Source organism: Caulobacter sp. FW305-C-30-S16 (assembly GCF_058783025.1).
In genome coordinates this window covers 164,351-218,889 of sequence record NZ_JBYSYH010000001.1, presented here as the reverse complement: position 1 = coordinate 218,889, position 54,539 = coordinate 164,351, and the positions used below count along the sequence as shown (strand labels likewise).

Sequence of the window (54,539 nt, the reverse complement as noted above, 5' to 3'; positions counted from 1 at the left end):
GGTGTGAAGGAACCGCTGAACCGCCGTTCGACGATCTCGATCAACTTCTGATCGGCATCTTCGGCGTAAAGCTGAACCCAAGCGGGGCCCCGGTGGAAACACCGGGGCCTTTGCCTTTTCCGGGCCGGCAAGCCGGATCGTGATTGCCCGACCCGGCGGCATCCGGCACCCTGATCACCACCGATGACCCGCCCTGATCGCCCCGCCCCGCTTTCCCGGCCGACCCCGCCCCTGCGCCGGACGTCCCGGCGATGAGTCAGGAGCCGACCGTCGGCATACGGGCCGTCCGCGCCGGCGCGGCCTGGCGCCTCGACCACCGCCCCGCGACCTCCCCGACGATCACCGACGAGGACCGCGCCCAGGCCGCAGCGGCGGTCAACGACCTTCTGACGGAGATGAACAGCCGCCTCGCCGGTCGCCCGGAGGTCTGGCTGCTGGAGCTGCTCAAGTCCGCCTTCACCAGCGGCCGAACGGCGCTTGGGCTGTCCAGAGCCTTCGCCGCCCGGGCGCTGGCCAGTCCGGACCAGCCCCATGACATCGCCGGGCCGGCCGCCGAGGTTTCCGCGTTCTCCCTCGCCGCCGCCCTGCGCAATGCGGGCGCCGGGGTCGCCGGGCAGGGCGTCGGGCGGCTGAGAACGGCATTGACCGCCCTGGCCGCGACGCCGGCGGGCCTTGCCGCGTTCGCCCTCGCCGTGGTCCGCGCCCGCGCCTGGCCCACGCGCCTTCCGGACGGAACCCGGGTCGTGGTCGCCGTCCATGCCGAGGTAGTCAACCGGACCGGCCATGTGCTGAAGATCCTGCCGACCCTGGATCCCGCCACAACCACCATCGTCATCATCGGCTGGCCGACGATCGGCTTCGCGGCCACCCGCGCCCTGTTCGCCGAGCGTGGCTGGACCGGACCGGTCGTCCGCAGTCTCGATCCGGCCGGCGCGATCGCGGGTCTGCCCCGCGCACTGGCGTTGGCGCTCGCCGGACCGGGCGCGATCCTCGCCGCCGACCGCCGTCCCGGCCGGCGCGACCAGGTGGCCGCCATGTTCCGGATCTTCCTCGGCGCGGCCGGCGCGGCCTGGTGGCGGGGTCAGACGGCGTCTCCCGATGTCGTGGTCTACGGCCACAACGGGCTGTCCGACACCGTGCTGACCGAACGCGCCCAGCAGGCGTCAGGCGCGAAGACGGTCCACTGGATGCACGGGACCAGCGCCGGCCACATCTACGACGGGGTGTCCGATCTGTGCGTCCACCAGTGCGGGCACGACGCGCGCTGGCACGACCGCCTCGGCGGCTACGGCCGCAACATCAGCTTTCCCGCACCGCGGCCGGCATTCCGCCAGGGCGGCGAGGGCTGGGGGGTGCTGACCAACTTCACCCATCCTGACTACGCCTTCTATCCGTCCGTCGGACCGGCTCATGAACTCGCCCTGATGGACCTCGTGGCGGCGGCGGCGGCGCGGGCCGGCGTGAAGCCGGACGCGGTGGTCTGGAAGCCGCATCCGATCTTCTTTCAGGTCGAACCGGAGACGCGCCGGCGCGTGACCGAAGCGATCCAGGCCCATGGCTTCCGGCTGTGGCCGGAGGCGGGCCGTGATTTCGCCGGGTGCGCCGACTTCGAGACCATCATCACCACCCCGTCGGGCGCCGCGCTGGATGTGCTGAAGCTCGGACGGCTGCCGGTAATGGCGGCCTTCCATCCGATCGACCCCGATCACATGCTGTCGTGTTTCCCGCTCCGGTCAGGGGATGTCGACGGTCTGATGCGGGATATCTCGGTCGCCCGCGACCCTGTCGGCGCAAGCGAGCTGTTCGAAACCACCTGGAACCGCATCGGACCGGGGCGGTCGCCGGACTTCACCGAGATTGTCCGGGCGGCGCGAGCTACGGACGGCGGCTAGGGGCCGCGGGCGCCGGGACCTGGCGTTTCGACCGGGTCACCGGACTCGGCCGGGACGGCGGCCCTGACGCCCGGAACCATGCGCCGGATCGCCGCGAACACGGCAACCGCGCGCTGGTGTCGGGACGACAGCACATACCAGCCCGCGGTCAGAACGATGAAGCTCACCACGAACAGCGGAATGGGCACATCCGCCAGCAGCGCCAGCGCCGCGCCGAGGCCGAGCGTGAACGACAGCGCGCTGAGGGTCAGCGCCACGCCGGTCGGCGTGAATCCGCCCTCGAGCATCAGATGGTGAACGTGGGTGCGGTCCGCCGCGAACGGCGACCGGCGCGCGGCGAGACGGCGGCCGATCAGGGTCAGACAGTCGATCACCGGCGGCGCGATCAGGAACGGCGCCAGCACCGGCGTGACCGGATAGCCCGGGTTCTGCGTCAGCCGGAAGCTGGCCCAGGCGATGACCAGGCCCAGATAGGCGCTCCCGGAGTTGCCCAGAAACACGCTCGCCCGCTTCCGCCAGGGCGTCCGCAGATTGAAAGCCAGGAATCCGGCGACGGCGCCGGCGATCAGGGTCAGGCCGAAGGTCAGGTCGCGATTGCCGGCATAGAGCGACGCGGCGATCAACATGAGCAGCGCACACAACGCCAGCGATCCAGCCAGGCCATCCAGGCCGTCGCACATGTTCAGCGCGTTGATCAGGCCGACGGTCGCCAGGACGGTGAAGGGGATCGACAGCCAGCCCAGCGCCAGCTCGCCGAGGCCGAACACCGGTCCGATCTGTTCGACCTTCACATCACCGATCAGCGCGATCGCCAGACCGGCCGCGGCCTGGGCGAGGATGCGGATCTGCCAGCGCAGGTCCTTGAGGTCGTCGATGACGCCGGTGACCAGCAGGATCGCCGCCGCCACGCCCAGACCCACGAGCTGGGGGGACATATGGGTCAGCAACAGGGCAGGAATAATTGTCCCGATTGCGATCGCCAGGCCGCCGGTGACCGGCGTCGGCGCCGCATGATCCTTGCGGCCGCCAGGATGATCCAGCAGACCGATCCGCCGGGCGAGCGGATCAAGAAGGTAGATTAGCGCGACAACGGCGCTGAAGGCGGCGAGCAGTTCAAGCCCCGTCGTCTTCCACACCGGCAATACTCCCCTGCGGCAAGCTGCCGCGATTGACGCCACTTCACTCTAGACCGGGACATAGCGTCCGGAATTCCGCATGGCAACCGCACGTGGTTCTCAAGAACGCATAGTATAACGCGATGGCGCCATTCTTCCGTCGCAAACCAATCAACAGGTCACCGTTTGCGGGAACTATACTCGTTCCGTGACGTTGCCGTGTTCATTTTGAAACAGGAGTCCACGCAAAGGTGAAGAACGCAGCGTTTCACCTTGACGCTACGGACGCCCTCCCGGATAAGGCGCGGGTCGGGTGGGCGGGCGCACCAGCGCGTTTCGCGCTGTCTGACCGCGCCTGTCCGCCGCCCGACCTGGGGTTCGGAGCCGGTCTGTGATCGATCTTCATTGTCATTTGCTGCCGGGGATCGACGACGGCGCGCCCGACATCGAGACGTCGCTTGAGATGGCGCGGATCGCCGTCGCCGACGGCATCACGACGATCGCCTGCACCCCGCACATCTATCCGGGCATGTATGACAACAACGGCCCCGACATCCTGCGTCGCGTTTCCGCGCTCCAGGCGGCGCTTGACGAGGCCGGCGTCGCGCTGAAGCTGGTCGCCGGCTGCGACGCCCACCTGACCCCGACCATGGTCGCCGAGCTGGACGGCGGGCACATCCCGACCCTAGCGGGCTCCCGCTATTTCCTGTTCGAGCCCCCTCATCATGTCGCGCCGCCGCGGCTCGAGGAATCGGTCATGGCGACGATCGCGGCGGGTTATCTGCCGATCGTCACCCACCCCGAACGCCTGTCCTGGATCGAGAGCCACTACGAAATCATGCGCAAGCTGGTCGCCGGCGGCGCCTGGATGCAGGTCACGGCGGGCGCGTTGACCGGGCGGTTCGGCAAGCGGGCGCAGTACTGGGGCGAGCGGATGCTGGACGAGGGGCTCGTGCACCTTGTCGCCACCGACGCCCACAATCTGCGCAATCGCAAACCGCAGATGTCCGAGGCGGTCCAGTTGGTCGCCGCGCGGCTCGGCGAGCGAGCGGCCATGGACATGGTGTTGACGAGACCCCGTCTCGTGCTTGAGAACGCCGATCCGACCCGTGCCCCCGCGCCCGTGGGGGTTGCGAAGCCGGCGGGAGGCCTCACGGCCTTGCGACGACTTTTCAGGGCCGCTTGATTCTGGATGGTTGTGCGTTGGAGAACCTGATGATCCGCAAACTTGCTCTCGTTGTTCTGCTTCTGGCGCCGACGCTTCTGACGGCGTGCGCGTCCCAGACGGTGGGAGCCAACGCACAGGTCGGCGGCTACTTCGCCCCGCCCGATCCCACCAAGCTCGCGCCGCCGAACCAGCAGGCCAGCTATCGGGTCGGCCCCATGGACGTGCTCGACGTCACGGTGTTCCAGGTGGCTGACCTGACCCGCACGGTGCAGGTCGACGCGGCCGGCCAGATCACCTTGCCGCTGGTCGGCACCATGAACGCCGCCGGCATGACGGTCGCTGAGCTGCAGGCCGACATCGCCGTGCGCCTGAAGGAAAAGTACCTCCAGTCGCCCGAGGTGACGATCTATGTGAAGGAATTCGCCAGCCAGAAGGTGACGATCGACGGTTCGATCACCCAGCCGGGCGTCTATCCGATCAGCGGTCGCACGACGCTACTGCAGGTTCTTGCGATGGCCAAAGGCCCCGACAGACTGGCCAACGAGTCGCGCGTCGTCGTGTTTCGCATGATCAACAGCCAGCGCATGGGCGCGGTGTTCGACCTGAAGGCGATCCGGGCGGGAACGGCGGATGATCCCGAAGTCTATGGAAATGATGTGGTGGTGGTCGAGCGCTCGGGTATGAAGAGCCTCTTCCGGGACGCGAGTGGCGCGCTGCCTATTCTCGGCATTTTCCGGCCTGTGCTCTAGGGCCGGAACAAGACGCCTCCGCCGTCGGCGGAGGCTGGATTTAAGAACTGAACGGCTGGCGTGAGGGCCTATGAATCGCGGTGATGACGATCGGAACTGGAATGGCGATCCTGGTGACAGGGGATTCCTGACCACGGCCTCGCCGCGACCTCTGGTCGTGCGCGGCGGGCGTCAGCTCGCCACGACAGGCGGACGTTTCGACGAGCCCGAGCAGGGCGGCGCCGAGATCAACCTGCTGGCCTACTGGCACGTTCTGATGAAGCACCGCCTGGTCATCGGCGGGATCATCGCGCTGATGCTGGTCCTGGGCGTGATCACCACGCTCGCCACGACGCCGATCTATCGCGCCAGCGCGACGATCCAGATCGACCGTGAGACGACCAAGGTCGTCGATATCGAAGGCGTCGATGCCAATGAATCCCGCGACGCCGAGTTCTTCGCCACCCAGTACGCCCTGCTGAAAAGCCGGTCGCTGGCCACCCGCGTGGTTCAGCGCGAGAACCTCGCGAACGACGCCGCCTTCATGAGCCAGAGCGCGCCGTCCCCGATCGCCCGCCTGTTCCAGATGGTGAAGCCGGCCAAGGCCGCGCCCGTGCTGTCGGGCGATCGCGATGTGCGTGAGCGCCGCGCCGTCGGCATCCTGCTCCGCGGCCTGGGCGTCGAACCCGTCCGCGGGTCCCGCCTGGCCCGGATTACCTATGAAGGCCCGGACCGCCAGGTGGCGATGCGCATCGTCAATGCGGTGTCCGAGAACTTCATCGGCGCAAACCTCGACCGGCGGTTTGAAGCCGCCGGCTATGCGCGCAAGTTCCTCGAAGAACGCCTGGCGACCGTCAAGGCGCAGCTGGAAACCTCGGAAAAGTCGCTCGTCTCCTACGCCCAGGCGCAGGGCATCGTGAACGTCGCCGTCAGCACCGGCGGCGTCACCGGCAGCGCGGCCGACACGGCCAGCCAGTCGCTCACGGCGTCCGACCTGGTCGCGATGAACACCTCGCTCGGCACCGCCAAGGGTGATCGCATCCGCGCCGAACAGCGCTGGCGCCAGGCCCAGATGTCCAGCATGGCGCTTCCCGAGGTCCAGGCCAGCTCCACGATTCAGGCGCTGCGCGGCCAGCAGACGACCCTCCAGCAGCAATATCAGCAGCAGCTGGCGACCTATAAGCCGGACTTCCCGGCGATGGTGTCGCTGAAGGCCCAGATCGACGCCGTGGAAGGCCAGATCCAGTCTGAAATCGCGACCATCAAGCAGTCGATCTATGCCCAGTACCAGACCGCCCTGCGCCAGGAGCAACAGCTCTCCGGACAGGTTTCCGGCCTGAAGTCGGGCGTGATGGACCTGCGCAACCGCTCGATCCAGTACAACATCCTGCAGCGCGAGGTGGATACCAACCGCAGCCTCTATGACGGTCTGCTGCAGCGCTACAAGGACATCGGCGTCGCCGGCGGCGTCGGCAACAACAACATCTCGATCGTCGATCGCGCAGAGATGCCGCGCTCGCCCTACAAGCCCAAGCTGATGATCAACCTGGCCATCGCCGGGGGCATCGGCCTGCTGCTCGGCCTCGCCGCCGCCTTCGGTCTGGAAACGCTCGACGAGACGGTCAAGGTGCCCGAGGACATCGAGGGCAAGCTCGGCCTGCCGTTGCTCGGCGCCATTCCCATGCTGGAGAAGGGCGGCTCGATCGAGGAGGCTATGGCCGACGCCCGAAGTTCGCTCTCAGAGGCCTACTACTCCGTGCGAACGGCGTTGCAGTTCTCGACGAACGACGGCGTGCCGCGCAGCCTTCTCGTCACCAGCGCCCGTCCTTCGGAAGGCAAGTCGACCACGGCCGTCGCCCTGGCGCGCAACTTCGCCAAGCTGGGCATGAGCGTCCTGCTGGTCGACGGCGACCTCCGGAACCCGTCGCTGCATCGCGCCCTGCGGGCCGACTCGAGCACGGGCATCACCAACTACCTGACCGGCGCGGCGACCCTCGCCGAGCTGGTGCAGGTGACCGACCAGCCGAACCTGGCCTTCATCCCCTGCGGACCGCTGCCGCCCAATCCGGCCGAACTGCTGGCGGGCTCCAAGATCCGTTCGATGATCGCCGACGCCGAACAGGGCTTCGACCTGCTGATCATCGACGGCCCCCCCGTCATGGGTCTCGCCGACGCCCCGCTGCTGGCCAGCGCCGTCGCCGGCGCTGTCCTGATCATCGAGGCCGGCGCCACCCGTCGTGGTCTGGCCAAGGCCGCCCTGCGCCGTCTGGCGCTCGGAAACGCCCGCATCCTCGGCGGCATCCTGACCAAGTTCAACACGCGCAGCGCCGGCTACGGCTACGGCTACGGATATGGCTACGCCTACGACTACGACTACAATTACGGTCGGAAGCAGCTGCCCAAAAAGTAAGCCGGTCCTCGTCCCTTGAACCCTCGGATACCCGTCTCCAGCCGTCTTCCGGGGGCGCCGCCCTCCGGGGCGGCGGCCCAAGGCGGCGGCGAGTCCGGGGGACTCAAGGCGCGTGTCCTGGCCATCCTCTGCGGGATTGTCCTCGCCGGGTTCGCTGCGGCCATCGTGTTCGAGGCGGCTGCGGACCGGTACGCCGCGACGCAGCCCGACGCGGCCCTCGCGTGGAAGTCCGACAGCGCCGACGCGCTCGCCCGGCAAGCGGAATTGTTGTCCGCCGCCGGCGACCTGGCCTCGGCGAGGGCGGCTGCGAAGCTGGCCCTGTCCCACGATCCGCTCCAGGCCCTGGCGATCCGGGTGCTCGGCGAGGCGGCCGCGCGCGATGGCGACCTGAAGACCGCGCGGGTTCTGATGACCGAAGCCGGCCGACGCAGCCGGCGCGACTTTCCCACCCAGAGCTGGCTTTTCTCGCGGCGACTAGCCGACGGCGACATCAAGGGCGCTCTGGAGAGCATGGACGGCGTCGCTCGCGCCCAGGACAGCCGGGCGGGGACGCTCATTACCGCGATGGCCAGCGAGGCCCGTCGCGTCGACGCCCTGCCGCTCGTGGTGGACCAGCTGGCCCTCAATCCACCCTGGCGATTCCGCTTCTTCCGCGCCTTCTCCAGCGTCACCCCGCCCGCGGGCGGGGTTGATCTCATTTCGGCGCTGCGGGAGACGGCCGCGCCGCCCACGGCGCAGGAGTTTGGCCTGGTTATCAACCGCGCCGTTCGCGCCGGCGACTATGAAACGGGATACCTCGCCTGGCTGATGGCCATTCCAAAGTCGCGTCTCGGACAGCTCGGCTATGTCCATAACGGCGGCTTCGACCCGTCGGCCGATCCCGAGCCCTTCAACTGGATACTGCCGAAAAACCGGCGGCTGGAAGTCAGCATCTCGCAGGCGCCGGATCGGGACGGGTCGGGGCTTCACGTGGCCTATGCCGGCGCATCAACACCGTCCGCCTCGGTCAAGCAGATGCTGCTTCTGCCGCCGGGGCGATACCGCCTGGTCGGCCAGGCGCGGATGGAGGCGGTCCGTGGCGACCAGGGCGCGTTGTGGGCCGTCCAGTGCGCGGGGCGGCGCACCCGCACGATGCTGGGCCAGTCCCCGACGCTGCAGGCGGTTTCGGAATGGAAGCCCTTCAGCCTGGAGTTCGAGGTTCCGGCCTCCGAATGCCCGGCTCAGTGGCTCGTTCTGATGCGATCAGGCCGCGGCGAGGCGCATTCGCCCATTCTGATCGATGTTTGGTACGATGACTTCTCAATCCGTCGCGTGGGCGCCGCGGCTGCTGATACAACGCCAACGCCCTAGACTTCGCCCCGCGTGACGTCGACCGCGACTCCAAGGACAACCATGCACAAGCTCGTCATCCAGATCCCCTGTCTCAACGAGGCCGAGACCCTGCCCGCGACCCTGGCCGATCTGCCGCGCGTGGTGGAAGGCTTCGATGTTGTTGAGTGGCTGGTCATCGATGATGGCAGCACCGACGATACGGTCGCCGTCGCCCGGGCGCACGGCGTGGATCACGTGGTCTCCCTGCGCCACAACCAGGGCCTCGCCCGGGCCTTCATGATCGGCCTCGACTATGCGCTGAAACAGGGCGCGGACGTGGTCCTCAATACCGACGCCGACAACCAGTACTCGGCGAAGAACATTCCGGATCTGGTCAAGCCGATCCTCGAGAAGCGCGCCCTGATCGTGATCGGCGAGCGGCCGATCATGGGGATCGAGCACTTCTCGCCGCTGAAGAAGGTCCTTCAGCGTCTGGGCAGCTTCGTGGTCCAGCAGCTCAGCGGCACGCGGGTGGCCGACGCCCCCAGCGGCTTCCGCGCGATGCACCGGGACGCGGCGATCCAGCTGAACGTCTTCAACAACTACACCTACACCCTGGAGACCATCATCCAGGCGGGCCGCCGGAACATTCCGGTCGTGTCCGTGCCGGTCCAGGTGAACGGCTACCTGAGGCCCTCACGGCTGATCTCGAGCATTCCGCGCTACATCAGCCGGTCGATCGTGACGATGATCCGCATCTTCATCGTCTACCGGCCGGTTCAGCTGTTCCTGTCGCTGGCCTTCATGACCTTCCTGCCGGCGGCGATCGTCACCGGCCGTTGGCTCTACTACTACGCCACAGGCCGGGGCGGCGGGCATGTGCAGTCGCTGATCCTCGCCGGCGCGCTGTTCACCATCACCGCGCTGCTGGCGGTGGCCGGCGTCCTCGCCGACCTGCTGGCGACAAACCGGATGCTGATGGAAGATGTCCGCGTCCGTCTGCGCCGGATGGAGCTGCCGGAGCCGGTCGTCTCGTCACCGTCGCCGGCGCCGGCGCCGGCGACGCCCGCCAGGCGTAAGGCTACCGCGAAATAGCCCGGCGGCGACCGCCTCCTTCGTGAAGACCAACCGTTGATCAGGAGAACACATGGCCGACCAGGGTAGTCAGGGACTTCTGTCGCCGTTTCTGCGCAATCGCAGGCTCGCGGCCGTGCGTCCCCATGTCGTCGGCCGGGTGCTCGACATCGGCTGCGGCATCGGCGCCCTCGCCGCCGCCTGTGACCCGAAGGGCTACGTCGGCTACGACCGCGATCCGGCCGTGGTCGAGCGCGCGCGCCAGGGGTTTCCGGCCTACCGGTTCGTCAATGAAATGCCGGGCGACGCCGGGGCCTTCGATACGGTCGCGGCCCTCGCGGTGATCGAGCACATCACCGACCCTGGCGGCGCGATCGCGGACTGGGCCACCCGGCTCGCTCCGGGCGGCGCCATGGTTTTGACGACCCCCCATCCGGCGTTCGAATGGATCCATGAGTCCGGCGCCGCCGTCGGCGTCTTCAGCCACGACGCGGCCGAGGAACATGAGGAGATGATCGACCGGGCGCGGATGCAGAGCCTCATCGCCGGCTCCAGCCTGACGCTCGAGCGCTACCAGCGCTTCCTGTTCGGCGCCAACCAGCTCTTCGTGCTGCGCAAGGCCTAGGACCCGGCCTCCGGCGCATCGCCCATCGCCGGACCCTGGACCATCAGGGTCAGGCCGAAGGCGGCGGCTTCGCCGAGGATCAGCGTCACACGCTGCAGGAGCGCCGCGCCCAGCACCAGCGAGGGCTCCGCCATGCCGGCGGTCAGCAGCACCAGGGCCGTCTCACGCACGCCCAGGCCGCCCGGCGATCCCGGCGTCACGAATCCAACCACATAGCTGCAGGCGTAGGCGGCCACGAGGCCGCCGATCCGCGCGCCGCCGGACAGGCCGCCGAGCACGGCCATCACCATCACGAAACTGACCGCTCCCAGCGCCATGGCGCCGCCATAGAGGCAGAAGCTCCGGACCAGCGCGGGCCAGCGCACGTCAAGCAGGGGGGCGATCTTCGGCAGACGGTCGCGGATCAGACGGGCGGCGAGCATCGGACCGACAGGCGCCAGGATGCAGGCGCCGGCGGCCAGCACCAGCAGAGGCGTCGGCGGCCAGCCGGGCGGCAGACGGCCGGCGCTGGCCACCGCCAGCAGGGTGATCAGCCCGTTGGCGCCGATCACGCACAGCACCTCCGCGATCGAAGACGCCAGGACCCGCGCCTGCGAGACGCCGAGCGCCGGAGCGAATATCTGCCGGCCGGCGTAGTGCAGCATATTGCTGGGCAGGTACTTGGCGATGCTGGTGCGCCCCGTGATCCAGAGGACCAGCCGGGCCGGCGGCGGGGCGCCGGTCGCGATCAGCTCGCGCCAGCCCATGCCGATCAGACCGAGGACTGCCATCGACAACAGGCTGCCCGCGACACCGATGAAGACCAGGCCCGCCGTGCCGACATCCAGCGCCAGAATCGCCGGCAGATAGCGCCACAGCATCCAGGCGAGGAACGCCACCGCCGCGAGCTGCAGGGCGGCGCCAAGAACCTTGATCACGCGGCGAAGCTGAACCGGCACGATCTCAGGCCACGACTCTGGACGGAACACGGCTGGCCGGTTGAACGGCCGGCGGGAATGCGTCTACTAGCCGGACAATGACGGGGTGCGGTTGCAAGGGCGTGAGTCCAGGCCGTTTCGATGTCTGGTCTATGCCTCATGAGGGCCGCGTGTAAATGCCGGGTCGGATCGGGCGGAGTTGATGCAATGACGTTGTTCACCCGGCGGCAGATCTCGATTCTGGCCATCCTTGTCGCCCTGCTGGCTCCCCTCTGGTTCGCGAGCCTCGGCCATCGCCCCGCCGGCCTCGACGCCAGCCAGTCGATCGACATGGCCTACAATCTGATGCGCCACGGCGTCATCGGCCAGAAACCGCAGGCTGGCGCCCTCTCCGTGCTCGAGACCGCCAGGCCCGTCAAAGGCGGCGTCGCCCCGTCGATGTATCGCGAGCCGCTGCCGGTGATCGTCATTGCGGGATCGATGGCCGTCTCTGAAACCCTGCGCGGCCCCGCCCCGGTCGAGGCCTATCTCACCGGCGAGCGGACCGCCGACATTCTGCTGCAGAACCTCTTCTGGATGGCGTTGCTGACCCTTTCGGTGGCCGCCGCGATCCGGTTCTTCACCGGATCCTTCGCGCTCGGCGTCGTCGGGGCGCTGGCGGTGAACGCCCTGATCCTCATGTTCCCCGCCAACACGATCGGCGAGACACCGGGCGAACTGCCCCCGGCGACGTTGCTGATGGTGGCGTCCGCGCTCGCCGCCGCGGCCGTGGAGCGCCGCAGTCTGAAGCTGACGATCGCCGCGACCGTCGCGCTGGCCGTCCTGACGCTGGCCAAGGCGACCTTCCTCTATGTCGGCGTCTGTCTGGTCGTCGCCGTCTGCCTGCTGGAGGCCTGGCGCGTGCGCGGCGCGCCGTCAGGGCGTTTCCTGGCCGCAGTCGCCGCGGCCTCGGCGGCCTTTCTGCTGGTTCTGGCGCCCTGGATGGCCCGCAACCAGATCCACTTCGGCACGCCCAGCCTGACGGCCCGGGGCGGCCATGTCCTTCTGATCCGCGCCTACAAGGACCTGATGACGCCCGTCGAGTATGCGGGCAGTTTCTATGCCTGGGCGCCGGGACCGTTGAAGCCGGTGGTCGGCGCCCTGACCGGCTTCGGGCCCGATGACCTGCAGCGCGGCGGGCGGCTGCAGCGGTTCAACCGCGAGCGGACGGCTGACTTCAAGGATGACGACGTGGCCGCCCAGCGCGCCGGCCGGCCCGATCTGGCGATCACCTATTTCCGCAAGGCCGGCGCGGAGATGGCGCGTCTGAAGCGGGAGCTCGTCGCGGCCGGCGACCCCAACGCCCAGTACAACGCCGACAAGGCCGCCCAGGACGAAGCGATGGAAATCATCCGCAGCCATCCCCTGCGCCATCTGGCGGTGACGATCCCGATCCTCTGGCGGGGCGGTTGCTTCTCGATCCTCGCGGCGGTCGGTCTGTTCGGCTGGGCGGCGTGGACCCGTCGCACTGCGCTGGCGATGTTTCTGCTGCCGTCGCTGGGGCTGGCGGCCTTCCTCGCCCTGCTGACGCACTTCATCCCGCGGTACCTCTGGGCGATGCTGCCGGTCTTCCTCGTCGCGGCCCTTCTGACGGCGCGGATGGTCTGGCTGTCAGACCGTCTGGCAGGTGTTCGGGGCCTGGCGCACGCGCAGGCCGTGCGGCTGCGTGCACGTCTCGCCGCGAGGTGACAACGCGTCAGCCGGCGAGCGCTTCCTGGTAGACCGCCAGGGTCCGCGCGATGACGATCTTCTCGTCGAACAGGTCCATGGCCTTGCGCCGGGCCGCCTCGCCGAGGCGCCGGGCGAGCGCCGGATCGTCCTGCAATCGCGCGATCGCGCGGGCCAGCGGCGCTGATTCGCGCACGGGGCACAGCAGGCCATCGACCCCGTCGGAGACGACCTCCCGGCAGCCGGGAACATCGGTGGTGATCAGAGGCAGGCCGCAGCCGGCCGCTTCGATGAGGGTCTTGGGCAGGCCCTCGCGATAGCTCGGCAGCACGACGATATCGACCGTCGCCAGAAGTCCGGCCATGTCGCTGACATGCCCCAGCCATTGTACGACGCCCTCGTCGACCCAGGCGGTGATCACCTCGGCCGACGCCGACGCGGGGTTGCCGGCGTCCGGCTCTCCCGCGAGCAGGAAGTCGATCCGCCGGCCTTCGCCGTGCAGTTGCCGCGCGGCGTCGATGAATTCCTGCAGACCCTTGTCCCAGAGCATTCGGGCGGCCAGCAGCACACGAAGCGGCTCGTCGGCGCCCCGGCGTCGGTCCGTCGCCGCGAAACGGGACAGGTCGACCCCGGACCCCGGAATGATGTGCACCCGGTCGGCGCGGACGACGCCGGCTCCGACGAATTCGGCATGGTCGTCCGGGTTCTGGACGATCAGCCGCGCCCGGCGGCTGTCGAAGGCGAACCGCGCCAGCATCTTGACCACCGGCCGCAGGACCCGGGCCTTGAGGGAGTTGCTGATGAACACATAGCCCATGCCGGCGACGGCGTTGACCCGGCCGCGGACGCGCGCCAGCCGGCCCGCCAGCGCGCCGTAGACCGCCGGCTTGATCGTGAAGCCATGGACGATGTCGATCCGCTCATCCCGGAGGATGCGGGCCAGGCGCCAGACCAGGCGCGCCTCGGCGAAAGGATTGAGGCTGCGACGATCCATCGGCAGTGGCCGCCAGTCGAAGCCCATCTCCCGCAGCTTCGGGCCGAACTCGCCGTCGGGCGACAGCAGAATCAGTTCGTGACCCAGCTCCCGAAGCCGTTTGGCCAGGGAAAGGCGGAAGTTGAACAGGTACCAGTCGGTGTTGGCGAACAGGGCGATCCGCAGGACGTCGGGGTTCGACATGCGTTCAGGCCTTCCCGTCGGCCAGCGCCCGGGCCGCCGCCATGAAGTCCTCGTCGTACATGGGCGCGGTGCGCCACTCGGCGATCGCCGCCGCGCTCAGGGCGCTGAGGCGCGCCGGGTCGCGCAGGACGGCGTCGACATCGCGCACGGCCTGATCCGCATCCCGATAGACGATCGCGTTCTCGCCATCCCGGCAATAGCGGGCCACCTCGCCCACCGGGGTGACGACCGGCACGAGACCCAACTGCATGGCCTCGACCGAGGCCATGGCCATGCCCTCGAAGTCGCTGAGCTGAACGAACAGGCTGTGCGAGGCGGCCATGGCCGCGATCTCGTTGAAGTCCCTGGGGCCTTCAAAGTGGATGCGGTCGGCGACGCCGAGGGTCTCGGCCAGCTGGCGGATCTCGGCCGCCTTTCCGCCGTCCGGCCCGATCAGCGTCAGGCTGACGGCGGGATGGGTCGGCGCCAGTCCCGCGACCAGCCGCACGGCGCGATCAATCCGCTTCTGATGCTTTATGCGACCCCAGTAGATCAGCCGGGGCGCGGGCGTGGACCGGACCTGGCCGTCCGGCCGGTGCAGGACAAAGGAGATCGCGCGGGCCTTGGGCGAGTCTGCGTCGCGCCCGATCCGCGACCGCAGGGTCTGCATGGAATCGGCCCAGACCGCGTCTGCCAGCCGGCGGTTCACCGCCGTCACCATGGCGTCCACCGCGTGGCGCGATTCCGCCAGGTGCAGGAACACCACCAGACGGGCGCGCGGACCGAAGAAGCGGATCAAGAGGAAGGCCAGCCAGGTCTTCCACAACGAAAACACGATGACGTCCGGCTTCATCCTGCGCGCCTCGCGCAGCGCGAACAGCGCCGTCGCCAGGCCGCCCGGACGACCGCGGGCGTAGACGGCGTGTTCGAGCCGCGCGACCGGATCGGTCGGCTCGCCGTCGAGGAAAAGCAGCCTGATCGCGCCGCCGGCCCGCTGTGCGGCAAAGCGCGCGGCCAGTTCCACACCGCCGATTCCGTCGTCCGGGATGATATGCAGAACTCGGGTCATGCGGCCGCCAGACGTCCAGACGGGCCGCGGCCCGGGGAATGCTTACGGGCGGTTTTGTAGGCCGCGCGGCCCTTGTGCGGAACCACGTTCCTGCGCCCGCCGGTCAGTTTTCCCGCGACGGAGAAAGTCCACCCCCCCTAAACAGGGGGTGGCCGCGACGGAAGCGCGAGCCAAAGACGTTCAATGCCTGTAAACGTTCATTGCCTAGGCATTACAGGAACCAAATCGGGTCCAGCGCGTCTAGGAATGTGGCAGGGAGGTTTCAGGCTCATGAAATCCTCTCGGACGACGCGGACTCAAGTTGCACCGCTGTGCAGCGTGCGGTATTGGACAGTTGCCTGCGGCGCAGTGTCGCAACGGGCGAGATTTTAGAGGGGTATCCCAGATGATGCGTCGTTTTGCTGTGGCCACTGCGATTGGTCTGCTGCTTGGCGGACAAGCGATGGCCGCTGAAGCCCGCCTCGGCGCGGTCTCCGGCTCGGTGATGGTCAGCCAGAACGGTCGGTTCGCGCCTGCGACTCGCGGCGCCGTCCTCCAGGCTGGTGATCGGGTTATGGCGACGAACGGTTCGGCCAGCCTGGTCTACAGCGACGGTTGCAATGTCGCCGTGGCGACCCGCTCGATGGCCACGGTAGGGGCGGCTTCGCCCTGCGCCGGCGGCTCGAGCAACATCGTCAAGATCGCCGACGGCGACCGCGATGGCTCCACGGGTTACCCGTCCTGGTGGGGTGAAAACGAAATCTGGCTCTGGCTCACGTTCGGCATCATTTCCGGCGTTGTGGTCGGGAATGCCGTTTCGGACGACGAGAGCCCCGCCAGCCCGTAGGGCCAGGGGGTAAGTCCTCCCGTAGTTTTCCGGGTATCAACGACAAAGCCGTGCAGAGACCTCGCGACAGCAGCCTCTCTGGACGGCTTTTTCATTGGGCGACGTTCGGGTTCCTGATCGTGGCCCTGGTCCTCGGCGGCGCGTCTCGCCATGAGGTCATCACCTCCGACATCGTGTCGCTGATCGCCCTCCCTGTGCTCGGGATGGCGATTTTTCGACTCAGGACGCGGTTCGACGCGCGCTGGCGCCTGCCGCTGGCCATTCTGGCGGGAACGGTCCTGCTGCCCCTTCTGCAACTGGTTCCCCTGCCGCCCGCCCTCTGGACCGCGCTCCCCGGCCGGGCGCCGATCGCCGAAGCCATGACCCTGGCCGGCGTCGCCCATGGCTGGGCCCCGTTGAGCCTCAGCCCCCAGACCACCTGGGTCTGTTTCCTCAGTCTGTTTCCGCCCGTCACGATGCTGCTGGCCGGCCTGACCGTTGACCCGGACTGGCGCTGGCGCATGGTGCTCGCGGTTGTCGGCGCCGGCATTGTCGGCGTTCTGCTGGGCGCGCTTCAGGTCGCCGGCGGGGACGACAGCCCCTTGCGGTTCTACGCTGTGACAAACGACACCGTGGCGGTCGGCTTCTTCTCGAACCGGAACCACTTCGCGTCCTTCCTCATCTGCGTGACCGTGATTGCGACGGGCGTGGCTGCGGCCGCGGCCGCGGCGCGCCCTGTATCCCGCCCGATGCTGCTGTTCGGGCTCGCCGCGGCGGCCCTTGCCCTGGCCGGCGTCGGCATGACCGCCTCACGCGCCGGACTCGTCCTGCTGGCGCCGGCCGGACTGGGCGCCCTGGCGTTGGCCTGGCGCGCCGGCCTGGCGCGCGGTCGCGCGCGCCGCGGGCTGGCCGTGCTTGCCATCGCGTTTGTCGCAACAGCCCTGCTGGTGCAGGCCACCTTCGGTCAGGCGATCGGCCGGATGCAGGCGGGCTTTACCGGCGAGGTGCGCGTCATCGCCGCCGCCTCGACCGTATCCGCGATCAAGGCGTTCGCGCCTGCCGGGTCCGGCTTCGGCACCTTCGTGCCGGTCTACAAGATGTATGAAGCGCCCGACGCGGTCATCAACACCTACATCAACCATGCGCACGACGACTGGCTCGAAGTCATTCTGGAGGGCGGCGTCCCGGCGATTCTGCTGCTGGCCGCGTTTCTCGTCTGGTTCGGCCGGCGAGCCCTCGAGCTTTGGCGCTCGAACGATCCGTCGCTCACCGCCGCGCGCGCCGCCAGCGTATGCGTCGTCCTGATGCTCGCGCACTCGTTCGGCGACTACCCGCTCCGCGCACCGATGATGGCGACCCTCTTTGCGCTCTGTTGCGCGATGATGCTTGCCTATGGCCCGCAGGCGCCGCAGCACCTGCAAGTACGGTCTGCCTGACAGGTGGATGCTTCTTCGAAACCCCGGACGGTCTGACGTATGTTCGTCTACTGGATGCTCTTTCTGATTCCGGCCCTGGCGAGCCTTTCGCCTGCGCGCCTTGATCGTCAGTCGCAGGTCATCATGCTGGCCATCGCCGGCATCGCCTTGTCGATCCTGATCGGCCTGCGCGACGACGTCGGCCGTGACTGGAACAACTACATCAAGGTGGCCAACCAGGTCATTTACGACCGCTTCCAGGACACGCTCTTCCAGGTCGAGCCGGCGTACGGGATCCTCGCCTGGATCAGCGAGCGTCTCGGCACGGGAATCTATGGCGCGAACTATGTCTGCGCAGTGATCCTCGTCGTCGGGCTGCTGGCCTATTGCCGGGCCCAGCCGGCGCCATGGCTGACCCTGACGCTCGCGGTTCCGGTGCTGATCATCGGCATCGGCATGAGCGGCATCCGTCAGGCCACCGCGATCGGGCTGCTGATGATGGCCATGAACGCCTTCGTCGACAACAAGCTGCGCAGCTACATCATCTGGGTGCTGCTGGCGGTGCCGTTTCACCAGACGGCCGCGGCCTTCCTGCCGCTGGCCTGGTTCATGCGCGGACGGATCACGGCCCTCCCGGTGGTCGTCGCCGGCGGCCTGTTCGCCCTGCTCAGCATCTTCGTGCTGAGGGACTCGGTGAGTTACTACACCGAATCCTATCTGCTGGATTCACCGGAGGCGAACGGGGCCCTGCCGCGCGTGGCGCTCAACGTGGCCGCGGCGCTCACCTTCTACTACTTCCGCAAGGAGTGGGCAGTCCGGTATCGGGACGCGACGCTCTATTCCGTGCTGGCCCTGACCGCGATCCCCATGGCCGCGGCCGTGTTCGCGGCCCCCGTCGCATCGGACCGGATGAGCATGTACCTCATTCCGTTCCAGATCGGCGTGTTCGCACGCCTGCCCGAGCTGGTCAGGACCCAGAGCGGCCGTCAGGCGGCGACATTCGCGGTGCTGGTGCTCTACGGCCTGACGCTGGGCATCTGGCTCGCCTTCTCGCCGGCGGCCAACCAGGCGTGGATCCCGTACAAGAACATTCTCTGGCAGTAGGGCTGTGGCGCTGATGACCCGAACGGTCGCGATTATTCCGGCCCGTGGCGGCTCAAAGGGCCTGCCGCGCAAGAACGTGCTTCCGCTCGGCGGCAAGCCCCTGATCGCGCACAGCATCGATGCGGCCCGCGCCGCGCGGACGGTCGACCGGGTCGTGGTGTCCACCGATGACCCCGAGATCGCCGCCGTCGCACGCGCCTATGGGGCGGACGTGGTCGATCGCCCGGCTGAACTGTCAGGCGACACCGCCAGTTCGGAAGCCGCCCTGCTGCACGCGCTGTCGGTCCTGTCCGGCCAGGGTTACGACCCGGAGGTGCTGCTGTTCCTGCAGTGCACATCGCCGCTGACGACGGCCGGGGATATCGACGCCGCCGCCGAGGCGGTTCTTGCCGGGGCCGACACGGCCCTGACCGTGGCCCCGTTCCACTACTTCCTGTGGACCGAAGACGGCGAGGGTGTGAACCACGACAAGTCCGTCCGGCTGATGCGACAGCAGCGCAAGCCGGAGTTCCTTGAAACCGGCGCCGTCTATGCGATGCGGGTGGCCGGCTTCCTCGAGGCGAAGCACCGGTTCTTCGGTCACACCGCGCTTGTCGAAACGCCCATCGAACGGCGTCTGGAAATCGACGAGCCTGCCGATTTCCGCCTCGCCGAGGAGCGGCTGGGTGGGCTTCGGCGGATGGCGGACGCCGCCAGGCTGCCCGATCCGCTGCATGCGCTGATCATGGATTTCGACGGAGTCTGGACCGACGACCGTGTGTGGGTGAACCAGGACGGGAGCGAGAGCATCGTCTGTTCACGGCGCGACGGCATGGGCCTGGAACGTCTGCGCAAGGCCGGTCTGCCGATGATGGTATTGTCCAAGGAAACCAATCCTGTGCTCAAGGCGCGCTGCGCCAAGCTCCAGATCCCTTGCGAGCACGGACTCGAGACCAAGATCGACCGGATGCAGGCCTGGCTGGACGCTCGCGGCCTCGATCTTGCGAAAACGATCTACGTGGGGAACGACATCAACGACATCGAGTGTCTGCGGGCCGCCGGGTGCGGCGTGGCGCCCCGGGACTCCCACCGCGAAGCGCTGGCCGCCGCGGACCTGGTGCTCGATGCGGACGGCGGCCGGGGCGCCCTGAGGCTCCTGTCGGACATGATCCTCGCCCGTGGCGCCCTCTGACCCATGGACCGGCGTATTGTCCTGCATACCGGCTACATGAAGACCGGCTCGTCCTTTCTCCAGGCGAATGTCTTTCCCGGCCTGGGCGAGGTGCAGACCTATTCCTACGATCATCCCTTCCTGCCGATGGCCATCGGGGTCCGAAATGCGGCGCCGGACGCCGACCTTTCAGAGCAGCGAAAGGTGATGCAGGCGTGGGCCAGCGCGTCCGACCGGCCGGTTCAGCTGTTCAGCTGGGAAGGCCTGGTCGGCGGCTATCTGGCGGACTACCGACAGTTCCCCGCCCTTACCGCCTTCCTGAAGTCGACCTTCCCGGACGCGCACATCCTGCTGTGCATCCGGCGTCAGGACGACCTTGTGGACTCCCTCTATCGCCAGTCGCTGCATACCTACCATTTCTCGGGGGTGGCCGAGTTCCTCAACCGGGGGGCGGAGGGGTTCGGGTCCTGGCGCGACGGCGCGCGCGCAAACATCGACGTGCGGAGTCTGGCCTTCGGACCTGTGGTCGAGGCCTACGAAGCCGCCTTCGGCGCCGATCGGGTCCATGTCCTTCCCTATGAGCTGATGCGGGCCGATCCTGCGGAGTTCTACCGCCGGCTATCGAACGCCCTCGGGACAGAGGTCAGAATTCCGGCCGCGGTCGACACCAGCAACCGCAGCTATTCAGCGCTGAGCGTTCGCGTCGCTCGGGTCCTGAACCGGTTCTACCGGACGCCCCACAACCCCCGCGGGCTGATCCGGCCCGAGACGCTCGACCTGCGGGCCTTGCTGCAAAGAGGGCTGGACCGGCTGTTCTACAGCAAGGGCGAGGTGATCCCCGCCGCGTGGGCGCGGGAGATCATGGACCTGCACGCGGCGGACAATCGGGCGCTCGACAAACGCCGCCAGATCGGGCTGGCCGCGCTCGGATATTGCCCGTGAGTTGTTTTGCGAGTGCCTTCCGACGGTCTGGCGTCTAGAAATACGTTTCACAATGGACGGGCATGGTCCCGCCGCAGCGTAACCGGAGTTCCAAATGGTCAAGGCCGCCAAGGTCGTCGCCGAGATCGGGTGCAACCACAAGGGCGAGATGTCGATCGCCAAGGAGCTGATCCTGACGGCCGCCGTCTACTGCAAGGCGGACTACGTCAAGTTCCAGAAGCGGAACAATCGCGAGCTGCTGCCGCCCGAACAGTACGACGCGCCCCATCCGAATCCGGCCAATTCCTACGGGCCGACCTACGGCGCGCACCGGGAATTTCTCGAGTTCAGCACCGAGCAGCACCGCGAGCTGATGACGTTCTGCGCCGAAAACAACATCGGCTACTCGACGTCGGTCTGGGATGTCTCGTCCGCCCGCGAAATGGCCAGCCTCAAGCCGGTGTTCCTCAAGGTGCCGTCGGCCTCCAACCTGCACTGGGACATGCTGTCGGTCCTGACGGACGAGTACGGCGGCGGCATCCAGCTGTCGCTCGGCATGACCACCCAGGCCGAGGAGGACCAGATCGTCGAGTTCTTCGAGCGCAAGGGTCGCGCCAAGGATCTGGTGCTCTATGCCTGCACCTCGGGCTATCCGGTCGCGTTCGGCGACATCGCCCTGAAGGAAATCACCCGGCTGAAGGGCAAGTTCGACGGCCGGGTTCAGTCGATCGGCTTCTCCGGTCACCATCTGGGCATCGCCGCCGACATCGCCGCCCTGGCGCTCGGCAGCGAGTGGATCGAGCGACACTTCACGCTCGACCGGACCTGGAAGGGCACCGACCACGCCGCTTCGCTGGAGCCGGACGGTCTGCGCCGCCTGTGCCGTGACGTCCGCAACGTCGCCGAGGCGCTCGAGTTCAAGCGGGACGAGATGCTCCCGGTGGAGATCGAGACCCGCCGGAAGCTGAAGTGGGAACAGGACCGCGACGCGGCGGCGTGAGCGGGTGGTGAAGCTTCTCTACCTTGCGGACAACAGCGATCTGGCGAACTGGGGCTGCCGCGCCACCAGCCTGTCGCTGCGCCAGCTGCTGGCGAGCGCCGGGCACCAGATCATCGGAACCGTCACGGGGACGATGATCGAGGCCGTCTATCCGGTCTCGAACCTGCTCAGTGACGGCCTGTGGGCCCGATTCTCGCGGGCCTTCAACCGCGACAAGGTGAGACGGCTGCCGCTGGCGGCGCCGATCCTCGACCGGCTCGGCCGCCGCAATGGTCTCAGCCACGACCTGTCGGACAACATCGAGACGCTGAAGCGCGCGCGGGCCTGGGATCCTGCGACCCGCCGGCTGTTCGAGGCGATGGACGCCTGCGAGGCTGTGGTGGTGAACGGCGAGGGCGACCTGATCTTCGCCAATCCGGCGCGCTCGCGGCTGCTCTATACCCTGACGGTCTGCGAGATGGCCCTGCGCCTGGGCAAGCCGCTCTACTATCTGAACGCCATGGCGTCGGAGTGCCCGACGAGCGGCCTGAATCGCGAGACGATCGCGTTGGCCGCAGACGTGCTGGGCCGGGCGGCGGCGTTCAGCGTCCGCGATCCGGTCTCGCTGGCGTTCATCCGCGAGAACATGCCGGGCGTCGCGGTCAGCGCCTGTCCGGACGCCGTGTTCGGCTGGAGCCGTCTGCTGGCCCCGGCCGGGGCGCCGGTCCCGTATGACAGGTCGGTGGTCGCGCCCTATTTCGAGCGACAGAACCGCGATCTGCCGTCAGCGGTCGATGGTCCTTATGTCCTCGTGGGCGGCGGTTCGCGCGCGGCCCGTCACTGGCCGTCGGCCATCGAGGCCTATGTCCGGCTGGTCGAGGGCATGAAGAGCCTGGGCCTGCCGATCCTGCTGGCGCCAGGCTGCACCGGCGATCTGTTCCTCGCCGACGTGTCAGCCCGCACCGGCGTGCCGATGATCCCGATCGAGACCCCCGCCCTGGCGGCCGGCGCGCTGCTGGCCAACGCGCGGGTGTTCGTCAGCGGCCGCTGGCACCCCTCCATCATGGCCTCGGCCGGCGGGACCCCTTGCGTCTTCATGGGCTCCAACTCGCACAAGACCCTGACCATCCAGACGATGCTCGAGAGCGCCGACCCGGTGGAGTTCAATCCCTGTCCTTCCGCCGAAGAGGTGACCAGGATCGTCGCGCGGGCGGCCGCCCTGATGGCGGCCGGCGACACCGAACGCGCGCGGATCCTGTCCGTCACGCGCCGGCTCGGCGACCAGACCGCGGCCATCGTCGCGCCGGTCGGCCGGGCCGCGAACGGCCGGATCGCTGCGGAATGATCCGGATCACAGCGCCAATTCCGATTGTCTGCCAGACGGCCTATCTTCAGCCGTCAAGGCTACCGGCCGGAGCAAGACAACCGTGAGCGACAAGATCCCTGACCCCGAAACCATGCGCGCCCGTCTGGAGACAGACGGCTATGTGATCATCCCCGGCCTGTTCTCGCCGGAAGAGATCGGTCGGCTGCGATCGACCGTGTCCGGCTTCTTCAAGACGCGGGGCGTGATCTTCAATCTGGGACAGACGCAGCCGAACGCGGCGATCGAGTGCGAGGGCCTCGACTGGCTGTTCTCCGACCCGAAGGTCGTGGGACTGTTCCAGTCGATCTACGACACGAAGAACGTGCTCTTCACCGGCCACTGCGACATCCACAAGGACATGTTCAGCTCCTGGCACAAGGATACGGGGGCGAACGACAGCTACTTCGACGAGGACTGCTTCGTCCCGGACTGCCGCGTCTTCAAGATGGCCGTCTATCTGCAGGATCATCACGACGGCCACGGCCTGACCGTGATTCCGGGCAGCCAGCACCGCCGGATCTGGGGCAAGAACGACGCGGACGGCGTGTCGCTCAAGAGCCGCGCCGGCGACGCGGTGGTGTTCGACGTTCGCCTTGACCACCACGGCCGGCTGCCGAACGCGCTGGAAAAGTTCCTGCTGCGCAGCAGCCGGGTGACCAAACGGCTCCTTGGGACCGTGATCCCGGCGTTCCGCAAGCCCGGCGACCTGAAGCCGATCTACGCCCTGCGTCGCGCGCTGGCCCATCTGACCGGTCAGAACATGCGGATGAGCGTGTTCTTCACCTTCGGACCACCCAACCGGTTCTCGCGCCAGTTCGCCCGAACCAATATGGACCGGCAGCTGGCCCAGTATGACGGCGGCGTGGCCGGCTCCTATCCTCCGGGTCTGGTGGACCGGCTCACGGCCCAGGGCGTCGAGGTCTATCTCGGCGAGTCCAGGGCGGCATGACGGCAGCGGGGGCGGGACGCCTGGAGCCGCTCGACGGCCCGGGTGGTCCCGTCGCCACAGAATTCCGGCATCGAGCCGCGCCGGCCCGTCGTCAGCCGCGTCGGCCCCAGAAACCCGTCTCGATCCCCAACCTGACCCTGGCATAGCGCCACAGGATCAGGTTGCGCAGGACCACGCTGACCATCATCGCCGTCGCCGCCCCGACCGCGCCGAAAATCGGCGTCATTACCGCCGTCAGGGCGATGTTGACCCCCAGGCCTGCGCTGAAGCCGATCAGGTTGCCGCGCTCATTGTGCGACATGTTCAGCACCGCCGAGGCCGAGCCGAACGCTGCGTTGACCAGTTGACCGACGCACAGGATGGCCAGCGGCGCCCAGGCGCTCTCGAAATCCGGTCCGAGGATGAACGGCACGCCCCAGTGGCCAAAGACGATCAGGCCCAGCGCGACGGGCAGGCAGTAGGCGACCGACAGCCGGGCCCCGCGCGTCACGATCTTCTGCGTCTCCACCAGGTCGTTGCGCGCCAGGGCGGCGGAAATTCGCGGCGAGACGTTAACGTTGATCACCGCATAGCCGAGCTCCGCCAGCAGGGCGAACTGCAGGGCGGCCTTGAAGACGCCGGTCTCCGCGTGGGTGGCGATCACCCCGAGCAGAAGCACCGCGATCTCCCCGTCGACCACATACATCGCGTTGCTGAGGCCGAGCGGGAGCAGGCTGCCGCGCCAGCGGGCGGCGTCATACTCAGCCTTTGCCACGCTGGCCGCCTTTGGCCAGAACCGCGCCAGCGCCACGGCGCCCGCCAGCCAGGCGATGACGACCGCGCCGACATTGGCGGCCATCGCGCCGGCCGCATCGTGGATCGGCCTTCCCCAGAGCAACGGCAGAAACAGCAGCGCCAGCAGCGCGACCGGCCTGACGATCTGTTCCGGAGCCTGGCCGAGGACGACCTGACGCAATCCGCGCAAGACGCCGCCGCGGAGCGCCGACAGCGGATTGAGCACGACCAGCGCCGCAGCCCAGGCCATGCCAGGACGAACCGCCGGCGGCACGAGGTGCGGAAGGAACAGCAGGATCAGGCTGGCTGCGATCGCAATCGGCAGCGACATCATGACCGAGAAGCGAAGCGCCCATAGCGCGGCGCCCCGCATCCGGCCCCAGTTTCCCGTCGCCTGGGCGGCGCTGACCTCGCGCACCAGCAGCATCGGCGCGCCGAAGCTGCCGGGCAGGCTGAGCACCATCGCCGCCGACAACAGGAAGGCATAGGTCCCGTAGCCCTCGGCGCCGAGCAGGCGCGTCAGGGTAATGACCACCAGCCAGGACACGCCCATGCCGGCGATGCGCATGACGAAGGAGGCAGACGCGCCCCGAAGCAATCCGTCGCCAAGCTTCATTCTTACTCGCCCAGGAATGAGGTCACGTCGTCCGCGCCGCCTTGTCGCTTAACGGAGGGTGAGACGCTTGACCAGTTGTCGCGCTTGCCCGCCGCGCGGCAAGTCCGTAAGCCCGGTTGACCGATTGGCTGGAACGGCGACAGGCATGCGTTTCTCAGTGCTCGACAGCTGGCGCGGACTTTGTGCGCTGTGGGTCGCCCTCTACCATTTCCGGGTCATCAGCCATCTCGGCGAGAACTGGGTGACCCGGCACGGTTTCATCGCCGTGGACTTCTTCTTCACGCTCAGTGGCTTTGTGATCGCCCACGCCTATGGCGAGGCGCTCAACACGGCGGCGGACCGGGTGCGGTTCTTCATTCGCCGCTTCGGCAGACTCTATCCGCTCCACATCGCCACCCTGGCGGTGGTGGTCGCCATGGAGGCCGCGCGCTGGGGCGTGGGTCAGGCCCTCGGCCATGACTTCGGTCCCGCGACCTTCTCGGGCGATACGAGCCTGTCGGCGCTGGCGGCGAACATCGGGCTGGTCCACGGCCTGGGCATCTTCATGAAGTTCACCTGGAACATTCCCAGCTGGAGCATCAGCGTCGAGCTGGCGGTCTGCGCGATCTTCGCCCTGGTGTCGATCGCGCGGCGACCGCTGGTCACGGCGGTCGTGCTGTCCGTTGCGGCGGCCCTGCTGCTGTTCTGGTTCAGCCACAACTACCATGTCGAGGGGCGGACGGCCCTGACCCGCGGGATCTGCGGCTTCTTCCTTGGCGTGCTCGCACAGCGGCTCTACCAGGCCTTCACGGCGCGGTCGTGGACGTTGCCGGGCTGGGTCGAGCTGGCGACACCGCTGCTGGCGTTCGCCGCCATGTGGTTCTGGGGCGTCCCGCTGTGGCCGGCGTCGAGCGCGATGTTCGCCGTCATCGTCTTCATCTTCGCCTTCGAGGCGGGCCCGTTGTCGCGGCTGATGAAGGTCCCGGTCCTGATGAAATGGGGCGAGGTCTCCTACTCGATCTACCTGATCCACTATCCAATGGTGCTTGCCGTCTTCGGGGCGGCCGCGGCGCTCGACGCCTTGGCCGGGACGCATCTGCTGACCGGCGGCAAGGCGATCAGTCTTGATCTCGGCTCGCCGTGGGTCGGCGATCTGGCGTCGCTGGCCTTCCTGGGTCTGGTGATCCTGCTGGCCACCGTGACCTATCGCTGGATCGAGACGCCCGGCCGGTTGTGGTTCAACGCCCTGTCAGACCGGGTGGCCGCGCGGATGCGCGCGCCCCGCTGACGGCGCCTCGCCAGGCTGCGTCCACGAAAACGGGCAGGACCACGCACGCCGCCGGCAGCATCAGCCAGGCGTAGCGCGGGATGAAGTGGCTGAAGAGCGCAAGGAACAGTCCCAACCCCACGGCCGGCAGAAGGAACACGGCGATCGGGTCGCGTCGCCAGGCCAGCGCGGCCACCGCCGCCAGCGCCAGCCAGACCGTCAGCCCGCCCATGCCACGCCAGAGAAACGCCGGGGTCATCGCCAGATGCAAATCCGGCCGCGCTCGGATCAGCGCGACGGCTTCCTGGCGGGCCGCTGCATCGACCGCCGTCCGGGGCGACTTGCGCGCCGCGTACCGTTCGGCCAGCACCTGGTTCCGCGCCTTGGCGGTCTGGTAGAAACTGAGGCCCGGCGCAGGTCCGGCTCCCGCCTCGGCGGCGCGCAGGATCGGGCCCGGATCGTCCGGCGGCGCGCGGTTGAAGCGGCCGAGGCGCCCTCCTGGAGCCAGGTCCGCCCGCGACCAGCCGCCGGCCCGGCAGATCCACGGCCGCAGCCTGCCCGGCGCATAGGCGCACCAGGCGCCGGCGTACTCGGTCGGCGTGACCTGATCCTCATAGGCCCGGATCAGCAGCACCTCGCCGCCCCGGTCGGTCAGGGCGCGCGTCCCGAACTGGCGGAAGTTCCGCTCGCTCCAGGGCGTAATGACCGCCGCCGTGGTCAGCAGCAGAAGCAGAACCGCCACGCCACGGTTGTCGCCGGGCAGACCCTTGGCGCGCCAGGCGGCGAGCAGGGCGAGCGCCGCCGCGAGGCCGATGCCGACATAGAGAAGACTGGCCTTCACCAGAATGGCCAGACCCAGGACCAGGCCGGCGGCGATCCACCATCGCCAGCGCGCCGAGACCCAGCCGCGCGCGAGCAGGCCCGACGCCGTGACGAGCAGTGCGGCGCCGGCCAGATCGCTCCCGAGACTGTCGACAAACTCGCGGCGCAGGCCGAAGGCCACGCCGTTGACCAGCACGACCGCCGCGCCCGCGCTGATGCGGGAGGCGCCGAGGCTCCGCGCCGCGCCCCAGACGCCGCCACAGAGCAGCAGCATCCAGATCAGATTCTGGCGCTTGAGCGCGCGGACCCGCTCGCCGCCGGACCAGTCGGCCAGCGACGCCGGCCCGGACCCGACCTCCGCCAGGCGGATGGCGGCGGCGGTCAGGACCGGAACCAGCGGTTCGCGGAACATGTCCGGCCGGCCGTCGGGCCGGGTCGAGAAGGTCCCCGTCCGGGCGAGGTTCCAGCCGGCCGCGAGGTTCTGGAACCCGTCCGCCCGAGCGGGCGCGATGGTCAGCCAGCTGCTCCACCAGCCGATCAGGGCGACGACGGCGGCGACCGCGACGAGTCCGCCGATCGCCCTTCGACCGGTCACGCCGCCAGCAGGGCGTCGCGCCGCGCCTGGCTGGCGGCGACATGGTCCGGATCGATGCTCCGGCACCAGTCGTCCTGCGTCATCACCGTGCAGCGGCCGGCGTCGCGCAGGCGGGCGACCTCCGCCAGAATGTCGCGCAGCCCATCGAGCGTACCCGGGGCGGAGGCGATGTTCTCCGGATGGGTCCAGTAGTGGACGACCTCGCCGGTCAGGGCGGCGCGCTCCAGCAGATTGCGCGCCCGCAGCCGGCTGAGGGCCGGCGGGACCAGCTTCCGGCCGCCGCTGCGCCAGTTGACGAAGTAGCCGGCCGGGATCGCCAGCGGACGGGCCGCCGGCGGAACGCCCTCCGGCGACTCAAACAGATTAAACTCCGAAGCCAGCGACGCGATCCGGTTCGGGAAGGTCCGGGTGGCGCGCAGGCCGGCGATGCCGAACTCGTCCAGAATCCCCGGATGGTCCCCGGCGTTGCGCGGGAAGATGTAGGTCGTCGTCTGCCGGAGGATCGGCGCCCTCTCGGCGAACAGCAGGCCCAGTTCGCGGCGGGCGAGGGCTGGCGTCATGCCGGGCCAGGTCCAGGGAATGTGGGTGGCGCCGTGCAGGCCGAGTTCATGTGGCTGACGCGCGCCGGCGACCGCTTCGACCGCCCAGTCGCCGGTCCAGCCTTCGCGCGTGCCGCCGGCCATGTCCTCCAGTGCGGGCTCAAGATAGCCGGGCAGGTCGCAAGCCAGATCCGCCAGCGCCGGCGTCAGGGCCTTGAGCCGGTCAGCCGGCAATGAAAAGGCCCCGACGAAGGCGAAGGTGGCGGCGATGTCGAACTCGGCGAGCGCCGCAAGGATTCCGGCGTAGGCTTCGCGCAGGCGTGCGTCCGACAGCGCCGCGTGGTCGCCGGGCGTAAGGTGGTCGGCGACCCCCCATTTGCCTTCGCAGTCGAGCGACAGGATGAAGCGCGCCGTCATGATCAAACGGTGTCCGAGTCGAGGTAGCTCAGATACCAGTCCTCGGGCCGGGTCGTGACCGTCGCCGTCGTCGGCGACAGGGCCCGGCCGCCGAAGTAGAGATGGATGGGCCGAATGCGATCCGGCATCGGCAGGAACCCCGCCTTGCGATAGGCGCGGTAGTTGGGCGCATGCGGCGCAGCCCAGGCGAGGATCGCGTCGGTCTTCTGGCGCCGCATGTCGGAAATCGCGAGGCGCAGCAGCATGACCGCGTCGGCCTCGGCGTCCGGTGCGTGCAACACTTCCATGATATATCCGATGCGTCCGCCGTGCTTGTCCGCCAGGTGCGTGGTGACAAAGGCCCGCATGCTTCCGTCCTCCGCGTGGACGGCGCGCGTCTCGTAGGCGGCCGTCGGATGGTCGAAGAGCCGCCAGTTCAGATAGTCGCTCGCCCGGTCCACGGCGCAGGGGATGGTCGCGGAGAAGGCTTCCCAGAGCGCGTCGACGCGGCTGTCAAAGCGCGTGACGGTCACGGCCCTGCCCGCGCCGGCGGGGCGTCCGGTGAAAGAGAGGGGCACAGGGTCGAACAGGCCGCCGATCCGGCCCAGAACCCGGCGGGCGAAGTACCCCGCATTCAGGGGATTGACCAGGAAGGGCGGAGTCCCGAGTTGCGCCCAGTCGAGCTTGCGAAACCACCCCGGGGCCGCATTTTCGTTCGGAAACCCGTAGGCCATCTCCGAGGCCCAACCGGCGGCGGCGCCGTAGAAGGCGCGCCCGAGACCGACGAACACGCCCTTCCCCCTGCAGACCGGGTCAACGACCGTATCAAGAGCCTGGTGGGCGATGACCCGCTGGTCCCCGATCTTGAGCCGGGCAGGGGCGAAACCCACCATGCCGACAATCCCGCCATCGAGGCTGGCCGTGGCGACAGCCCCTTTCGCAGCAGGGTGTCGCTGGAATTTCCAGGCCAGCTTGCCGCGGGCGACGAGGTCGTCCTGTTGCGGCAAAAGCCGTCCGTAGGCGGCCTCGATTTCGGCGTCCAGGGTCCTGACGTCGTAGAAAATTTCCATCAAGGGGGATCCCGGAAGCTGGCCTGATCCGGGCGAAACTAGCCCGGTTCCGGCCGCGGCGGTAGCAGCTCGTAAGCGGCTGAGGGGCGCAGAGACCGCGCATCGGTTGTGGTTAACGCCGCAAATTCCCCTACGGAGCGAACCGACCGTTTCTCTGTCGGAATACCCATGGACGGTTGCAAAACGGCGTCCTATAGGTTCGACGAACGACGTTTTTATCGGCGGGAAGCTGCGCGCGCTTGCCTGCCAACTATTAGGGGGTTTCCTGATGTCTCGTACGAGCCGTACCGCCCGTAGCCGTGTCTCGCTTTTCGCCAGCTCGTCCCTTGTCGCCGCCAGCCTGCTGGCCGGCATCGCCTCGGTCTCTGCGGTCGCCCTTGCGCCGACCCAGGCCCTGGCGGCCGACGAGTGCGGCGATCCGACCGTTAACGCGGGTCTCGCCGATACGTTCATCTGCTCCGGCATCTTTGCGGCGGGCATCACCTACACGACCCAGGGCGATCTCGGCCTTGCCTTCATCGACACCGTGACGGTGCCGATCAACGGCCTGCACATCGTCGGCAACGCCGGCGACGCCATCACGGTCGAGGCGATCCAGTTCTTCGCCGGCGCCGGCGACACGAACATCAGCACGGCGGCCGGGCGCGCGATCGAGCTGTCCAGCCCCGACAGCAACATCAGCCTCAACCTGACCGACAACGACGCCGGCGACGGTTTCACCCAGATCAACGCGGTCGGCGGCGGCATTCGCATCACCACGGGCGGTACGGCCTCTGCTGAAGTGATCATGACCAACGGCGACATTGTCACGGCCGGCAACTACGCCGTCCGCGTCCAGTCGGGTTCGGGCGGCGCCACGGTTGATATCGGCGACACCAACCTCACGGGCGGCGGCGGCATCCTGGTCACCACGAGCGGCCAGGCCATCGTCAACTCGACCGGCGTGATCAACGCGCCGGGCGGCGACAACGGCGTTTCCGTCACGGGCGGCGCGCTCGGCGTCCAGGTGACCGCCACGGGCGGCATCACGTCCGGCAACATCGGCCTCCGCGCCGCGGCCAACGGCGGCGGCGACGTATCGGTCACCGCCGGTGATGTCACGGCCACCAACGAGGGCATCATTGTCCAGGCCACCGGCGCCGGCATGGTCGAGATCCTCAACACCGGCAATGTCAGCGGCACGGTCGGCGTCACGGCGATTACCGCCAACAGCACCATCAGCGTGACGACCGGCGGCACGACCACCGGTACGGCGGGCGCGGGCGTCGACCTCAACGGCGCCAGCGGTCTGGTCACGGCGGACACCACGGGCGGCCTGGTCACCGGCGCCACCGACGGCATCACCATCTCGACCCTGGTCGGCGGTGTTGATCTGACGACGGCCGGCGTGACCGCCAACGGCGGCACGGCCATCGTGGTCGGCACGACCACGGGCGACGTGGCGATCGACTCGACCGCCGGCTCGGTCCTCGGCTCCACCAACGGCATCAGCGTCACCACCACGACGGGTGACATCACGCTCGACACCGCGGCGGTCCGCGGCGTCAACGGTTCGGCGATCACCGCCTACACCACCACCGGCAACATCGACATCACGACGGCCGGCCAGCTGCGCGCCGACGGCGCGCTCGTCGCCGGCATCGAGACCCAGACGGACGGCACGACGACCATCGTGATCGGCGGCAACGTGCTCAGCGACGGCAACACCATCCTCGCCTGGGGCGTGGGTGGCTCGAGCTACAGCGCCGGCGCGATCGATGTGACGGTCAATGTCGGCTCGGTCCTGTCCGGCTCGGCGAACTTCTACAATGTCGCCCTCTACGGCACCGGCGTGACGTTCGAAATGAACGGCTCGGTCCAGGGCGGCCAGGGCGTCTACATCGACTCGCTCGCGGGCGCGGACATCGACGTCAGCGGCAACATCGCGGGCGCTCACGCCGACGGCCTCACGGTTCTTGCGGTTGACGCGATCACCTTCGACCAGACGGGCGGCGACATTACCGCCACCAGCGCGACCTACACGGGCCTCGTGCTCAACGGCGCCTCGGTGACGATGAACTCGTCGGCCGGCTCGAGCATCTTCGGCGCCGGCGCCGGCCTGATCGTCACCTCGGTCGGTGACGTCACCGGCACGATGGACGGCGGCATCAGCTCGACCAGCGGCGACGCGGTCAACGTGAACGTCACCGGCGGCGGCCTGGTCAACCTGACCTTCGGCGGCACGATCGTCGGCGGCGCGGGTGTCGGCGACGACGGCATCCAGATCACCACGGGCGCGGGCAACCTGACCCTGGTGACCAACGGCACGGTCCAGGGCGACCCGGGCGTGGTCCTCGCGAGCGCGGGCGGCGTCATCACCTATGACGCCAACAACGACGTCACCGGCGACGCCGGCGGCATCACCGCGACCAACACCACCGGCGCCATTACGATCAACGTCAACAACGCCGGCACCACGGTCCAGGGCGACAACGACGCCAACCTCGCCGGCGTGGGCGTCAGCGCCATCACCTCGGCGGGCGGCGCGGTCACCGTGACCTCCGACGCGGGCAGCGCCATCACCGGTTCGCAGGGCGTTGTCGCCCAGGCCAACGCGGGCGGCGCCGTCACGGTCGCCACGGCCGGCACGGTCACCTCGACGGCCGGCGCGGGCGTCACCGCCACCACCACGGGCGCTGATGCGGTCGACGTCGATGTCGCCACCGTCACTGCCACCGGCGGCGTGGGCGTCAACGCCTCCAGCGCCGGCGGCGCGATCACGGTCGACAACTCGGGTATCGTCAGCGGCACCTCGGGCATCGTCACCACCAACAGCCTGACGGGCACGACCACCATCACCACGGCGGCGGGCGTCAGCGGCACGACCGGCTCGGGCATCAACGCCTCGACCACCGGCAGCGGCCTGATCACTGTGACGACCGGCGGCACGGTCGGTGGCACGACGGGTGTCATCGGCTCCAGCGCCACGGGCGGCGTCACGCTGAACACCTCGGGCGGCACGGTCACCTCGACTGCCGGCGTCGGCGTCTCCGGCACGACCGGCGGCGCGGCGGCGGTCGACATCGACGTCGCGGCGGTCTCGGCGACCGGCGGCGTGGGCGTCAACGCCTCCAGCGCCGGCGGCGCGATCACGGTCGACAACTCGGGCGTCGTCAGCGGCACCTCGGGCATCGTCACCACCAACACCCTGACGGGCACGACCACCATCACGACGGCGGCGGGCGTCAGCGGCACGACCGGCTCGGGCATCAACGCCTCGACCACCGGCAGCGGCCTGATCACCGTCACCACCGGCGGCACGGTCGGCGGCACGACGGGCGTCATTGGCTCCAGCGCCACGGGCGGCGTCACGCTGAACACCTCGGGCGGCACGGTCACCTCGACGGCCGGCGTCGGCGTCTCCGGCACGACCGGCGGCGCGGCGGCGGTCGACATCGATGTCGCGGCGGTCTCGGCCACCGGCGGCGTGGGCGTCAACGCCTCCAGCGCCGGCGGCGCGATCACCGTCGACAACTCGGGTATCGTCAGCGGCACCTCGGGCATCGTCACCACCAACACCCTGACGGGCACGACCGTCATCACCACCGCGGCCGCCGTCAGCGGCACGACCGGTTCGGGCATCAACGCCTCGAACACCGGCAGCGGCCTGATCACTGTGACGACCGGCGGCACGGTCGGTGGCACGACGGGTGTCATCGGCTCCAGCGCCTCGGGCAACGTTACGCTGAACACCACCGGCGGCACGGTCACCTCGACCGGCGGCGTCGGCGTTTCCGGCTCCACGGGCGCGGGCAACGTTGATATCGACGTCGCGGCGGTCTCGGCGACTGGCGGCGCAGGCGTCAGCGCCGCCAGTCTCGGCGGCACGATCACGGTCGACAACTCCGGCCTGGTCAGCGGCACGACCGGTATCACCACCACGAACAGCGGCACGGGCACGACGACCATCACCACGGTCGGCGGCGTCACCGGCACCACGGCGCGCGGCATCACCGCCTCGACCACTGGCACGGGCCTCATCACCATCACCAGCGGTGGCGTGGTTACCTCGGCCACCACCGGCATTGTCGCTTTGACCGACGGTGACGTGACGATCAACGTCAATGCCGACGTCAATGCCGGCCAGGCTGCCATCGTCGTCCAGGACGGGGGCGGCGGCAACGCCGGGATCGTCAATGTGACGGTGGCGGGCGGCGTGACGGTCACGGCGACCGGTAACTTCTACAACACCCTTCTGTCCGGCTCCGACGTGACCTTCGACATGAACGGCACGCTCATCGGTGGCGGCGGCGCGGAGATCCGCTCCAGCGGCAACGCCAACGTCGACATCGACGGCAACGTGACGACCGCCCTGTATAACGGCGTCGGTATCTTCACCGGCGGCAACGTCGACTTCGACCAGTCGGTCGGTGCGATCACCTCCACGGCCCCTGGCTTCTACGGTGTCGACATCGACGCCGGCGGTTCGGTCACGTTCGACACGGCGGCCGGCACCAGCATCAGCGGCGACGCCGGTGCGGTCCGCATCGTCGCGGGCGGCAACATCAGCGGCACGGCCGGCGGGGACTACACCTCGGCCAACGGCGACGCGGTGCACATCGACGCGCTCGGCGCGGCGACGGTCAACATGACCTTCAACGGCAACCTCGACGGTGGTCCGGGCGTGGGCGATGACGGTCTCGACGTCTCGGGCGTCACCGGCTCGGTGACCCTGGTCACCAACGGCACGGTCGTCGGCGGCGACGCCGGCATCCGCGCCGACTCGGCCGGCAATGTCAGCGTCACCGCGAACGGCGACATCACCGCCGGCGTGGTGGGCATCAGCGCGGTTTCGACCGCCGGTTCGTCCAGCGTCACGGTCGGCGCGGGCGTCACCATCGATCCGGACGACTACGGCGTGTTCACCACCGCGGGCACTGACGCCACGACGACCACCCTGGCCGGCGTGACGATCGACGTGAACAACACCGACGCCGACACGATCGCCATCGGCATCTACAACGAGAGCTTCGCCGCCGCGGACACCGCGCCGGGCGATGAATCCTCGGAAGTCATCATCGGCGCCAACAACACCATCACGGTGGACGACGGCGCGGGCGGCGAAGCCGACGGCGCCATCGGCATCTGGGCCGCCAACAGCGGCGGTGGCACGGGCAGCGTCTCTGTCACGGTCGCCGACGGCATCTCCCTCACCGTTCGCGGTGACGGCGCCGGCGGCATCGTCGGCGATGCCTCTGGCGGTAACGTGACGATCCAGGTCGGCACCGGCGCGATCACCTCGATCGCCGGCAACGACGCCGATACAGCGCTCGTCCTGCCGGCCAACGTCGGCATCCTCGCCATGTCGAGCGGCGGGTCGGTCTCGGTGACCAGCAGCGCCAACGTCCAGGCCAGCTCGGCCGGCCTCGGCGCCGTGGAATCTGCCGGCATCGGCGCGACGACGTCGGGCGCCGGCACGGTCACGGTCATCACGACAGGCGTCAGCGCCACCGTCGGCAGTGACTTCGGCATCGTCACCCAGGCGGAGAACGGCGCGACGATCATCACGGTCGACGGCGTCGTCACGGGCCTCGCCCAGGACGGCATCACCGCTGAATCCACCGGCGGCGCGATCACGATCACCAACAACAACATCGTCAACGGCGGCACCTTCGGCATCAGCGCCGAGACGGTCGACGGCCTGATCACGGTCAACGCCAACGATCTCGTCACGTCCTTCACCGGCACGGGCATCGACGCCGAGGCGACGGGCACGGGCGCGATCGACGTCAACACGGCGGCGGGCGCGACGGTTACGGGCACGACGGGCATCGGCATCAACACGCTGACCACCAGCGGTCTGACCACGATCACCACCGACGGCGCCGTCTTCGGCGCGGCCGGCGGGATCCAGTCCTTCAGCACCTCGGGCGTGATCGATATCGAGACCAACGATACCGTGAACAGCGGCCTCGGTGTGGGCGTCTTCGCCACCACGGGCGGCGTGGGCACGATTGATCTCGACATCAACGCCGACGTCACCGCACTCACCGGCGGCCTCGTCGGCAGCGCCACCGGCGCCGGCACCGTGACGATCAACACCGCGGCGGGCACGACTGTCTCGACGACGAACAACTCGGGTATTCTGGGTTCGACGAACTCGGGCACGCTCGACATCGTCACCAACGGCATCGTTTCCGGCGCCACCGGCATTTTCGCCGTCAGCACCACGGGCAACGTCTTCGTCGACACGCTGAGCACGGTCACCGGCACCACCGCAAACGGCATCGTCGGGATCATCGGCGGCGGCGCGGGCAACCTCGACATCGACGTCCTGTCGGGCAACGTGACGGGCCAGACCAACGGTCTCCTGGCCAGCGTCCTCGGCTCGGGCACGTCCAACATCCTCGCGTCCTCGGGGGCCACAACGATCCAGGGCAACACCGCTGCCGGCATCACCGCGGTCACCAACACCGGTGACAACACGGTCAGCACCTTCGGCACGGTCACGGGCCAGACGATCGGCATCAACGCGACCAGCACCTCGGGCAACGTCCTCGTCTCCACCGGCTTCGGCACGACCTCCGGCGTCACCGACGACGGCGTGAACGCCCAGACCGGCGGCGCGGGCAATGTCCAGGTCCTGCTGTTCGGCGACACGTCGGGCGTCCAGGGCGTCGACGTCACGGTTACGGGCACGGGCTTCGGCACGGTCTCGGGCAATGACGCCGGCCAGGTGATCACCAGCACGGCCGGCGACGGCATCAACCTGACCACGGTCAGCGGCACGGCCACGGTCGACCTCAACAACTCGGCCGGCTCGATCAACGCCAACGGCGGCGACGGCATCGACGTCTCCACCAGCGGCGGCGGCCTGATCCAGATCGACAGCATCTGGAACATCGACGCTTCCAACGGCTCGGGCATCATCGCCACCGGTACGGCCGGCGGCGGCATCACCATCAATTCCAGCGGCAACATCGGCTCGTCGGTTGATCGGACCGGCAGTGTCGCCATCTACGCCGGTCTGTCGGGCGGCAACGGCTCGATCCTCATCAACGCCAGCGGCGACATCTATGGCACCGGCGGTGTGTGGGGCTTCAGCTCGGCCGGCGCCGGCACGGTCGATGTGAACTACAACGGCGGCATCCTTTCGTCTCTCGTTGCCGGCGTCGTGGCCGCGAACACCAACGTCGCGAGCACCGGCAATGTGACGGCCACGGTCGGCGCAGGTTCCACCGTGCAGGCAGGCGGCGGCCCAGCCGTTACGGCTTCGGCCTTCGGGTCGGGCAACGCCAGCGTTGTGATCGGCGCCAACGCCGATCTCACCTCGACCCTCCAGGGCGGGGTCTACGCGGCGGCTGCAGTCAATGACGCCTCGGTGAACATCGGCTCCGGCACGAGCATCACGGCGCTGACCTTCGGCATCGAGCTGAGCGCCGGCGACGACGCGACGCTGATCATCGGCAACAACGTCACGATCGATCCCAACGACTACGGGATCAACATGAACGGCGGTGGCGATGTGACGCTGCTGGCCGGGACCAACCTGAACATCGACGTCAACAACACCGACGGCGACGCGGTTGCGGTCGGCATCAACGCCGCCAGCACCCAGGCGGCGGACACCGGCGCCGCCGATCCGACCATCGACATCGACATCGGCAACGGCCTCGTGATCTCCGTCAACGACGGTGCGGGCGCCGAGGCTGACGGCGCGGCCGGCATCCGGGCGATCGCCTCGACCGCCGGCACGGCCAGCATCGACATCGATCTGGGCACCGTGAACATCCAGGTCGTCGGTGACGACAGCGCCGGCATCTACGCCGAAGCCAACGGCGGCGCGGTCAGCATCACGACCGGCAGCGGCGTCGTCTGGGTCTACGGCGGCAACGGCGTCGACGGTTCGGGCGTCTATCCGGACATGACCGGCATCAGCGCCATCTCGACCGGCGGCAACGTCGACATCACCAACAACGCCTACGTCTACGTTGAAGGCTACCAGGACGGGGTCTCGACCTCGACCGGCCTGAACGGTGTCACCAGCGGGGCCGGTACGGTCACGATCGTCAGCAACAATGAGGTCGACGCCTACGGCACCGGCATCAACGCGGTGTCAGGTGCGGGCGCGATCAACATCGACGCCAACAGCTACACCTACGCTTACGGCACCGGCTCGGTCGGCGACGGCATCTCGGCGGTGTCCACCACCGGCGCGATCACCATCGATCAGGATGTGGCCGGCTACATCTACGCCTTCAACGACGGCATCTTCGCCAGCAGCACTTCGGCTGGCGACGTCTCGGTGACCAACGGCGCCCAGATCACCGCCGACGCCAACGTCACGGGCGGCTACGGCATCAACGCCACCAACAACGGCGCCGGCAACACGATCGTCATCAACTCCGGCTTCATTGAGGGCTTCGCTGACCGCGCCATCTCGGCGGTCAACGGCGGCGCGGGCAACACGTCGGTGACCAACACCGGCCAGCTCGGAACCGCTGGCAACGGCGTCGATCTGATCGGCATCTACGGCAGCTCGCTGACCGGCACGACGACGGTGACCAACAGCGCGGCCATCTGGTCGCTGGGCACGGGCATCGAAACCTCGACCTCCACCGGAACCAACACCGTCAACAACAATGCCGGCGGCACGATCGGTTCGGTGGGCGACGGCGTGAATGCCTCCTCGACCTCGGGCAACATCATCGTCGGCAACGCGGCGGCGATCACCTCGACGTCCGCAGACGGCATCCAGACCTCGACGGCCGGCGCGGGCACCTCGCTCGTGACCAACTCGGCGGCGATCACGGCGAGCAACGCCAGCGGCCGGGGCATCGTCACCGCCACCAACGGCGGCACGAACACCGTGACCAACAACGCCGGCGGCGTGATCAACGCAGGCAACGACGGCATCAACGCCTCGGCGGCGGGCTCGGCGGCGGTCACCGTGACCACGGCCGCGACCGTCACCTCCTCCGGCGCTGACGGCATCGAGGCCAGCTCGGGCGGCGGCGCGGTCATCGTGACCAACAACGCGGTGGTCTCGGGCAGCGAGAACGGCATCCTGACCGGCAACTCCGGTACGGGCACGACGACGGTCAACGCCAACTTCAACGTCACGGGTTCCACCGAGGCGGGCTTCGCCGGCATCAACACGGTGACCACGGGCACCGGTCTGACCACGGTCGCGGTCGCCTCCGGCGTCACGGTCAACGGCCAGAACGGCAGCGCGGTCCGCACCACCAGCAATGGCGGCGCGGTCAACGTGAACCTCGCGGCCAACGCCCTGGCGGTCAGCACCGGCTCCGGCGCCACCAGCTGGGTCGTCGACCTGAACAACACCGGCGCGGGCCTCAGCACGCTGAACGTCACGGCCGGCGCGGTGGTTCGCTCCTCCGACAACACGGCGACGGGTTATGACGACCTGGCGATCCGCGGCATCGGCGGCAGCGTGGTCATCAACAACGCGGGTCGCATCCAGGGCCGGGTCAACTTCTCGGGCCTGACCGGCAACGTGGTGTTCAACAACACCTCGGGCCTCAGCTGGCACACGACGGGGGCCTCGACCTTCAGCCCCGGCGCCGACACGCTGAACAACAGCGCGACCGGCGTGATCTACACCAACGCCGGTGGCGTCGCGACGAGCTGGGACTTCCTGGGCGGCGCCGACACCTTCACCAACGCCGGCACCCTGGTGGTTGGCGAGCCGACCCTGGCCGCCTCGACGCTGACGATCTCCAACCTCGAGACCTGGAACAACTCCGGTCGCGTGGTGTTCGGCAGCTCCGGCGCGGTCAACTCCGACCTGGCCGCTGACGACCGCATCCTGGCGGCCGGCGCGACCTTCGTCGGATCCGGCTCCAGCCGCCTGGTCATCGACTCCAACCTCGGCGCCCTGGTCCAGACGAGCTGCGCGGTCCTCAACGGGTCCGACTGCCTCAGCCTGACCGGCGGCAACACCTCGGGCAGCACGCTGGTCAAGGTCACCGACATCAGCCCGAACGTCTGGGGGGCCTACAACCCCGTCGGTATGGTGGTTGTCGACGTGAGCGGCGCCGGTGTGACGGGTCTGAACGACTTCGGTCTGGACAGCACCTCGACCTGGTGGCGCGCCGACCTCAACTCGGTCGACGGCGTCCTCGACAAGGGCCTGTTCTTCTACGATCTGGCCCGCAACCTGAACAAGCAGCACGTCCTGGTGGGTCTGCCTGACAGTGAAGCCTTCGAATTCACCGTCGCCGGCACGGCCGCCCAGAACGCCTGGTATCAAACCACGGGCACCTGGTACGAGCGCCAGGCCGACCTGCGTGAACAACTGGGCGACGTCGACGGCAGCGGTTCGGGCGTCTGGGTCAAGGTGACGGGCGGCAAGACCGACCGCGACCTGATCAGCAGCTTCGATCTGTTCGGCAAGACCTACAGCTTCGACACCAGCTACGCCCAGAACACCTCGTCGCTGACGGGCGGCATCGACTTCATCAGCGCCACCTCGGCTGACAGCCAGTGGATCGTCGGCGGCATGATCGGTTACATCGACACCGACGTGAACTTCGACGCCTCCAACACGCTGACGTCGATGGAAGGCCTGACGCTGGGCCTCTACGGCACCTACGTGACGAAGAACTTCTTCGTCGACGCGATCATCGCCGGCAACTTCATGGATATGACCCATCAGGTTCCGACGCTGGCCGCTGCGCCGAACAACATCTACGAAAGCGAAGTGAACACGGTCGGCGGTCAGGTCGAGGGTGGCTTCACCCTGGCCCTGAGCGAGAACGTCTTCGTCGAGCCGCTGGCCAGCGTCAGCTACGTCAAGACCTCGTTCGACGACATCGCCGTCCCCGGCGCGGTCATCGACTGGGACGACCAGACCAGCCTGCGCGGCAGCCTCGGCGCTCGCCTGGGCGCCAACGCCGACTTCGACACCTTCGCGGCCAAGTTCACCGTGACGGCTCGTATCTGGAACGAGTTCGAAGGCGAGAACGGCCTGGTCATCCACAGCGCGGGTCCCGACCTGGCCCTGATGGACGACTTCAGCGGCTCGTTCGGTGAAGTCGCCGGTAGCGTGAACGTCTTCAGCAACGAATCGGCCTTCTCGGCCTTCGTGACTGCCGGCGTGAAGTTCAAGGAAGACTACCAGTCGACGGACGCCTCGCTCGGCTTCCGCTGGCGCTGGTAAGCACTGCCAAACCTAAAGGGGAGGGCCGGTCGCGAGACCGGCCCTCTTCGTTTACAGCCCCTCTCATACCCCGATAGACTGACGCTCCGGCGGCCCGACAGGCGATCGCCCGATGCACAAGGAGACACCCATGGCCAAGGCCATCCTGGACGGCGCGGACCTGCGCTACGAAGACCGCGCTGACCTCGTCGAGACCTTCGCCGACAACGTTCAACGCATGACCTTTGACGGCCGCACCCTGCGCGTCGAGTTCTGCGTCGTGCGCATGGATGACCCGGACGCCAAGGCCAAGAAGCGGTCCGGCAAGTCCGTGCCGGTCGTGCGCCTGGTCCTCGACCTCGACGCCGCCGTGGACATGTTCAACAAAATGAACAGCCTGCAGGCCGCCCTTCAGAACCAGGGCGTCATCACCGCCGCGCCGAAGGCTGCAGCGCCCGCCGCTGCGCCGGCCGCGAAGTCCAAGTCCTGACCTTCAGCAGACACGGGAGACGCACCATGCGCACCCTGATCCTGGCCTCGGCCCTGTCGGTGATCGGCGTGGCCGCGCCGTCGGCCCAGACCGCCCCTGCGGCGGTTCGGCCGGCCGCTCCGCCCGCCGCGCCCGCGGCTCCGGCCGCCCCCGTCGGACCGCCCCGGGCATTCCAGGGCTATGCCCAGCCTGACATCGGCAAGCCCTACTGCCGCACCGTCAACGCCGGCCAGACCACCTGCACCCTGCCGGCGATGACGGCCGGGCGATATCTGGTGAAGGCCTCGGGCACCTCAACGGCCCAGGGCGTCGGCGCCGCGCAGCAGCTGACGATCCTCATCGGCAACCGCACCTGCGGCCCGGCGACCCGCAAGCCCTCGACGACGGCCCCGTGGACCGCCGGCGCCAAGACGATCCGGCTGAACTGCGAGATCCTCGTCCTTACGGACCGCCCGCTCGCGGTGTCGGCGATCTACGTCGACGCCAAGGCGACCAAGGCCGCGGCCGGCCCGACCCTGACGGTCGAACGCCTGCCCTGGGAAGGCGTGCTGGATGCGACCACGGCGCCCACCGAGCAGGACCCCTAGCCTTCCGGTCGCTAAACTCTTGCCAGCGCGCGCGGGATCGGTGATTGCCCCTGTGTGGGCAGGTCACGCCCGCGCGTCAGGGCCCGCCGTATGATGACTCCCGCTGATGCCCGGATCTGCGTCCTTGGACTGGGCTACGTCGGCCTGCCTCTGGCCGTGGCGTTCGGGGCCGAGCACGACACGCTCGGCTACGACCTCGATTCCGGCCGCATCGCCGAGCTCCGGCGCGGTGAAGACCGCACGCTGGAGGTCGACCCGCACGAACTGACCGGCAACTCGCGCCTGCGGTTCAGCGACCAGGACGCCGATCTCGCCGACCGCAACGTCTTCATCGTCACCGTGCCGACCCCGATCGACACGGCGCGCCGTCCGGACCTGGGCGCCATCTCCTCGGCCAGCCGCGCCATCGGCCGCCATCTGAAGCGCGGCGGCGTGGTTATCTATGAGTCGACCGTCTACCCCGGCTGCACCGAAGAGATCTGCGTGCCGATCCTCGAGAAGGAATCGGGCCTGACCTTCAACGTCGACTTCTTCTGCGGCTACAGCCCCGAGCGCGCCAATCCGGGCGACCGCCAGCACCGCCTGTCGACGATCACCAAGGTCACCGCCGGCTCGACTCCCGAAGCGGCCGCCTTCGTCGACGGCCTCTATCGCGCCATCGTTCCCGCCGGCACGCACCTGGCCAGTTCGATCAAGGTCGCCGAGGCCGCCAAGGTGATCGAGAACACCCAGCGCGACCTGAACATCGCGCTGATCAACGAGTTCGCCCTGATCTTCAACAAGCTGGGCATCGACACGCTCGAGGTGCTCGAGGCGGCCGGGACGAAGTGGAACTTCCTGCCCTTCCGGCCCGGCCTCGTCGGCGGTCACTGCATCGGCGTCGATCCCTACTATCTGACGCACAAGGCGCAGGAAGCCGGCTATCATCCCGAGGTCATCCTCGCCGGCCGCCGGATCAACGACGGCATGGGCGCCTATGTCGCCGACCAGGTGCTGCGGCTGATGGTGCGCAAGGGGATCAACCCGGTCGGCGCCCGCGCGCTGGTGCTGGGGCTGGCGTTCAAGGAAAACTGCCCTGATCTGCGCAACACCAAGGTCGTCGATATCGTCGCCGAACTCACCGACCACCGGCTGGCCGTCGACATCCACGACCCGTGGGTCGACGCCGCCGAGGCGCAGCATGAGTACGGCCTGACGCTGACCTCCACGCCGCGCCCGGGCGACTACGACGTCGTGATCCTGGCCGTCGCCCACAAGCAGTTCACCGACCTCGGCGCCGAGGGCGTCCGCGCGCTCGGCAAGGCCGACAGCGTGCTATACGACGTCAAGTCCGCCCTGCCGCGCGCGGCGGTAGACGGTCGTCTTTAGTCCACGAAGAGTCGCCTCATGAAAGTCATGGTCACCGGCAGCGCCGGCTTCATCGGCTCGGCCACCACGCTGCGCCTGCTCGCGCGTGGCGACAGTGTGATCGGCGTCGACTGCCTCAACGACTACTACGACCCCGACCTGAAGCGCGCCCGGCTGGCGCGGACCATCGACCATCCCAACTACACCCAGCTGACCATCGACCTCAGCGACCGCGCCGCGATGGAAGAGGCTTTCGCCACCCACAAGCCCCAGCGGGTGATCAATCTCGCGGCCCAGGCCGGGGTGCGCTACGCGGCGACCAATCCGCACGTCTATGTGCAGAGCAACGTCACCGGCTTCCTGCACATCCTCGAGGGCTGCCGGCACAACGGCGTCGAGCATCTGGTGTTCGCCTCGACCAGCTCGGTCTACGGCGCCAACACGAAGATGCCGTTCTCGGAGCATGACAGCACCGAGCATCCGCTGACGCTCTACGCAGCGACCAAGAAGTCCAACGAGCTGATGGCGCACAGCTACGCCAACCTGTTCGATCTGCCCTGCACCGGCCTGCGGTTCTTCACCGTCTACGGCCCCTGGGGTCGGCCGGACATGGCGCTGTTCATGTTCACCAAGGCGATCCTCGCCGGCGAACCGATCCAGGTGTTCAACCACGGCAAGCACAGCCGCAGCTTCACCTACATCGACGACATCGTCGAAGGCGTGATCCGGGCGATGGACAATGTGCCGGGCAAGAACCCTGACTGGGACGGCCAGGCGCCGGATCCGGCGACCAGCGGCTCGGGCCCCTACCGTATCTTCAACATCGGTTCAGAGGACCGGGTCGAGCTGCTGCGCTATATCGAGGTGCTGGAGCAGTGCCTCGGTCGCAAGGCGATCATGGAGATGCTGCCGCTCCAGCCAGGCGACGTGCCCGACACCGTCGCCGACGTCGCCGAACTCCAGCGCATCGTCGGCTACAAGCCGCAGGTCACGGTCGAAGAGGGCGTGAAGAACTTCGTCGACTGGTACAAGGGCTACAACGGGGTGAAGTGAGGCCTCGCTGCGCCGATCGTCCGTTACGGCGCTTTCCACAGACCCCGGATCGCCTTCTGCGCCGGCCGCTCAAACAGGCGGTAGCTCAGCTGGCCCAGCAGCAGGCTGACGGCGACACAGATCGCCATCCAGACCAGCGGCCCACCGAGCGCCGGGCCTTCGCCGCCCACCTTTTCCATGACCATCAGCACGGGCACGTGCAACAGGTAGACGGAATAGGAAATGTCTCCCAGCCAGAGCAGCGGCCGGGTGCTCAGCAGTCGCCCGGCGCTGCCCGGGTTGGCGGCGAGTGCGTAGATCAGCACGCCCAGCAACGGCAGGCAGAACCACGGCGGCTGGGCGCTGAGGGCCGCGAAACCGAACGCGACCGCGAGGATGAACACGCCGAGCAGTCCGGCTAGCCAGGTTGGCGGCGTCCAGCGGCGCGGCGCCTCGATCAGACGCCATGCCGCCCAGCCTGCCAGGAAGCCGGCAAGGCCCCGCATCAGGGCCGGCCAGCCCCTTGTGACCCGGGCGTCGGCGTCGATGGTCAGCCAGATGGCGATGGCGGCCAGCGCCAGCAGCGCAAGCAATGCCGCCGACCTGGCCGGCAAGCGCCAGCCGATCAGGGCCAGGACCGGGAACAGTGTGAAATAGACCCACCATTCTACGGCGATCGACCAGGAGGGGGCGTTCCAGATGTGCTCGGATCCGACCACCGGCAGGGGCGCGATCAGCAGGAGCTCCTGCACGGCCTGACCCAGGTGGAAGACGCTGCTCGACAGCGGCTGGCCGCTCCGCAGCGTCAGGAGCGCCCCGGTGAGGCCCAGCAGTCCCGCCGTGGCCAGATGGAGCGGATAGATGCGGGCGAAGCGGGCGAGGCCGTAACCTTTCCAGTCCGCGACGCCCTCGCCCCCGGCGCGCAAATAGGTCAGGGAGATAACGAAGCCCGAGAGCACGAAGAACAGGTCGACCGAGATCTGGGCCGGAAAGTGATGGCCGCCCGAGCGCGACCACAGCTCCGCATGGCCGAACATGACGATGACGGCCGCCAGCCCACGGATGCCCGTGAGGGCCGGAAGCTCGCGCGACGATCGGGTGGGCGCCAGCGCCATGGGCGAGGTTCCGTCGGGCAATGTCGCCTGGCCTAGCGGCCGCTTTCCAGCCACGCCACGATCGCCTCCGCCGCCTCGACGGGCGACAGAGTCGTCGTGTCGACGGTCAACTCGGCGTTCTCGGGCGCCTCGTACGGCGAATCCACCCCGGTGAAGTTCTTCAGCTGCCCGGCGCGCGCCTTCTTGTAGAGCCCCTTCACGTCGCGCTCCTCGGCCACGGCCAGGGGCGTCTCGACGTAGACCTCGACGAACTCGCCGTCCTCGAGCATCTCGCGGGCCATGCGCCGCTCGGCCCGGAACGGGCTGATGAAGGCGGTCAGGACGATCAGCCCGGCGTCGACCATCAGCTTGCTGACCTCGGCGACCCGGCGGATGTTCTCGACCCGGTCTTCCTCGGTGAAGCCCAGATCCTTGTTCAGGCCGTGACGCACGTTGTCGCCGTCGAGCAGGTAGGTGTGACGGCCCAGCGCGTGCAGCCGCTTCTCGACCAGGTTGGCGATGGTCGACTTGCCGGCGCCGCTGAGGCCGGTGAACCAGACCACCCGGCCTTTCTGGCCCTTCTGGGCGGCCCGGACGTCCTTGTGGATGTCGGTAGCCTGCCAGTGGATGTTGTCGGCCCGGCGCAGGGCGAAATGCAGCATGCCCGCGCCGACCGTGCGATTGCTCAGGCGGTCGATCAGGATGAAGCCGCCGAGATCGCGGTTGTCCTTGTAGGCCTCAAACGGGATCGCCCGGTCGAGCGAGATGTTGCAGACGCCGATCTCGTTGAGCTCCAGCCGCTTGGCGGCGATATGCTCCAGCGTATTCACCTGCACCCGGTACTTCGGCTCGGTGATCGAGGCGGTGACGGTCTGGGCGCCGATCTTCATCAGATAGGGCCGGCCGGGCAGCATCGCCTCGTCGTCCATCCAGACGATGGTCGTCTCGAACTGGTTGGCCACGGGACTGGGATCTTCGGCCCCGACCAGCACGTCGCCGCGCGAGACGTCGACCTCGTCGGCCAGGGTGATGGTCACCGACTGGCCGGCCACGGCCTGGTCCAGATCGCCGGGCAGCACGACGATGCGCGCCACCGTGCTTTCGCGGCCTGACGGCAGCACCTTGACCCGGTCGCCGGGCTTCACTGTGCCGGCGGCGATCAGACCGCTGAAACCACGGAAGTCGAGGTTGGGCCGGTTGACCCACTGCACCGGCATCCGGAAGGCGCGGGTCTGCAGGTCGTCCTCGACGCTGATGGTCTCCAGCCAGCGCATCAGCGGCGGGCCGTCGTACCAGGGCGCGGCCGTGCTGGGTTCGGTGATGTTCTGGCCGTCGAGGGCCGACATCGGAATCGCGGTGAAGTTGGCCAGGCCGATCTTGTCAGCGAAGGCGCTGTAGTCGGCGACGATGGCGTCGAACGTCGCCTGGTCCCAGCCCACCAGGTCCATCTTGTTGACGGCCAGCACGATGTTGCGGATGCCCAGCAGGTTCACGAGATAGCTGTGCCGGCGGGTCTGGGTCAGCACGCCCTTGCGCGCATCGATCAGCACCACGGCCGCGTCAGCGGTCGAGGCGCCGGTGACCATGTTGCGGGTGTACTGCTCGTGCCCGGGGGTGTCGGCGACGATGAACTTGCGGCTGTCGGTGGCGAAGAAGCGGTAGGCGACATCGATGGTGATGCCCTGCTCGCGCTCGGCGGCCAGCCCGTCGACCAGCAGCGCGAAATCGATCGCCCCGCCCTGGGTGCCGACCTTCTTGCTGTCGGCTTCCAGCGCCGCCAGCTGATCCTCGAAGATCATCTTGGAATCGTAGAGCAGCCGCCCGATCAGGGTCGACTTGCCGTCGTCCACCGATCCGCAGGTGATGAAGCGCAGCAGCGACTTGTGCTGGTGCTGCAGCAGATAGGCGTCGATGTCCGTCTCGATGAGATCGGCGGGCTTGTAGGCGGGCATCAGAAATACCCCTCCTGCTTTTTCTTTTCCATCGAGGCGGTCTGGTCGTGGTCAATAACCCGACCCTGACGCTCGCTGGTGGTCGTCAGCAGCATTTCCTGGATGATTTCGGGCAGGGTGGAAGCCGTGCTCTCTACCGCGCCGGTCAGCGGGTAGCAGCCCAGCGTGCGGAAACGGACCGACTTCATCATCGGCTCTTCGCCCGGCCGCAGCCGGAACCGGTCGTCGTCGACCATGATCAGCGTCCCGTCGCGGTCGACCACCGGCCGCACGCCGGAGAAATACAGCGGCACGATCGGAATGTTCTCCAGGTGGATGTATTGCCAGATATCCAGCTCGGTCCAGTTGGAGATCGGGAACACCCGGATGCTCTCGCCCTTGTTCTTGCGGGCGTTATACAGCCGCCAGAGCTCGGGGCGCTGGTTCTTGGGGTCCCAGCGCTGCTCGGCCGAGCGGAACGAGAAAATCCGCTCCTTTGCCCGGCTCTTCTCCTCGTCGCGGCGCGCGCCGCCGAAGGCCGCGTCGAAGCCGAACTTGTCCAGCGCCTGCTTCAGACCCTCGGTTTTCCACAGGTCGGTGTGGGCGGGGCCATGGTCGAAGGGGTTGATGCCCTGGGCCTCGGCTTCGGGGTTCTTGTGCACCAGCAGGTCAAAGCCCAGTTCCCGGGCCATCCGCTCGCGCATCTCGTACATCGCCTGGAACTTCCAGGTGGTGTCCACGTGCAGCAGCGGGAAGGGCGGCTTGCTGGGATAGAAGGCCTTGGCGGCCAGGTGCAGCATCACCGCGCTGTCCTTGCCGATCGAATAGAGCATCACCGGGCGCTCGGCCTCGGAAACCACCTCACGCATGATGTGGATGCTCTCGGCCTCGAGGCGCTGCAGGTGCGTCAGTCGTGCGGGCGAAAGGGCGGCGGTCATCAGCTCATCGGATACGGGATGGCGCGCGGGCGCAAGGGAGGGGCGTGCTCAGAAGTCTTGAGGGCGCCCGCGTCGCCGCCGGTCCCCCCGTAGCGCAAGCAGGTAAAGGCGGGCCTCGTCCGACGCAACCCAGCGGGCGACGCCGGCTGCCCAGTTTTCCTGACAGGCCCTCGCCTAAATCCGGCAGGCGGCGTCAAGCGCCGAGACCGCGCTGATGATGTGATAGAGCGAGCTGCCCGGCGCCGGCTCATCGACGAACGTCCCGTCCGCCAGCAGCCGGTCGCGCCACAGGCCCTGCACCGGCACGTCCAGATAGCGTTGCAGACCGGCCGCGCCGTCCACGACGCCGTCCCAGTTCCGCATGGCGGCGTGGGCGTGCAGCCGCTCGGTCTGCGACCACAGGCGGGCCGACCGGTCACGCGGCGCCAGCGCCTGGTCCAGACTGAAGATCGCCACGCCCTGTTCGATGCCCCGGGTCTCGCCGATCCCGATCAGCCGGCGGGCGGCCGGATTGTCGCCCTGGTGCTGCATCAGCAGCCAGCCCCATTCGAACTGGTGGCCGGGCTCAACATCGGCGTCGGGCAGGGGGCGCCAGTCGGTGTCGAACAGCTCGATCAGCGCGCCCGTCTGCGGGTCGATCAGCCTGGCCCGGGCGGTGGCGGCGATGGCGTCCGCGACCTTGCGCCAGCCCACGTCGACCCCGACGGCGTCCCACGCCTGGACGGCTTCGAACAGATGCATCATCGGGTTGGCGCGCAGCAGGCCGTCGTCGAGCACGCCGCCGTCCGGGCGCAGCAGCCCGCCGTTGATCATGGCCTCGCGGGTGCGGATCGCCTCCAGCTCACGCCCGGCGCTGCTCAACGCCAGCAGGGCGAACGCCTGCTCGTAGGGATTGGCGCTTTCGTCGAGCGCGGTCCCGTCGGCGGCGGCCAGAATCCGGAACAGGCCGTCATCGCGGGCGAAGGTGGTGGTCAGCGCCTCCAGCGCGTGATCCCGCGCCTCGCGCCAGGGACCGGTCCAGCCCAGCTTGCCGGCCTCGGCATAGACCCAGGCCTGCCGGGCGGCGACGCGCGCCCGGCGCGGCCCTTCGATAGCCCTGCCGTCCTGGCCGATCTTTTCGAAACAGCCGCCCTTGTCGCGGTCAAATCCGACCTCCCACCACAGCGGCAGGGCGTGGTCGAACAGCCACAGCTTGAGGCGGCTGTTCAGGTCGAGGATTTGCACGGGTGCGGTCACGGCTTCTTTTCCCCGATGAGCGAATGATATGGAAGACTCATGTCCATCCCGCCCCGCCCCGTCATGGTGATCTTCGACCGCGACGGCGTGCTCAATGTGGACCATGGCTACGCGTTCAAACCCGAAGAGCTGGAATGGGTTCCCGGCGCCATGGCGGCCGTGAAGCACGCCAATGACGCCGGCGCCGTCGTCGTGATCGCGACCAACCAGTCTGGCATCGGCCGCGGCTACTACAGCGAGGCGGACATGGAGGCGTTCCACGCCGAAATGCTGCGCCAGTTGTCGGTGATCGGCGCGCGCATCGACGGCGTCTATTTCGCCCCGCACCACGAGGCCGCCGCGGAGGCCCGCTACCGCGTCGCCGATCATCCCGACCGCAAGCCCAATCCCGGCATGCTGCTGCGGGCCCTGGCCGACTTCGGCGTGGCGCCGCAGGACGCCTTCATGATCGGCGACAAGCCGTCCGACATGGAGGCCGCGCGGCGCGCCGGCGTGCGCGGCGTGCTCTACGCGGGCGGCGATCTTGAGGCGCTCGTGACGCCGGAACTCGCCGCTTTGACGGGCAGGACGTTTCCGTAACCGCCGCACGGCGGCTTCCGCCATGCCCCGATACAGGCTAAGCCGGGGTCAATCCTTTCCCTAGCGGCAGTGACACATGACCCTACCCGCGACGACACGTTCGTCGCTCGACCTGATCGGCGACACGCCGATGGTCGAGGTGACGCACATCGATACCGGTGTTTGCCGGCTGTTCCTCAAGCTTGAGAACCAGAACCCGGGCGGTTCGATCAAGGATCGCATCGCCCGTTCGATGATCGAGGCGGCCGAGGCCGACGGCCGGCTCAAGCCGGGCGGGACCATCATCGAGGCCACCGCCGGCAATACGGGCCTGGGGCTGGCCCAGGTCGCGACGGTCAAGGGCTACAAGCTGATCCTGGTGGTGCCCGACAAGATGGCGCGGGAGAAGATCCTGCACCTGCGGGCCATGGGCGTGGATGTGCGCATCACCCGCTCCGACGTCGGCAAGGGGCACCCGGAATACTACCAGGACATGGCCCAGACGATCGCCCAGTCGACGGGCGGCTTTTTCGTCAACCAGTTCGAGAACCCGGCCAACCCGCTGGCCCACGAAACCACGACCGGCCCCGAGATCCTGAGCCAGATGGGCGGGGATCTGGACGCGGTGGTCGTCGGTGTGGGGTCGGGCGGCACGCTCACCGGTCTCGGCCGCTACTTCAGGAAGCACTCGCCCAAGACGAAGATGATCCTCGCCGACCCGGTCGGCTCGATCCTCTATGACTACGTCAACACCGGAACCTATGGCGAGGCGGGCAGCTGGATCGTCGAGGGTATCGGCGAGGACTTCATCCCCGACAACGCGCAGATGGATCTGGTGTCGAAGGCCTACGCCATCTCGGATCGCGAAAGCGTCGAGAGCGCGCGCCTGCTGCTGGAGAAGGAGGGCATCCTCGCCGGCTCCTCGTCCGGCACCCTGTTCGCCACGGCCCTGCGCTACTGCCGCGAACAGACCACCCCGCAACGCGTCGTCAGCCTGGTCTGCGACACCGGCGGCAAGTACCTGACCAAGATGTTCAACGACATGTGGGTCGCCGCGCACGGCTTCGAGGATCGTCCCAAGCACGGCGACCTGCGCGACCTGATCGCGCGCGACTTCTCCGAGGGCGGCGTCATCGCGACGGGTCCCGACGACAGCCTGCTGACGGCCTACAACCGCATGCGGGCGGCCGACATCAGCCAGTTGCCCGTGGTCGACCACGGCAAGCTGGTCGGCATCCTCGACGAGAGTGACATCCTGTCCGCCGTCGGCGGTCGCGAGGGCAGGGCCGACCGCTTCGGCGCCAAGGTCGCCGCCGCCATGACCCGCGAGGTCAACACCCTGCAGGTTCACCAGTCGCTGGACGAGCTCAAGCCGCTGTTCGACCGCGACGAGGTCGCCGTGGTTATGGATGGCGACAAACTCGTGGGCCTGATCACCCGCGTGGATCTCATCAACCACCTTCGGCGGACGGCTTGAATGACCACTGACGGCAAGAATCGCCTCGCTTTCGCCACCCGCACCATTCACGGCGGCCAGGCCCATGACCCGACCACTGGCGCGGTCATGGTTCCCATCTACGCGACCTCGACCTACGCCCAGGAAAGCCCGGGCGTGCACAAGGGGTTCGAGTATGCGCGCAGCCACAACCCCACCCGCTTCGCCTTTGAGCGCTGCGTGGCGGATCTGGAGAGCGGTGTGGCGGCTTTCGCCTTCGCTTCCGGGCTGGCGGCGGCATCGACGACGCTGGAGCTGCTCGACAGCGGCGCCCACGTCATCGCCTCGGACGACCTCTACGGCGGTAGCTATCGGCTGTTCCAGCGCGTTCGGACGCGCTCGGCCGGCCTGACATTCACCTTCGTCGACATGACCGATCCGGCGGCGATCGAGGCGGCCATCCGGCCCGAGACGAAGATGGTCTGGGTCGAAACCCCGACCAATCCGACCCTGCGGCTGGTGGATCTCGCCGCCGTCGCGGCCATCGCCAAACGCCACGACCTGATCAGCGTCGCCGACAACACCTTCGCCAGCCCTTACGTGCAGCGGCCGCTGGAGCACGGCTTCGATCTGGTGCTGCATTCGACCACCAAATATCTCAACGGCCACTCGGACATGGTCGGGGGCGTGGTGGCGGTCGGCGAGAACAGCGCCGTCCACGAGCAGATGAAGTTCCTGCAGAACGCCGTCGGCGCGATCTCCGGGCCGTTCGACAGCTTCCTCGCTCTGCGCGGCCTCAAGACCCTGGCCCTGCGGATGGAGCGCCACTGCCAGAGCGCCCTGCGGATCGCGCAGTGGCTGGAGGCGCGCGACGATGTCACGCGGGTGATCTACCCGGGCCTCGAAAGCCATCCGCAGCATGCGCTGGCCAGGCGTCAGATGAACGGCTTCGGCGGGATCATCTCGGTGGATATCGCCGGCGATCTGGACCGCGCCCGGCGGGTGCTGGAGCGGACGCAGCTGTTCACCCTGGCCGAGTCGCTCGGCGGGGTCGAAAGCCTGATCGAGCATCCGGCGATCATGACCCACGCCTCGATCCCGCCCGAGCAACGGGCGGCGATCGGCATCAGCGACACCCTGATCAGGCTTTCAGTCGGGATCGAAGACTGCGACGACCTGCTTTCGGACCTTTCGCAGGCTCTGGCGGGCTGACCGGCGCGTCAGGCAGGGGCGGCAGGTCTTCGGGCCTGCCGGCGCCCAGCAGCTTGGCGGCCAGCAGCAGGTCGGCCTGAACCGTCCCGTGGTCCTGCCGTTTCGTCCAGGCCTGGACCTCGACCTCGACCCAGGATTCGCCCAGGGCCGCGACGGTGGTGGATGGAGCGGGCGCCTGAAGCACCAGCGGATTGGCCACGGCCCGCGCCTGGATCCCGGTCATGATGGCCTGCAGGTCGGCCGCGGACAGCACCCGGAAGGTCACGTCGACGCGGCGGCTCTCATGGTGGCTGTGGTTGACGATGACGTCGCCGAACACCTTGTTGTTGGGAATGACGATCTTCAGGTTGTCGGCCGTGGCCAGTTCGGTGATCACCAGATCGAGCGCCCGCACCGTGCCCTTCTTGCCGCCGGTCTCGATGATGTCGCCCACCCGATACGGGCGGAACAGCAGGATCATCACCCCGGCCGCCACGTTCGAAAGCGCGCCCTGCAGGGCGAGGCCGACGGCCAGCGAGGCGGCGCCGAGAACCGCCACGATCGAGGTTGTCTTGACGCCCAGCTGCTGCAGTACGGCCACGAAGCCGATCACGAGGATCACATAGCGGACCAGCGAGGCGACGAAGGTCTGCAGCGTCAGGTCCGGCGCATGGCGGCCGTGGAGCCGGCCCATGGCGTTGCGGGTGATCCCTGACAGCCAGGCCGAGGCCCACAGCGTCAGGATCAGGATGACCGCCCCGACCACCAGATTCACCGCCAGGTCGCCCGCGGCGTCGGTGAACTTGTGCAGCAGGGACTCGTCCCCCAGCACCGTCTGCCGGAGCCGTCTGTCTACCTCGTCGTCGAACTGCATGGGTGCTTCCGGAGGGCTGGATTTGCGACGACACTAGCAAACGCAACAACCGGTTACAGGGTTTGTGTCGAAACCCCGCGCCCCCACCGCTATGAGCCGCCTCATGAGCATCGCTTTCATCGACCTCGCCGCGCAGCAGCGGCGCATCCGCAGCCGCCTCGACGCGGCCATCGCCCGCGTTCTCGACCACGGCGGCTACGTCATGGGTCCGGAAGTCCGCCAGTTCGAGGCCGAGCTGGCCGCCTTCGGCCAGGCGCCCCTGTCCCTGAGCTGCGCCAACGGCACCGACGCCATCGCCCTGCCGCTGATGGCCTGGGGCGTGGGCGAGGGCGACGCGGTCTTCTGTCCGTCCTTCACCTTTACGGCGACGCCGGAAGTCGTGCCGTGGGTCGGGGCGACGCCGGTGTTCGTGGATGTCCTGCCCGACACCTTCAACCTCGATCCGGTGAAGCTGGAGGCCGCCATCGCCGGCGTTCAGGCCGAGGGGAAGCTGAAGCCCGCCGTGGTCATCGCCGTCGACCTGTTCGGCCAGCCGGCCGACTATCCGACCCTGCGCGCGATCTGTGACCGCCACGGCCTGAAGCTGATCAGCGACTCGGCGCAGGGCTTCGGCTGCACCCTGAACGGCCACCACCCGATTCACTGGGCGGACGTCACCACCACCAGCTTCTTCCCGGCCAAGCCGCTCGGTTGCTACGGCGACGGCGGGGCGGTGCTGTGCAAGGACCAGGCGCTCTGGGACCTGATGGACAGCTTCCGGGTGCACG

Annotated in this window: 39 protein-coding genes (1 of these 39 cut by a window edge); 26 read left to right on the top strand and 13 right to left on the bottom strand. The window is 68.3% G+C overall.

The window, feature by feature from the left end; translation table 11 throughout:
• Positions 1-251 precede the first annotated feature (251 nt).
• Positions 252-1,892 carry a hypothetical protein gene (locus AC3WJT_RS01005; RefSeq protein WP_492341201.1) on the top strand — a complete coding sequence of 547 codons (1,641 nt, stop codon included), beginning with the start codon at positions 252-254 and terminating at the stop codon, positions 1,890-1,892.
• On the opposite strand, the gene AC3WJT_RS01000 is transcribed toward AC3WJT_RS01005, so the two are convergent.
• Complete coding sequence (locus AC3WJT_RS01000; protein WP_492341200.1) at positions 1,889-3,028, bottom strand: MraY family glycosyltransferase; 1,140 nt, start codon at positions 3,026-3,028, stop codon at positions 1,889-1,891. The two genes, AC3WJT_RS01005 and AC3WJT_RS01000, sit on opposite strands and share 4 nt — an antisense overlap.
• 370 nt (positions 3,029-3,398) lie before the next feature.
• Here AC3WJT_RS01000 and AC3WJT_RS00995 point away from each other — a divergent pair, with 370 nt between their 5' ends.
• The 6 genes from AC3WJT_RS00995 (at position 3,399) to AC3WJT_RS00970 (ending at position 10,323) form a co-directional block, all read left to right on the top strand.
• Complete coding sequence (locus AC3WJT_RS00995) at positions 3,399-4,193, top strand: tyrosine-protein phosphatase (protein WP_492341199.1); 795 nt, start codon at positions 3,399-3,401, stop codon at positions 4,191-4,193.
• A gap of 29 nt (positions 4,194-4,222) precedes the next feature.
• Positions 4,223-4,924: a polysaccharide biosynthesis/export family protein gene (locus AC3WJT_RS00990; RefSeq protein WP_492341198.1), complete on the top strand. Its 702-nt coding sequence runs from the start codon at positions 4,223-4,225 to the stop codon at positions 4,922-4,924.
• 70 nt (positions 4,925-4,994) lie between these two features.
• Complete coding sequence (locus AC3WJT_RS00985; RefSeq protein WP_492341197.1) at positions 4,995-7,313, top strand: GumC family protein; 2,319 nt, start codon at positions 4,995-4,997, stop codon at positions 7,311-7,313.
• Positions 7,314-7,328: 15 nt separating this feature from the next.
• On the top strand, positions 7,329-8,663 hold the full coding sequence (locus AC3WJT_RS00980) for a hypothetical protein (RefSeq protein WP_492341196.1): 1,335 nt from the start codon (positions 7,329-7,331) through the stop codon (positions 8,661-8,663).
• Positions 8,664-8,705: 42 nt separating this feature from the next.
• Positions 8,706-9,719, top strand: a complete 1,014-nt coding sequence (locus AC3WJT_RS00975) for a glycosyltransferase family 2 protein (protein ID WP_492341195.1) — start codon at positions 8,706-8,708, stop codon at positions 9,717-9,719.
• 52 nt (positions 9,720-9,771) lie between these two features.
• Positions 9,772-10,323 (top strand): class I SAM-dependent methyltransferase, encoded by a 552-nt coding sequence (locus tag AC3WJT_RS00970; RefSeq protein ID WP_492341194.1) that lies wholly within the window; start codon positions 9,772-9,774, stop codon positions 10,321-10,323.
• On the opposite strand, the gene AC3WJT_RS00965 is transcribed toward AC3WJT_RS00970, so the two are convergent.
• The gene (locus AC3WJT_RS00965; protein WP_492341193.1) at positions 10,320-11,240 is read right to left on the bottom strand and encodes a hypothetical protein; all 921 of its coding nucleotides are present in this window, start codon (positions 11,238-11,240) and stop codon (positions 10,320-10,322) included. The genes AC3WJT_RS00970 and AC3WJT_RS00965 overlap by 4 nt on opposite strands.
• Before the next feature lie 207 nt (positions 11,241-11,447).
• Here AC3WJT_RS00965 and AC3WJT_RS00960 point away from each other — a divergent pair, with 207 nt between their 5' ends.
• Positions 11,448-12,968, top strand: a complete 1,521-nt coding sequence (locus AC3WJT_RS00960; protein ID WP_492341192.1) for a hypothetical protein — start codon at positions 11,448-11,450, stop codon at positions 12,966-12,968.
• A gap of 7 nt (positions 12,969-12,975) precedes the next feature.
• On the opposite strand, the gene AC3WJT_RS00955 is transcribed toward AC3WJT_RS00960, so the two are convergent.
• Both AC3WJT_RS00955 and AC3WJT_RS00950 read right to left on the bottom strand, forming a co-directional pair.
• Positions 12,976-14,124, bottom strand: coding sequence for a glycosyltransferase family 4 protein (locus AC3WJT_RS00955; RefSeq protein WP_492341191.1), 1,149 nt, complete (start codon positions 14,122-14,124; stop codon positions 12,976-12,978).
• A gap of 4 nt (positions 14,125-14,128) precedes the next feature.
• The gene (locus AC3WJT_RS00950; RefSeq protein ID WP_492341190.1) at positions 14,129-15,172 is read right to left on the bottom strand and encodes a glycosyltransferase; all 1,044 of its coding nucleotides are present in this window, start codon (positions 15,170-15,172) and stop codon (positions 14,129-14,131) included.
• 442 nt (positions 15,173-15,614) lie between these two features.
• Between AC3WJT_RS00950 and AC3WJT_RS00945 the strand changes: the two genes are divergently transcribed.
• The 8 genes from AC3WJT_RS00945 to AC3WJT_RS00910 all read left to right on the top strand — a co-directional run bounded on the left by AC3WJT_RS00945 (position 15,615) and on the right by AC3WJT_RS00910 (position 23,861).
• Positions 15,615-15,998 carry a hypothetical protein gene (locus tag AC3WJT_RS00945; RefSeq protein ID WP_492341189.1) on the top strand — a complete coding sequence of 128 codons (384 nt, stop codon included), beginning with the start codon at positions 15,615-15,617 and terminating at the stop codon, positions 15,996-15,998.
• Between the two features lie 50 nt (positions 15,999-16,048).
• Positions 16,049-17,413, top strand: coding sequence for an O-antigen ligase family protein (locus tag AC3WJT_RS00940; protein ID WP_492341188.1), 1,365 nt, complete (start codon positions 16,049-16,051; stop codon positions 17,411-17,413).
• A gap of 39 nt (positions 17,414-17,452) precedes the next feature.
• Positions 17,453-18,496 carry an EpsG family protein gene (locus tag AC3WJT_RS00935; RefSeq protein WP_492341187.1) on the top strand — a complete coding sequence of 348 codons (1,044 nt, stop codon included), beginning with the start codon at positions 17,453-17,455 and terminating at the stop codon, positions 18,494-18,496.
• Positions 18,497-18,509: 13 nt separating this feature from the next.
• Positions 18,510-19,667 (top strand): cytidylyltransferase domain-containing protein, encoded by a 1,158-nt coding sequence (locus tag AC3WJT_RS00930; protein ID WP_492341186.1) that lies wholly within the window; start codon positions 18,510-18,512, stop codon positions 19,665-19,667.
• A 3-nt stretch (positions 19,668-19,670) separates the two neighbouring features.
• A complete protein-coding gene (locus tag AC3WJT_RS00925) occupies positions 19,671-20,588 on the top strand; it encodes a hypothetical protein (protein WP_492341185.1) in 918 nt (305 codons plus the stop codon).
• A gap of 94 nt (positions 20,589-20,682) precedes the next feature.
• Positions 20,683-21,567 (top strand): N-acetylneuraminate synthase family protein, encoded by an 885-nt coding sequence (locus AC3WJT_RS00920; protein WP_492341184.1) that lies wholly within the window; start codon positions 20,683-20,685, stop codon positions 21,565-21,567.
• Positions 21,568-21,574: 7 nt separating this feature from the next.
• Positions 21,575-22,891 carry a polysaccharide pyruvyl transferase family protein gene (locus AC3WJT_RS00915; RefSeq protein WP_492341183.1) on the top strand — a complete coding sequence of 439 codons (1,317 nt, stop codon included), beginning with the start codon at positions 21,575-21,577 and terminating at the stop codon, positions 22,889-22,891.
• Positions 22,892-22,973: 82 nt separating this feature from the next.
• On the top strand, positions 22,974-23,861 hold the full coding sequence (locus tag AC3WJT_RS00910) for a phytanoyl-CoA dioxygenase family protein (protein WP_492341182.1): 888 nt from the start codon (positions 22,974-22,976) through the stop codon (positions 23,859-23,861).
• A gap of 91 nt (positions 23,862-23,952) precedes the next feature.
• Here the strand turns inward: AC3WJT_RS00910 and AC3WJT_RS00905 are convergent, their stop codons facing one another.
• On the bottom strand, positions 23,953-25,251 hold the full coding sequence (locus AC3WJT_RS00905) for an oligosaccharide flippase family protein (protein WP_492341181.1): 1,299 nt from the start codon (positions 25,249-25,251) through the stop codon (positions 23,953-23,955).
• A gap of 145 nt (positions 25,252-25,396) precedes the next feature.
• Here AC3WJT_RS00905 and AC3WJT_RS00900 point away from each other — a divergent pair, with 145 nt between their 5' ends.
• The gene (locus AC3WJT_RS00900) at positions 25,397-26,518 is read left to right on the top strand and encodes an acyltransferase family protein (RefSeq protein ID WP_492341180.1); all 1,122 of its coding nucleotides are present in this window, start codon (positions 25,397-25,399) and stop codon (positions 26,516-26,518) included.
• Here AC3WJT_RS00900 and AC3WJT_RS00895 read toward each other — a convergent pair.
• From AC3WJT_RS00895 to AC3WJT_RS00885, 3 genes are read right to left on the bottom strand one after another with little or no spacing between them, the layout of a single operon-like run.
• Positions 26,469-27,914 carry a glycosyltransferase family 39 protein gene (locus AC3WJT_RS00895; protein ID WP_492341179.1) on the bottom strand — a complete coding sequence of 482 codons (1,446 nt, stop codon included), beginning with the start codon at positions 27,912-27,914 and terminating at the stop codon, positions 26,469-26,471. The genes AC3WJT_RS00900 and AC3WJT_RS00895 overlap by 50 nt on opposite strands.
• Positions 27,911-28,870, bottom strand: a complete 960-nt coding sequence (locus AC3WJT_RS00890) for a polysaccharide deacetylase family protein (protein ID WP_492341178.1) — start codon at positions 28,868-28,870, stop codon at positions 27,911-27,913. The genes AC3WJT_RS00895 and AC3WJT_RS00890 overlap by 4 nt, the downstream gene beginning before the upstream one ends.
• A 2-nt stretch (positions 28,871-28,872) precedes the next feature.
• Positions 28,873-29,919 (bottom strand): GNAT family N-acetyltransferase, encoded by a 1,047-nt coding sequence (locus AC3WJT_RS00885; RefSeq protein WP_492341177.1) that lies wholly within the window; start codon positions 29,917-29,919, stop codon positions 28,873-28,875.
• A 268-nt stretch (positions 29,920-30,187) separates the two neighbouring features.
• On the opposite strand from AC3WJT_RS00885, the gene AC3WJT_RS00880 reads away from it, so the two are divergent.
• The 5 genes from AC3WJT_RS00880 (at position 30,188) to AC3WJT_RS00860 (ending at position 44,536) form a co-directional block, all read left to right on the top strand.
• Positions 30,188-41,080 carry a hypothetical protein gene (locus tag AC3WJT_RS00880; RefSeq protein ID WP_492341176.1) on the top strand — a complete coding sequence of 3,631 codons (10,893 nt, stop codon included), beginning with the start codon at positions 30,188-30,190 and terminating at the stop codon, positions 41,078-41,080.
• Between the two features lie 130 nt (positions 41,081-41,210).
• A complete protein-coding gene (locus AC3WJT_RS00875) occupies positions 41,211-41,549 on the top strand; it encodes a hypothetical protein (RefSeq protein ID WP_492341175.1) in 339 nt (112 codons plus the stop codon).
• Positions 41,550-41,575: 26 nt separating this feature from the next.
• Positions 41,576-42,136, top strand: coding sequence for a hypothetical protein (locus AC3WJT_RS00870; RefSeq protein WP_492341174.1), 561 nt, complete (start codon positions 41,576-41,578; stop codon positions 42,134-42,136).
• Positions 42,137-42,226: 90 nt separating this feature from the next.
• Complete coding sequence (locus AC3WJT_RS00865; RefSeq protein WP_492341173.1) at positions 42,227-43,504, top strand: nucleotide sugar dehydrogenase; 1,278 nt, start codon at positions 42,227-42,229, stop codon at positions 43,502-43,504.
• 18 nt (positions 43,505-43,522) lie between these two features.
• Positions 43,523-44,536, top strand: a complete 1,014-nt coding sequence (locus AC3WJT_RS00860) for an NAD-dependent epimerase (protein ID WP_492341172.1) — start codon at positions 43,523-43,525, stop codon at positions 44,534-44,536.
• 23 nt (positions 44,537-44,559) lie between these two features.
• On the opposite strand, the gene AC3WJT_RS00855 is transcribed toward AC3WJT_RS00860, so the two are convergent.
• From AC3WJT_RS00855 to AC3WJT_RS00840, 4 genes are all read right to left on the bottom strand, one after another.
• Positions 44,560-45,630 carry an acyltransferase family protein gene (locus AC3WJT_RS00855; protein ID WP_492341171.1) on the bottom strand — a complete coding sequence of 357 codons (1,071 nt, stop codon included), beginning with the start codon at positions 45,628-45,630 and terminating at the stop codon, positions 44,560-44,562.
• A 32-nt stretch (positions 45,631-45,662) separates the two neighbouring features.
• Positions 45,663-47,561 (bottom strand): sulfate adenylyltransferase subunit CysN, encoded by a 1,899-nt coding sequence (gene cysN, locus AC3WJT_RS00850; RefSeq protein WP_492341170.1) that lies wholly within the window; start codon positions 47,559-47,561, stop codon positions 45,663-45,665.
• Complete coding sequence (gene cysD, locus AC3WJT_RS00845; protein WP_492341169.1) at positions 47,561-48,478, bottom strand: sulfate adenylyltransferase subunit CysD; 918 nt, start codon at positions 48,476-48,478, stop codon at positions 47,561-47,563. Before cysD ends, cysN begins: the two co-directional genes overlap by 1 nt.
• A 174-nt stretch (positions 48,479-48,652) precedes the next feature.
• Positions 48,653-49,714, bottom strand: a complete 1,062-nt coding sequence (locus tag AC3WJT_RS00840; protein WP_492341168.1) for an AGE family epimerase/isomerase — start codon at positions 49,712-49,714, stop codon at positions 48,653-48,655.
• A gap of 39 nt (positions 49,715-49,753) precedes the next feature.
• On the opposite strand from AC3WJT_RS00840, the gene AC3WJT_RS00835 reads away from it, so the two are divergent.
• The 3 genes from AC3WJT_RS00835 (at position 49,754) to AC3WJT_RS00825 (ending at position 52,919) form a co-directional block, all read left to right on the top strand.
• Positions 49,754-50,293, top strand: a complete 540-nt coding sequence (locus AC3WJT_RS00835) for a D-glycero-alpha-D-manno-heptose-1,7-bisphosphate 7-phosphatase (protein WP_492341167.1) — start codon at positions 49,754-49,756, stop codon at positions 50,291-50,293.
• 76 nt (positions 50,294-50,369) lie between these two features.
• Positions 50,370-51,749, top strand: a complete 1,380-nt coding sequence (locus AC3WJT_RS00830; protein WP_492341166.1) for a pyridoxal-phosphate dependent enzyme — start codon at positions 50,370-50,372, stop codon at positions 51,747-51,749.
• Entirely contained in the window at positions 51,750-52,919 is a 1,170-nt protein-coding gene (locus AC3WJT_RS00825) for a trans-sulfuration enzyme family protein (RefSeq protein ID WP_492341165.1), read from the top strand.
• On the opposite strand, the gene AC3WJT_RS00820 is transcribed toward AC3WJT_RS00825, so the two are convergent.
• Positions 52,849-53,772: a mechanosensitive ion channel family protein gene (locus AC3WJT_RS00820; protein WP_492341164.1), complete on the bottom strand. Its 924-nt coding sequence runs from the start codon at positions 53,770-53,772 to the stop codon at positions 52,849-52,851. The two genes, AC3WJT_RS00825 and AC3WJT_RS00820, sit on opposite strands and share 71 nt — an antisense overlap.
• A 103-nt stretch (positions 53,773-53,875) precedes the next feature.
• Here AC3WJT_RS00820 and AC3WJT_RS00815 point away from each other — a divergent pair, with 103 nt between their 5' ends.
• A protein-coding gene (locus AC3WJT_RS00815; protein ID WP_492341163.1) for a DegT/DnrJ/EryC1/StrS family aminotransferase crosses the window boundary here: on the top strand, positions 53,876-54,539 show its 5' portion. It continues 497 nt past the right edge of the window; 664 of the gene's 1,161 nt are visible here — the first part of the coding sequence; it begins with the start codon at positions 53,876-53,878; its stop codon lies off the right edge, out of view.

What these genes read in the sequence shown, in the direction of transcription:
- AC3WJT_RS01005 (WP_492341201.1), top strand. Translation starts at nt 252, where the DNA reads ATGAGTCAGGAGCCGACCGTCGGCATACGGGCCGTCCGCGCCGGCGCG.
- AC3WJT_RS00990 (WP_492341198.1), top strand. Translation starts at nt 4,223, where the DNA reads ATGATCCGCAAACTTGCTCTCGTTGTTCTGCTTCTGGCGCCGACGCTT.
- AC3WJT_RS00985 (WP_492341197.1), top strand. Translation starts at nt 4,995, where the DNA reads ATGAATCGCGGTGATGACGATCGGAACTGGAATGGCGATCCTGGTGAC.
- AC3WJT_RS00975 (WP_492341195.1), top strand. Translation starts at nt 8,706, where the DNA reads ATGCACAAGCTCGTCATCCAGATCCCCTGTCTCAACGAGGCCGAGACC.
- AC3WJT_RS00970 (WP_492341194.1), top strand. Translation starts at nt 9,772, where the DNA reads ATGGCCGACCAGGGTAGTCAGGGACTTCTGTCGCCGTTTCTGCGCAAT.
- AC3WJT_RS00960 (WP_492341192.1), top strand. Translation starts at nt 11,448, where the DNA reads ATGACGTTGTTCACCCGGCGGCAGATCTCGATTCTGGCCATCCTTGTC.
- AC3WJT_RS00955 (WP_492341191.1), bottom strand. Translation starts at nt 14,124, where the DNA reads ATGTCGAACCCCGACGTCCTGCGGATCGCCCTGTTCGCCAACACCGAC.
- AC3WJT_RS00950 (WP_492341190.1), bottom strand. Translation starts at nt 15,172, where the DNA reads ATGACCCGAGTTCTGCATATCATCCCGGACGACGGAATCGGCGGTGTG.
- AC3WJT_RS00945 (WP_492341189.1), top strand. Translation starts at nt 15,615, where the DNA reads ATGGCCGCTGAAGCCCGCCTCGGCGCGGTCTCCGGCTCGGTGATGGTC.
- AC3WJT_RS00935 (WP_492341187.1), top strand. Translation starts at nt 17,453, where the DNA reads ATGTTCGTCTACTGGATGCTCTTTCTGATTCCGGCCCTGGCGAGCCTT.
- AC3WJT_RS00930 (WP_492341186.1), top strand. Translation starts at nt 18,510, where the DNA reads ATGACCCGAACGGTCGCGATTATTCCGGCCCGTGGCGGCTCAAAGGGC.
- AC3WJT_RS00925 (WP_492341185.1), top strand. Translation starts at nt 19,671, where the DNA reads ATGGACCGGCGTATTGTCCTGCATACCGGCTACATGAAGACCGGCTCG.
- AC3WJT_RS00920 (WP_492341184.1), top strand. Translation starts at nt 20,683, where the DNA reads ATGGTCAAGGCCGCCAAGGTCGTCGCCGAGATCGGGTGCAACCACAAG.
- AC3WJT_RS00905 (WP_492341181.1), bottom strand. Translation starts at nt 25,251, where the DNA reads ATGAAGCTTGGCGACGGATTGCTTCGGGGCGCGTCTGCCTCCTTCGTC.
- AC3WJT_RS00900 (WP_492341180.1), top strand. Translation starts at nt 25,397, where the DNA reads ATGCGTTTCTCAGTGCTCGACAGCTGGCGCGGACTTTGTGCGCTGTGG.
- AC3WJT_RS00890 (WP_492341178.1), bottom strand. Translation starts at nt 28,870, where the DNA reads ATGACGGCGCGCTTCATCCTGTCGCTCGACTGCGAAGGCAAATGGGGG.
- AC3WJT_RS00885 (WP_492341177.1), bottom strand. Translation starts at nt 29,919, where the DNA reads ATGGAAATTTTCTACGACGTCAGGACCCTGGACGCCGAAATCGAGGCC.
- AC3WJT_RS00880 (WP_492341176.1), top strand. Translation starts at nt 30,188, where the DNA reads ATGTCTCGTACGAGCCGTACCGCCCGTAGCCGTGTCTCGCTTTTCGCC.
- AC3WJT_RS00875 (WP_492341175.1), top strand. Translation starts at nt 41,211, where the DNA reads ATGGCCAAGGCCATCCTGGACGGCGCGGACCTGCGCTACGAAGACCGC.
- AC3WJT_RS00870 (WP_492341174.1), top strand. Translation starts at nt 41,576, where the DNA reads ATGCGCACCCTGATCCTGGCCTCGGCCCTGTCGGTGATCGGCGTGGCC.
- AC3WJT_RS00865 (WP_492341173.1), top strand. Translation starts at nt 42,227, where the DNA reads ATGATGACTCCCGCTGATGCCCGGATCTGCGTCCTTGGACTGGGCTAC.
- AC3WJT_RS00860 (WP_492341172.1), top strand. Translation starts at nt 43,523, where the DNA reads ATGAAAGTCATGGTCACCGGCAGCGCCGGCTTCATCGGCTCGGCCACC.
- AC3WJT_RS00855 (WP_492341171.1), bottom strand. Translation starts at nt 45,630, where the DNA reads ATGGCGCTGGCGCCCACCCGATCGTCGCGCGAGCTTCCGGCCCTCACG.
- cysN (WP_492341170.1), bottom strand. Translation starts at nt 47,561, where the DNA reads ATGCCCGCCTACAAGCCCGCCGATCTCATCGAGACGGACATCGACGCC.
- cysD (WP_492341169.1), bottom strand. Translation starts at nt 48,478, where the DNA reads ATGACCGCCGCCCTTTCGCCCGCACGACTGACGCACCTGCAGCGCCTC.
- AC3WJT_RS00835 (WP_492341167.1), top strand. Translation starts at nt 49,754, where the DNA reads ATGTCCATCCCGCCCCGCCCCGTCATGGTGATCTTCGACCGCGACGGC.
- AC3WJT_RS00830 (WP_492341166.1), top strand. Translation starts at nt 50,370, where the DNA reads ATGACCCTACCCGCGACGACACGTTCGTCGCTCGACCTGATCGGCGAC.
- AC3WJT_RS00825 (WP_492341165.1), top strand. Translation starts at nt 51,750, where the DNA reads ATGACCACTGACGGCAAGAATCGCCTCGCTTTCGCCACCCGCACCATT.
- AC3WJT_RS00820 (WP_492341164.1), bottom strand. Translation starts at nt 53,772, where the DNA reads ATGCAGTTCGACGACGAGGTAGACAGACGGCTCCGGCAGACGGTGCTG.